Below are 57,671 nucleotides of genomic sequence, written 5' to 3'. Positions count from 1 at the left end.
GTCTTTTTCAAGCTTTACCCATTCTTCATAAATAACTTTAAGCTGTTTTTTATCACTTTCTGCTATAACTATATTTTTTTCACTAAAACCGTAATTTTCTATATACTCTTCAAATGGTTGAGGTTGCCAATTAGCTAAATAATATGGGTTAGTAATTTTATTCATGTCTGAATAAATTTTTCTAATTTCTTCATATTTCTTTTCGGCCTCTTCAAACGCTTTATTTTCCTCCGCCTTTGAAGCTTCCTTTTCTAACTTCTTCACTTCATTAAACATTTTTTCCAATTTTGTTAGCTCTTCATTAGTTACCCCTTTAGGCAATTCTTTTTTATAAACTTCGAATGTGTAGAAGTCTGAATAATCCTCTACTACGTTGCCTTCAACTGTGATTTCCTGTCCTTCTACTAAGTTCATTTTTAGTCGTTGTTCTTCAGAAAATTTATAGAAGCTGATATAGTAGTTTTTACCGTCCCTACCTTTTAGATACATCCCATCGTCGCTGATGCTTTTAATCGCTCCTGTAATTTGTTGTTCGATTTGAACAGTAACACCATTTGTTGGTTCTACTGAAGTAGCTCCTGCTTGAAGTGGCGTCAGAACAGCCATTCCTATTGTTAGTGCTGAAGCAATCATCCAAGTTTTTTTAATCGGTTTTTTCATTATCATTTCTCCTTTTTTTCTATCTGGAAATCATTTCTTCCAATATTTAGACGAATTACCAGTTGTAAAGGTTCGGCATTTTCAAAAAAAGATAAAAAGTTTTAAACATTTCATGTAAAGTGCTTAAATAGTTATATAACAATAAAGTTTGAGGAGGCAAATTTAGGTAAAGGCTTCAGAAGAATTAGCGACAAGAAACTAAATTCTGAATGACGAAAATCAATTATCTGGTGGTGTGAATATGGGAATCGCTGAAGTATTAACAATTGTCTTTGTAGTATTAAAGCTAACGGATGTTATCGCATGGTCTTGGTGGTTAGTGCTTTTGCCAGCAATCATATCCTTTAGCATTTACGCATTAATTTTGCTGATGAAGTTAGTAATGCTAATGATAGCGGTAGTGACAGTGAAAAAACGTAAAGAATAGTAAAATGAAGATTTAAATTAGGGGATGCATACTAATGATTCGAGCGGTGATTTTTGATTTAGATGGAACATTGTTAGATCGTGATAGTTCAGTTCGATCATTTATTGAACAGCAATACGAGCGATTAAAGCCGAATCTATCACATATTTTAAAAGAAAACTATGTTCAACGCTTTATTGAGCTGGATAATCGTGGCTATGTATGGAAAGATAAAGTCTATCAGCAATTAAGCGAAGAATTTTCTATTGAGTTATCTCCAAAAGTAATGTTAGAGGATTACCTACGGGAATTTAAGCATTATTGTGTTCCATTTGTAAATTTGCATAGCATGTTGCACAATTTGAAAAAGCTAGGCTTAAAACTTGGCTTGATTACAAATGGTTATGGGCAATTTCAATTAGATAATATACGGGCATTAAAGGTTGAAGATAATTTTGACGTGATTCTTATTTCTGAATGGGAAGGCATCAAAAAGCCGAATGCTGAAATATTTCATCGAGCACTATCCAAACTAGGGGTGTCAGCAAACGAAAGTATGTACATAGGGGATCATCCTTTCAATGATGTGGAAGCTGCTAAAAAAGTAGGGAATAAGCCGAGTTTCCTCCACTTACCCCCAATCAACTACACTCTGCCCGTGTAACTTTATATTTCCCATTCATGGTTTACTATGTATTTTATCGCTTCTATCGTAGGCTTGTAAATCCAGAATCGTTTTCCTTTAGGTCCGCTGCGACGTTGATATCGTCTCACTCTTGGATCACTAAGAAAACAATCATCTAAGTATGATTTACTCAAACAAGTTAAGCGTGCCAACTCATCGATATCACAAAGAATAAGGTCTTGTCATACATACTCTTCAATCTGCTTTTTAACTTCATCCTTAATAGTGGCCATAGCCTCATCATCCAATGTAATCTTCAGTCAATTTTGTTTACGAAACCTCTTTTTCTATATGGTATACCCTTCATGAATTTTACATCATACCTTACTAAATTCACCATCCTAAAAATGCACTGTTCCTATTTACGTTCAATGTTTTCAAAAATTCATCTTAGTTTAGAATGTTACTTTCATTCAAAAAAAGTATTTTATTTCATTTTATGTTACATTGTATGTATCATTTTACACAACATTCAACATAATATATAATGTAATTAGCATCATTAGTGTGCAATGGCAGAAAATATTTCAAAAACATTTAGACCCTTTTAAAAAAACTAAATCCTTATAAATTTGTAAAAACTAAACAACTTATAAAAACTATAAAACATTAAGACACTAATAAACTTTAAGCACGCCATTGTTGATGTTTGGAAGGAGAAGCACTATGGGAGAAGGAGTAAAACGTCATACTTTCGGTATTGAACAGTTAGTTGCAGCTTCTGAAGCGGCTCGTAATTTTTCTGCTTTGCGAAAAAAAGCAAAACTTTCACCTCGTTTGATTTTGGAAAACAACAAGCCCGACTCTGTAATTATTTCGATTGAACAGTATCAGCAAATTCAAGAAGTAATTCGTATGCTTGAAGATGAGATTTTTGAATTGAAGGCTATTTCACGAATTCAAAAAGCAGAAACAGAAGGAGTAAAGACATACAAATTTGACGAGTTTGCTACTGAAGAAGACCGTACTATAGTCAAATCTGCAAAGGACTGGGATATATCTGACGAAGAATTATTTGAATAGGAGTCGGATTGCCAGTGGAGTCTTTAGAAGTTTTATTTAGCAATTTAGAGTTTTATGATGAAGCCACGCATGAGTGGAAAAACTTAGATGGTCATCAGAAAAAATTTGTTTCAAAAGCACTTGAAAAAATAGAAGTACGTGGGAGTGAAATTGGCGAACCACTAGGAAAAAAACGAAACATTGATTTAACGGGTTACCGCAAAGTAAAGTTAAGACAAATCGGTATTCGCATTGTTTATCGAGTAACCAATGATGTAGTTGAAATTACAGAAATAGTTTCTATTGGCGATAGAGACGACGAAGAAGTGTATCGAGACGCCTATGAACGTATCCAAAAACGTAAAACAGCAGGTACTACAATACAGTAAAAACAGTTGCTACTACGTTCTGTGCGTGGTAGCTTTTTTTATGCATTCTCTATTTTAAAAAAGTGAGGACCAAATTTGTCCCTCGAATTGAGTAATGACTTCCAGTTTACCGAATACTTGAAGCGGTCATTTTCTGTATGCACACCAAGAGAGTATGGCGGAACGTTAAAATGGTGGCTATTTGGAAAAGAAATGATGGATGGCAAAGTGTTGAAGCGGATTACATTATTGATAATTTAATTGAAATTCAAGACATTTTAAAAGTTTTGTAGGCAACCTAAGGAGATTATCCTGGTGGCAAAGTACATTGAGTGCTAGAAAAATTGATTTATGACCTTACATACAACGGCATTATCAAAGAAGCAGAGAGCATTTGATAAACAGTATGAGGAAATGACTATTGAAGAATTGAAAGCAGTGATTCTTTAATATGCAAAAAGGGTTTGAAACCAATAAAATATCCAACAGGAGCAGACTGCACCATCGTGCTTCGGCGGACGCAGACATAGCCTTGCAGAGCCCGTGCCAAATGCAATTTGGATTTAGAAGTATAATATGAAATCAGGCGTGTTGATTAGGAAAAAAATAGGTTTATTATTGAGATATAAAAGGTTTTTTTGTTGCCATTTTGCTAATATATTTCCATTTTTAACTGATTGTAGCGTAGGGCTACTCGACTCCCGCGGGAAAGCGAGACAGACGAGACCCTGCACGGAGCGGATGTTTTCTGTGCGAAAGCGTGAGTGCTAACGTAGCGGCAGCAATGTTTTATCTGTGCGAAAGTGCAACGACAGCAACAACACTAGCGAAGGAAGCGGCTCGACGCTCGCCCGCAGGAAGCCTTGCTCTGCGCGAAAGCGAAGCGTCAGCGACAAAGCGAGTAGCCCGTAGCGGAAATCAGAGCCTTCAAATTAATAAGAGTGGATTAAAATGGTTAATCAACACACCTGGTATAATATGAAATATATGACTATTAAATTATTTGATATAGGCGGTCGATTTAGTGAAAAAGCTTGTAATTACATATGAAATTTTTATGATTGTTTTAATCCTTATCTCAGTAGCACTTGCTCTTATGTTTGATAAACGATTTGTGATTTTTCAACAAACTATTTGGCTCATATTCGTAGTGGATTACTGTGTTCGTTTTGTACGAGCAGAAAACAAGTGGCACTATGTAAAGAAACATCCCTTAGAGTTAGTAGCTATAATTCCTTTCGATTCCCTTTTAAGAGCAGCTAGGCTCGTCCGTATATTTAAACTGCTTCAATTACTTGGCATCAGTTCTCGTTATTTAAAACCTTATTATGCGGTGTTAAAAACGAATGGACTAGACAAAGCTTTCAAGTTTGCTGTCGCAATGTTATTTGTCATACCAATACCGATTGCTATAGTTGAACCGGCGATTGAAACTTACGCTGAAGCGTTGTGGTGGGGTTTAATTACAATAACTACAGTTGGATATGGAGATATTGCGCCTGTTACCGCATTAGGTCGATTAATGGCTGCTCTATTACTAATGGTAGGGATTGGGATTATCGCTATATTCACATCTGCAGTTACTAATTATTTTAGTAATAAACCTAAAGATTCTCGAGATAAGCAAGTTATGAAAATAATTCAGTCGATTGATGAGATTGAAGACATAACAAAAGAGGATATAGAGTTTATCCAGTTATTCTTGAAAAGGAAATTATAAATATACGCTAAAGGGTTATCCATCGGAAGCGCCCACATTCTATTTAACAGAGGTTTGTTTTCAGAAATCCCTTAATTCACCTTTGAACGTTTTTTGGGTTACCTGGATGAATGCTTATTTTAATAATATTTTGTGCATAGACTTTAGTTCGAAATTAAAAAAGAAACAAGAATCAGTATGCAGTATTTTATTCAAGCTGCAGCTGATGATCTAGCCAAAAAACACTCTCGAATCAACCATGTATAAAATTCTGTATATATAATAATTAGTGATTTAATCGAAAAGGCAGTAACGACAAGGGTTTGTCCTTTGTCGTTACTGCCTAATTCAGTTGTAATGTAAACTCGTTCTGTATGGGAATGTATAAAGTTTTTTGTTGGTGTTTACATAATGGAGTCTATATGATAATTTGGTTGAAACTGGTAATTCGAGGGGTGGAGAAATGAAGTGGAAACATGTTTTAGGTTTAGTTATTTTAACGGCGTTGTTGAGTATAGGTGGTACGTTTTTTGTTATGGAAAAGAACTATGAAAAAGAAGTGTCTGAACGTGCTGAGAACGAATTAGAGAATGGTTCAAAAGAAGATGAAAAAATAAAATTCGTATCGACGGTGGATACGAGCGGCATGGGATGGGAAAATCCTACTTTTTCCAAGAGGATTGATGAATGGAAAAGTGGAGATGAACCCTTCGTTGGCAATCTAGTAGAAGAAGTGATTCAAGAGATGGCGCACCAAAAGATTATCGCTGAAATGAAAGAAGGTTCTATTATGATTACGCCAGAAAGAATCAACATTTTAATACAGATGATAGAAGAAAACAAAGATAACTATGAGCGCCATGAAACGTATCTAGATATATTAAAACGTTGGAAAAAAGGTGATTTTTCAATTGTTGATGATGACCATAATGTTTTGATGCGTATGCAAGGGGGGAAACTGCCTGAAGGTGCAGCGACAGGTATTGCTTCAGAGGATCAAGAAAGAGACTATATATTCCAAGTCTTCGCAAAAGAGGTAGACGAAGTCTTTTGATCGACAGAAAAACGAAAATAAATTATGTTTTTTGCTATTTGAAGTTTTTGTTAAATCCTTAATGAATAAGCAGAATAAATAGTTATTTCATAGAAAAGGCAGTAATGACAAGAGTTTATTCTTTGCTATTACTGCCTTCTAGTCAATATGTATTAGCATGAATAAAATTTTTTTAAAAGAGGTTGTTAAATCGAATCAAAATTTCCCTTTATATAGTGTTAGCTAACAAAACAAATAACACAAACAAATAGGGGAAATACAATGGGACTTTATTCAACAACTCGAACGGTTGATGTTACAACAGCACAACTTGCGGAAATGGTTCGGGCACCAAAAAAGGTGGTCGAACTGCTTATTGTTGGATATTTATGTTAAAATGAAGATGAAGATTGATAAAAAATGTACTTAAATGAACAGTACGGGTTAGTTGAAAGAGCAAATGCTTATTTCAGCGTGTCAAAAATCGAACTATACTACTGTCAATTCTTTAAGGGCAACTTAGTAAGGAATAAAAAAAGAGGATAGCGAAAATGCTACCCATCTTGTTTTAATTAGCTTTCGGCAATACCGTAAGCAAGTAATAAAATATACCCGATGACACAGATTGCAATAATGTTAAGTATTATTAGTAGCCATTTTAATAAACCTTTTTTTGCTTTGAATCCTAAAAAAGCTCCTAATAATGGGAACAAAAACATTGAAAGAATATATGGTTTACCAAATGCTCCTAACGACACTCCATTCCACACTGTAAAAAACATAACAACGAAGATTACTAAAGTAGTAAGTGAAAGAACACTATATTTATTAATTTGGGTTCGCCTCCCTGAAAGTTGGTTGTTATTTCTAATTTATGGTTCATCACCAAAAGTTGTGGATGAAATTTTTTAAAAAATATGCCCTGTATATTAGTTGATTGAAGTGGCTCATCGGACGCCCCTAGGAAGCTCTGCTCTGTGCGAAAGCGAAGCGGCAGCGATAAAAGCGCCCAGTCGGAACGGAAATCAACCACACGTTTTGGTGAAGAGCCTAATTTATCATATTCAATCCTTTATACAATGACCGTTTAATTCCTTTTATGTCATTATAGTATTACAATATTTACTTTTTGGCTAAAGCAACAGCCTTATTATTTAATGAATGGGGATTTATAATTGAAATATTTCACTCAAAATTGGTATCGTGAAATGCAAGTCTATGGTTTTTTAACTTTTCCTGATTCTAAAGAAGATTGGGAAGAACGTTTAAATTGGAAATACGAAGATGGGACAAGCTATATTGAAATTTTACAAGCAGAGTTGGAATGGCGAAAAGATGATTTATTAACATTTCTTCCAGTGTCATTTCATCCATATATTTTTGATGGCTCTCTAAAAACTGGATATCCATCTAAAGAATTAAGAAAAATGGCTGAAGAGTGGAATGAAAATTATCAAAGTCGTAGTCACGATTTAAGTAAACAGTATATGGAACAATTTGAAGAAATAAAAGAGAAGCTACCATCTCAAGTACTTGAAATACATAAAAAATCATTACACGATGGAGAAGTATTATCTTTCTCTGCATCTGAATCTACAATTACGCTTATTATAGCTGGGACAAGTATAGGTTGGTATGACACAAATGTAAAACTAACTTTTAGTGATGTCGAGAAATGTTTGATTCCAGAACAATTAGAAGGTTCTTGGTGGCTATATAATGAAATCTATAAAACTGAAACAGGGTTTGAATTACACGTATTATTTGACTATCCACTTTCTGAATTAATGATACGAGCTAGGGAATTAAAGATTGAGACACTATAAAAATAGATCGTGAAGTCGTGAAGGAATGTACTTAGTAATGGTGGCTTCGGTCAAGAATAAATCTTAAATATGTTCAAACTTTTTATGTATAAAAGCATTTGTTGCCCTATAGATACATGCTATGTGAATTTAAAATAACACCCCAATTCAACATGAAAAACAGCTGAATTCATATGTTTCAGCTGTTTTTTTGAGTATGTAAGATAGTAAAAAATTTTTATTAAATCCATTACATCCTATAATTGCAAGCTACTTTTATCAATCTATTCATTTATTAGTTTGATATGTTTTAACTGCAGGAGAGACATACGCTGCACATTTATCCAAAAGCGCTGCAACGTCTTCATCTACAAGTAGTGCATTACGAGATTGAGCTTGTAAAAATTGTTCGTTTTGCATATGGTCAAATAACCCAATGAGTAGATCGTAATAATGATTGATATTTAAAATACCGCAAGGCTTTTGAAGAAGGCCGATTTGATTCCAAGTGAATACTTCAAAAAATTCTTCTAACGTACCAGGTCCTCCAGGTAAAGCAATAAAGCCATCAGCTAGTTCCATCATTTTGCTTTTGCGCTCATGCATAGAATTGACGACAATTAGCTCTGTTAAATGCTTATGAGAAATTTCACGTTCCTCTAGTAACTTTGGAATAACCCCAATTACCTTGCCACCTTCACGAAGAACCGTGTCAGCAACTGTTCCCATCACGCCTACACTCGCTCCGCCATAAATTAAGGTAATATTACGTTTTGCTAATTCTTTTCCTAGAAGAATAGCTCCTTCTTTATATGCCTCAGAAGCACCGATGCTTGATCCGCAAAATACTGCAATACTATCCATCATTGTTCCTCCATATCTGATAACTTTTTTTCCGCATTAACGGGTAGTGAACCTTAAGCGGGGGATGAAAAAACCCCACTGATTCACATTTCACTTTTATAGTATAATTTAATTTTGATAGGAAAGAAATGGAGGAAATAGAAATGGAATTAAATGAGTTTCAAAAATGGGTGAAAGATTACTATGATACACGTGGTTGGTCTGATTTAAGTATTTTTACACGTATTGGCTTTCTAGCAGAAGAAACTGGGGAAGTAGCAAGAGCGATACGAGCGTTGGAAATTGGTAGGGATAGACCAGATGAAAAGATTCAAACATATGAGGAAAATAAGCAAGAATTAGTAGAGGAGCTTGGAGATGTTTTAGGGAATATTATAGTAATAGCAAATAAATATGATATTTCACTTGAAGAAATTTTTTCAACTCATCAGGAAAAGCTAATGGAGCGTTATAAAGCATAGAAATACATATGGAAAGGGGGATTCATATGGATTATCAAGTTGAGATATTATTAGAAAATCACGATGACTTTACTACGTTTTTAAATACAAAGATTAGAGAGTACAACGATGAGCATTCACCGTATCATAAAGAAAGTAGACAAAAGGGTTCTGTTCGTCCGTTAAACTTAATCGTAACCGATCATCAACAGCAATGGATAGGCGGCATCACTGCAGAGGTATATTGGGGATGGATAGAAATCAACAAGTTTTGGTTTAGTGAAGAATACCGTGGAAAAGGCATTGGCGGAAAGTTACTGGCGAAAGCTGAAGAAACAGCCAAGCAAATGGGAGCAACGAAGGCATTGCTAACTACATATGACTTTCAAGCACGTACGTTTTATGAGGCGAGAGGCTATGAGGTTGTAGGTGAAATAAAAGATTATCCGCCTGGAAGTAGCTATTATACAATGGTAAAACAATTACTTTAAGTTTAGAAAGGCTGTCTGATTATCTCATTGTGACAGCCTTTTGTTATATCTATACATATCCACGAATGCTCAATATTAACCAACAGACCAATCTATTTTAAGTTTCCCCAGTTCTTGTGACTACCCTTGACGTAATCTCTCCTAAATAAGATCATTGTTTTAAAAATATATGGCTGAAAAATGACTAAAAAAACTCCCTGATGTCAAACTTATAATAAAGGGGAGATTTAGTGTGTACTCGATATCAAACTTTAAATTACTTGTTGATAAGCAGGCAGAAATTGATACCATTCATCAAAATTGTGATAATTTAATACAGACAACTGTAACGCCTAAAATGGATGCGGAAGTCAATAAATTGTTAGATGCCATTAAAAAAAAACTAACCGAACAATGCTTTACGATTACAGTGACATCTACTGGACTGATTGCACAATATAGTGAAGCAGTTATTAATATTGATAAGCATTCGAAAGATTTGGAGGAGTGCTTTTTCATTAATTTAAATAGTTATGCGGAAGATCAAGTTTCTATTGTTTTAGACATTTCGAATACTATGATGCCGAAAATCTCCAATAATCTTGACGGCTACGCTGAGATTATTGAGCAAATGACCGATACATTAAAGTACGCAAAAAGTCTCGAAAAAGCTTGTACTTCACCTAAGTTTATTTATAAAACTCAAAGCAATATTATTTTTCATTCGGCTGAAGAAGTAGTTAATTATTATTTTCAGTAAAGAAGCAGCCACCCTAATAGATATATAGGGTGGCCGATAAAGGAAGTGCTATTGATTATATATATTCCCGCTACAATATTTTACACAATAAACCTTCTTCCGAAGAATAACAGTATCATCGATAGGATGAAAAAATATAGTGGCATAATAGGCAATGAACCATTATGCAGGAAACTCATACCTGACGTTATGAAGCTTACTAATAAGTAATAGCCTAAGCTGAAAATCGCGCCAGCTGTCCCGCTAACATCTTGAAAGTTAACAAGCGCAAGGCTTAAACAATTAGGTAGAGCAATTCCTGATCCTAATAAGGTAATAAAAATGGTAACTAAAATGCCCGTTAATAAGACAATATTAGGCAATGGTAAAGAACTGATGATTAGTAGTAATAAAGCTCCAACTGTCATCACAAAACAACCGAGATGAATTACTTTTTCTGGCTGATAGTTGTTGACGAGTCTTTTAGAAATCATGGCACCAATAATAGAAGCAAGAGCCACGATTATGCCAAGAAATCCATAAAGTCCTGGTGATAAATTGAAATGGTCAATAAAGATAAAGGGAGCTTCAGCATAGTAACTGAATAACACGCCATTTATCCCACCAATCAGCAATCCAAATACTAGAACTCTTGGTGATGAAATAATACGTTTTACAACTGGGAAAATAGCAATTCTTTTTCTCATTGATTTATCTGTTGTTTCAGGAAGTCTGAAATAAGCGTAGATAAACAACAAAATACTCATCGCAACGAGCACAAAGAAAACAGCTCTAAAGCCAAGTGCTTGATCAACCCAGCCACCAATCAGCGGCCCTACTGCAGGCGTAAAGGCAATCGCTGCAGAAATTTGGGCAAACATCGCATGCCTTTTACTGCTAGACACGCTTTCTCGCAAAATGGTTTGAGTAATTATCGAGCCCGTCGCCGCCCCAAAAGCTTGTATGAATCTACTAACTAATAGAAAAGTGATAGTTTCGGCGTACAAACACATGAAACTTCCAATACTATAAAAAATTAAACCGCCTAGCATAGCCGGTCTTCGTCCAATAAAGTCAGAAAACCATCCCCAACAAAAGACACCAATAGCAAACCCTATAAAATAAATACTTAAGGTTAACTGAACAGCGCTATTGGAGACATTCAAAGCGTCTGAAAGATCAGGTAGAGATGGTGTATAGATTGTCTCGCTAATCTGTGGAAAAGCTACAAGAACAATCATTAATAGTAAAGATGGCGCTACATGTTTTTTCAACTTATTGCCCTCCTACAAGCAAAATCTACTTCTTTAGAAAAGAGTAGACGTAGCTAGGGAAACGGCGGGACCATTATAAGTATTCGTTCATAAGATGTCATTTTCAATCACCTAAATATGCTTAAAGTAGGAGTGCATAGTCTAGCTTCTATTATAAAGATATTTTCTGTATTTAGAAGACTTGTATAGGAATATTTTCAACTTATATTGAAATTATAGAAAATAATATAAAGTTTGAGTGATTTTTGTTAATACATATACCATGTATGAAAGTTGATTGGAGTGGAGGCTGGACGACTCCTTGGGGACAACAAAGCGCTCAGCTGGAACGGAAATCAACCCCTATAAAAATAAGTTTAAATTTTTTGTAACTTCAACTTGTATATAATAGAAAATGCATATAAAATGGAAACAAATGTTCTTTTTTTGGGGGGTAAATAAATGACTACATATCATAGTCAGTTACAGTTAGTATTATTCGATGCAAATGATATTCCGGGATTAATTGCCCTTTCTGACTCAGTCGGGTGGGATTATGATGAATTCGAAATTAGAACGGTGATGATGTCAGGCAAAATATTTGGGCACAAAAATGCTGAGGGGGAAATTGTTTCAAGTGCGGCCATTATCACATATGATACACATTTAGCTTCGATTGGTATGGTCATTGTCCATGAAAATTACAGAGGGCTCGGTTTAGGGAAATTAGCTACTCAAAAATGTATTGAAAGTGTTTCAGAACATACAGAAATTATGCTCGTCGCAACGAAAGACGGTGAACCGTTATATAAGAAAATGGGCTTTGCCACTGTAGATTATGTACATAAATATTTGGCTGACAATTATGTCGGTGCTCTTAACATAACTTCTAATGAACATACAATTGAAGGTTTTAATGAGAGTGACTTTGATGATGTGGTTAGTTTAGATGCTGCTGCTTTCGGAGATAAAAGAAGTAATTTTCTAAGGAATAGAATAAACCAATCTAAGCATTGTATTGTTGTGAAAGATCATGATGGAAATATTATAGGCTTTGGGTTGTCCATTTTAGGTCCTATCAATCTTATTTTAGGTCCAATCATAGCAACTGATTCTAAAACAGCCAGTCTCATAATTAATATTTTAGCGCAAGACCATAATGGAAAATTAAGAATTGATGTACCCTCTGGTCATGCAGAATTTATAAAATGGTTAGAACAGAGTGGTTTTACAGAGGCAAATACACCTCCCGTTATGATTCTTCATACTGAAAAAATGCCGACTAGAAATAATACGCTATTTGCCATAGCCGCTCAAATTTTTGGATAAAATCACTTAAACAAAGTGAGCACACTTTTTATTGGGTGTGCTAAGGCAGTAGACAAACACTACTTTGTTCGTATAAAGCTTTATAGAAATTTAATCGACAGACACCGTTTAGCATTTTGTGAGGAGCATCGAAATTGTTTCGTTTTACTCCTGAAGACTATGTGGTGAGAGTCCTGTTTGAGCATTTTAATCATTGCTATATTACTATTTTGTTTCAGCTTGTCACTTATGATGAAGAATCGTTGATTTTTCACGGAGAGTGGCGACTCCTGCGGGATGAGCTTGCGCTGAAAGCCCCACAGGAATGTAGTGACGAGGAGATTGAAGCCAAGCCCGCGGAAAGCGAAAGCGCCAACTCGGAGTGAAAATCAACCTTTGTTTGTTGATACGTCTTAATTTATATGTATTCTTTTGTCGACAAGCTGAGCACACTTTTTATTGGGTGTGCTTTTTAAAAAAAGGATTTTAATGGAAGTGCGGAGAATAGAGAAATTAAAGGAGGAGAATCAAATGTTTCCAAACTTAGAGACAGAAAGACTTATTTTAAGAGAGCTGACGGAGGATGATGCGCAAAGCATTTTTAATTGCTTTTCTAATGAAGAAGTCACACGCTACTATGGACAAGAGCCATTTAAAGAGATACAGCAAGCAGAAAATTTAGTGGAATTATTTTCAAAGAACTTTGCTTTAAAAAGAGGAATAAGATGGGGGATTGAAAGAAAGGAAACAAAGGAGATAATCGGGACAATTGGTTTTAACGTTTGGTCGCCTATACATAGACGAGCAGAAATCGGTTATGAAATTCATCCTGATTATTGGAGAAAAGGATATACTCAAGAGGCGGTCACTGAAATTGTGTCGTATGGCTTTGAGCACATGGAGCTAACTCGTATAGGTGCTGTTGTATTTATTGAAAATGAAGCCTCGAATAAGCTGCTTACCAAAATTGGTTTTCAACAGGAAGGAATTCTTAGAGATTATATGTATCAAAATGGACAGGCACACGATACATTTGTTTATTCCATTTTAAAGAATAGATAAAGAATTACTTTCTCTTAAGAGTAAATTCCCTTAACCAACGGTAATGGATAATAAATGATAACTAAGACCTGGTTTTGTGCTTGCTTTTTTCGGTTATAGTGCTAGTGAAGACATCGATTTTTATTAGTAGTGAAAAAGTAACAGTAAGGAGCTTTGTGAAATGGGGATACAATGTAGCACAGCTTATTTTGAGAAGCTGGATTTACTTGAAAATCTATATGCAGGAAAGGCAGCGTTAAAAGAAGCGATGCCCACGCACAATGTCAGTAAAAGTCATTTGGAACGCTTTGAACAAATAGAAGTAGCAATTGCTAAGCTAAATAGGGAAATTCGGATAATTGAGCTAAATATTATCCAGTCAGTAGATTCAAAATAAATTAAATAAGATAAACTCATGCATAAAATAATTAATTGCATGAGTTTTTTTGTTGAGCTTCATGTAATATGATTGATCTTAAATTTTTTCCACATCCATAAAATTTCTAATAATGAATGCTAAATCTGAGTACTTAATATATTTTTGTTTATGTACGTGCTTTGATTTACATTCGATAATGATGAAAACTCAACTCTATTTTCTCCTCATTGTTAAACATGGTGTGTTGATGATTTGGTGAGTTTTTTAGAGTTTTTAATAAAAATTTCATTATTTAGCAAATATTTAACTTGATTTTTTTAAAAAAAGAAGTTAACATGAACTAAACTTCACATGAAGTAAACTTCATATTTTAGAGGGGAGTATTGTTTTGAAACGAAAGTTATTTCAAAGATTATTAACATCATTCATTGCAATAATATTAGGTGTTACTAGTCTTTTGATGAATCCAACAGATAAGATGTCAGCTATCTATCTTTTCATTGCTGGTACTATTATTTTGATTGCATCGATAACGATTTATTTAAGAAAATCGGAAAAAGAGGATGATTTATCGAAAGAGTATGATGAAAGAGATGCTCTTATTGAAGGACAAGCTGCCAATATAGCTATGCAATGCATAAGTTCATTAATAATAATTTTGCTGTTTTTGAGTAATTTTATTGTATTATCTGTAAAAGCAGTTCTTTTACTATTATTACTCGCGCTTTTCATCCTCAATATTGTAACGAAATTTTTCTATGAACGAGTCCTTTAAAGGAGGACGAATATGGAGAATAGAGTACGAGATTTAAGAAAGCAGCATAATTTAACTCAACAAGAATTGGCTGATCGTGTAAGTGTATCGTCAAGAACGATTATTTCACTCGAGAATCAGAAGTATAATCCTTCTGTATTACTTGCATATAAAATTGCATCGATTTTCAATCAGTCGATAGAGGAAGTTTTTATTTTTGATGAAAATGACAAATAAGAAGATTAACAAATAAGGAGATTATTTAATATGTTAGCAGCAAGTATTTTTACTATTTTTGGGATTGTTTTAACTGCTTGGGGAGTTTATCGAATGAAAACAGATGATGGTCTTTTTGGAAAGAGTCAAAAAAGCAAAAATATTTTTAATCTGTTATTAATGGGGGAAGCATCTGGAATCGGACAATTTTTAGGTGGAATTGTTTGTGTAATTTTAGGGGTAGCTATTTTATTGTTCGGGTAATTCCAAAAGCAACCAATCGTTCGATTAAATACATTTAAACAAATAACCAGGACTCACTTTATTAATGAGTACCTGGTTATTTTGTGCTTATTAAGGTCTATATTTTGTTTAAAGCGCCATTTCTTTTTGATTGAATAGGGAAACAGCTGCTAAAAATACCATAGTTACGTTAATGACAAGGCCAACAATATTTAAAAAGTCATTTGTTGGCATAAATACAATAATCAATGATGTTACTGCAACAAATAATGGTATTACCTTATTGATATTTGTGACTAATTGTAACTTGTGATAATTTCTTAGGATGAAATAAATACCTATTAAAATTGGCGCTGTAAGGAATACTCCTAAATATCCCCATGCATCTTCAATAAACCAAGGGAAAAAGCGCATACGTGAAGTGAAAATAAAAAGATTTAAAATGATAGATCCTACTAATATGCTGTTTATTATAATAACTTTCTTGTTTTTCTCCATTTTAATTACTCCTTAAAAAATGAATTGTTTATTAATTATTTCGTGAAAATGATTCATGAATTTTTCCTCTTAAATGTCTATAACAACGATAATGCTGACTAACCATATTTTGTTGTACTCAAACTATTATTCTTACCTCCGTGAGCTAGTATTATATGCGTCCAATCAAAGGATTTTTATAGAAATCAATTTACAATTTCTTAATTCAAATAACATCATTCTTATGATTGTTGGTTACTTATAGTGTAATTTTACACCGAAAGTAACCTTTTTGTAAATGGGTTTTTTATCAGTAAATAATTACATTTAATAACGTCCTTTAATTTTTGGAAGAGGGTGCAGGCACAGGGTGTCGTTTTGAGACAGTAAGATAACACCTTATATTTCGGGCTTACGATGAATATTTTAGTGATGTGACCGTAAAAACGTCTGATGACGATGAAGTACTATGTTTTGCGAAGCAGACCCATAAACACAAGTGGAAAAATGTCATTAGTCATATAAACAAATAATCAGGTGCTCAGCTGAGTACCCGGTTTTATTGTTTTTATAAGTAGAAGCTGGAACAGGTAAAATAAAAACAGCTAAATTAGAACAAGTTACAAATATTGTAGCTACATAATAGAAGATGACCAGCAAAGCTAATTTTTTAGCCAAGCTGGTCTTTTCAATTTAATTAGTCATAACCAAACATAAGTCCTAAGCCTGATATGGTATCAGTCTATCACTGTATTTACGAGCAAAATATAACTTTGATATTCTATTTATAGAAAATATTTCTTGGTTTTAGAAAGTGTATATTTTGAAATCAATTACTTATCTAAGGAGGCAATTCTTTCATGAAAAATAAATTATCTGGGGTGTTAGCCGCTACATTAGCGTTAACGATGAGCCTACCAACAGGAGCGATGGCGGTTTCTAGCAGTCAGACTACTGTTGTAGTTAGCCAAGAAGATGCTAGCCAAGAACTGAAAAAGATTGCGGTAGAGAAGGCTACTCTACTCACGAATTCGTATGAGACGACTAGCGTGCAGTATGCGCTAATTGATAATGGCAAACTTATTTTGTCGGGTCAGACAGGCAAGAACGATTTGAAAGGGAAACAGCCGTTAACTAAAAATACCCTATACGGGATTGGTTCAGTCAGTAAAATGTATGCATCGGCGGCTGTGATGAAATTGGTCGACGAAGGAAAAGTCGATTTGGATGCTCCTGTCGTCCACTATGTTCCTGATTTCAAGATGAAAGACGAGCGTTACAAACGCATTACGCCACGTATGTTGTTGAACCACTCCTCAGGCTTGCAAGGTACTATATATAGTAATGCATTTTTATTTAAAGATAATGATACGTATGCCCATGACAACTTGTTAAGGCAATTGTCCGACCAAAGCTTAAAGGCGGAACCTGGCGCGTTCTCGGTATACTGCAACGACGGCTTTACGCTGGCCGAGATTTTGGTAGAAAGAGTCAGCGGTATGAGCTTTACCGAATATCTACATAAACGGTTTACAGAACCCTTAAAGCTAAATCATACGAAAACGCCGCAGGACAATTGGGAAGATGATAAGCGGGCTGGACTTTATTTTTCGACGTACCAAGGGCAGCTTCCTATTGAAGCATTGAATGAGATTGGTGCAGGAGGAATCTCTTCCACGGCAGAAGATCTGGTGCGATTTTCACAATTATTTATGGGACAGGGAGAAGGAATCCTCTCTGATAAGGCAGTCAAGGCGATGGAGCAAGAGGAATATAAAAAAGGAATGTGGCCAGGGGATGAAGATAATATTGTAAACTATGGTCTTGGTTGGGATAGTGTGAAACTATATCCATTCAGTGAATATGGGATAAAGGGTTTGGCTAAAGCCGGCGACACGTTACTACAACATGCTATAATGGTCGTGCTTCCGGAACAGAAGATGGCAGCGGCTGTGTTGTCATCTGGCGGTAGCAGCTCTACAAATCAACTGCTGGCAACTGAATTGCTACTTGCCGCGCTCAAAGAGAAGGGCACAATTAAGGACATCAAGCCGAACAAATCCTTTGGCAAGCCGGTTAAGGCCAAGATGCCTCAAGACGTAGCGAAGAAAGCGGGTTTTTACGGCAATAGTGGCAGTCATTTCAAAATAGAAATTACGAAGAATGGAGAACTGTTCTTACCATTTAATCCAGAAGAAAAATATGTATATACTGCGGATGGAAGCTTTGTTAATGAAGAGGGTACCTCCAAGCTCAACTTCGTCACCGAGCAGAATGGACGAACTTATTTGAGGGAGAGATCATATCAATCGACGCCAAGCTTGGGGCAAGATGCGATAGATCAATATTTAGCCGAGAAGCTAGAAGTCAACGTGTTATCGAAGGAAAGCGCTGCCGCATGGGCGAAGCGGGAAGGCGTCAAGTTCTATCTTGTGAACGAGAAATTTAGTTCTATTCTATATCTTGCACAACAGGAACTTACCAAACAAATTACTCGCACAGATGGACTGGCGGGCTATTGGGAAGGCAGAAAAATAACAGGCCCGAACACGGCTGAGCATCAGCTCCAAATCCCCGTGATGGCAAGCCGTGATACTACAGAAGCTCGCTTCTATACAGAAGGCGGTAATGAATATATGGAGATGGCCGGATTGTTATACGTAAGTGGATCAAACGTAAAATCGCTTGATGCAGGCCAATCATCCAAAGTTACGCTTCAAGCAAATGGGCATGCGAAATGGTTTACAATCCCGCAAGCGGCAGCAGGGAAAACGATGTCCGTGACGTTGCCAGCGAAGAGTTCGTTCGCGGTGTATGATGAGGAGGGAATATGCGTCAATTTTACTGTTGTGAGCGGCAATAACAAAGTAAAACTGCCGAAGAACGGAACTGTTGTATTTGCTGGCGCGGCGAACTCGGAAATTGCAATCACGTTGAACTAGCTATAATTCAAGAAGGACTTATACAAAACCAGTACGACACAGAAAAGGGTTTTGCTGGTTTTGTTTGTATTTACGCATTAACTTTACGAAGAGGCTTACTAAGCTCTTATCAATTCGCCCTAAACAATCATGGTAAAAATGTAAAAATCTGTCAAAGGTGATGATTGTCTTTAAATGAAATCAAACATCATGTTCGATTACTTGTTAATCTTACACTGTAACCTAGTCTTACTTAATTTGATAAAAGAACTTCGTAAGAGACTACTTATACGAAGGGGGGCTTTACTTGAAGATCATTGAGTTGCATAGGTAGCTCTTTTAACGGGGTAGGTTAGTGGAACGAGGATTTCTTGAAATTTTATAGAATATATTACCTTAGAAGGTCTGGTGTTGATGTCATAATTCACAATGTTCTTAACCAGACAGTATAAATCATTCAGGGGGAGATTAACATGTCATTAAAAGTAGGAGATATAATTACGTTTGAACGAACTTTTACAATAAGGGATGTTGAATTATTTACTGAAATTTCAGGTGATAAAGGGGTTCATCATATAACTCCAGATGAACAAGGAAGACTTGTAATTCAAGGATTATTAACTGCAACTCTGCCAACAAAAATAGCTGGAGATAACAATGTACTGGCTCGTAGTACGAAATTTGAGTTTTTAAGGCCTGTTTTTACGGGAGATACAATAATATGTACAGTTAAAATCGAAAAATACGAAAGGCAAGAAAATAATAGAACAGCTTTTATTGCATCTTTTTTATGTGAAAATCAGAATAAAAAAGAAGTATTGAAAGGGGATGTTTCTGGCGTAATTCTTTAAACTTTCTATAACTATCGGGTGCTTTACTTGAAGATTATTGAGTTGCATATGCAACTCTTTTTTCTTTATTGAACTCCCATGAAAATAAAATCTTTGGCACTAATATTCAAAAAAATGGTAGCGCCTAAATAGAAATCTGATTTTAGATTGTATTAGGAGAAAAACTAAAGAAACAAATTTCTTGTAATTCAATAAATCATATAATTTCCTAAAATAAAAAAATCAACCATAAAACTTCGTGAAGTATTGGAATTTGTCTGAATAGCCAAGTAATTATTGATTATTATTAATTACCCTTTTATAAAGTGCCTTAATTCCTTGTGGTTCTAAGTGCGGAAGCTTTATGGTTTGTTATTTGGAATTTATATGCTTTACATCACGGAAGTTCTCCCTTTTGGTGAAGTATCCTCTTTATAAGAACTCCGTTTAACTACAGATAGAAGTAATCCTAAAATACTTACAACAGCAATCCAGCATAATGTAATTGCTGCAGTGCCCCAAAGTTCTCCACTAAAGAAAAGGATCTCCTTTAATCCTTCAAACATAAAGCGGAATGGTAACCATGGATAGATCCAATCAGCGTAAAAACTAGGCAACATTTCTGGAGCAATTTGTAGAAGAGGTAGACCAAAGAACATTAAAAGAATGAAGATTGGTAAACTTGCAAATTGAATCCATACAGTTATAGCTAGTATTAATAAAATAAATGTTGCGCAAGTTAGTGATAAAAATAGAGCAACATGGTAAAAATCTGCAAACTTATAATCCAGCATCCAAGTGGAATACCAAGTTAATAAATAGCCTCCAAATAAACCAATAATAATGGCAATCAGAGCCTGGAATCCTCGGAATTTTAGTTGCTCCAATACAGAATTAAACTTACGATTTCTTCCCGTAAACCATAAAAGAATTGCACTAACTAAACTACTCATCCAAATAGGCTGGAAGAATGAAAGGGGGGCATTGCTTAATTTACCAGTTTCATGAACAATGACTAGTTCACTTTGGATAGGTGCTGAATAGGTGCGTGCTTGCTTAGCGTTTAATGCAATATTATTTTTTTCAGTAACAGCTAACAATTGGGCGCTAACATTGTCATTCATTTTTTCGACCATTGTAGATAGAGCTTGTGTAACCATAGTTGCAACGTTTGCATTTTTTCCTTGGTTTATATAAATTTTTAGCATTGCTGATGTAGGTGTTGGTGTTTGGAATGAAGCATACTTTTCAGAAAAATCTTTAGGGATATAAATAGCTCCATATAATTCTTGATTCGCTAGTTTTTCTTTCATTTCTTGTTCATTTTTTAATACTACCCATTTAAAGGGAGCTTCCTTTATTTCTTGTGAATTTTTTTGAATCATCTCGACAAAAGTTTGCCCCATATTGCCTTCATCTTCAAGAACAAGACCGATTGGAAGATCTTTAGGTGATGAATGGGTTCCAGGAATTTGTGTTGCTACAAAAATGAAGGATAATAAGAGTACAGCAATAAACGCTATACCGAAAAACTTATTTTCTTTCATAGTAATTCTCCTTTCAGATAATGTACATCGTGTTGATTATTTCTTAGCTTGATTATATACTCTAAAAAATCACTTCCTATAAGCAAAAGCAGTAAAAGTGTTCAATACTCAACATATAAAAAAATATGTTCATTAAAAGGGAGGAATTACTCCGTGTCAAAAACTGATCGACGAATTATACGAACGAAAAATGAAATTAAACAAGCGTTTTTCTCTTTACTTTCTGAAAAGAACTTTGAAGCTATCACGGTTCGAGATATTACTGAGCGCGCCAATATTAATCGTGGTACTTTTTATCTACATTACGTAGATAAATACAATTTATTAGAACAGTACGAGAACGAAATTTTTGAAAAATTCAATGCTATTTTAGATGAAACCACAAATTTAGATTTGGATGTCAATCAGTTTAAAGATGATCGATTGCCTGTAATGATTCAAATTTTGCAAGTGTTTCATGAAGAAGCTGATTTCTTAAAATTAATATTAGGTCCAAATGGTGATCCATTTTTCCATGAAAAAATGAGGCAGTTTTTTGTGCGATACTTCAATACTTACCTAGGTAATCATACTAATAAAAGCAAATGGAGGTTTCCAATTGAATTAATATTAGCGTATAACTCAAATGCTATTTTAGGGGTAATTACGTACTGGCTACAACACGACATACAACAATCACCAGAGGAAATTGCCACTATGTTGATAGAAACAATGTTAAAAGGAACTTTTGAAGCTAGTGGATTACGTTCAATTTTTGAAAAAGATAGTGATTAGGGGAGAGGGCTTTATACCTTGTTGAGCAAATTATGGGGAAATCTGTAGCGAAGCGAACAGCTAAAACTATCGAATTTGCACTTTAACGTCTTTCAGTAAATGCTGATTTAAGTTACTTTTCAGCGGGTTTTAAACACCCTTGAAAGAAGTTAAAGCCTCCGGAATCAATTATACCGAGGCATAATTGATTAACTGTATCATCTAGAAACAGTTTATTTTGTTTAAAGCAAAATAATATTAACAACTAATACTTAAATACTTCAAAATCAGAACGGATACTTTTGTAATAAGAATAACTTATGGAAATTAATAATTAACATTGATTTTACTTATGTATTGAATGGTTGTAAAATAATGTTAGCAAGAAAATCCATAAAGATTGGTATCAAAAAACAGAAAAGAGTGATGAAGATGGGCATTGATTTTCACAAAAAGGACAATCAAACTACTTATACAACTCGACAGGCTGACCACACGTGGATGGAAGCAATGAAAGAACTTGTCCCTAGCATGAATACTTCTAAGGCTACAGATATTGGCTGTGGCGGAGGAATTTACGCTAAAGCATTAGCAGATATGGGTGTACCTTCTGTGATAGGTGTGGATTTTTCACAGGCAATGCTCGTTGGGGCAAAAGAAAATTGTAAAGAATATCATAATATAACTTTCAAGCAAGGAAATGCATTGGATACAGGGTTAGACAATGACAGCTTTCAGTTAGTATTGGAACGAGCATTAATTCATCATATCCAAGATTTAAAGGCTTGTTTTCAAGAGGCATATAGAGTTTTGGAGGATAAAGGGATCTATATAATTCAGGACCGTACACCTGAAGATTGTTTACTAAAAGGTGATAACTGCCATATTAGAGGCTATTTCTTTGAGCGTTTTCCAAAGTTAAAGGAACGAGAAATTAAACGTAGACATAGTAATGAATTAGTAGTTGAGACACTTAAGGAAATTGGCTTTAGCGAGATTAAAGAAGTAAAGCTATGGGAAACAAGGAATGTGTATGAGCAGAAAGAGCAATTAATAAAAGATGTACAGGAAAGAACAGGAAGAAGTATTTTACACGAGTTAGACGATGGAGAATTAAATGAATTAGTAAATTATATTGATAAGTCCATTTCAACTGAGAGTCCTATTGTGGAAAAAGACAGATGGACCATTTGGAAAGCTGTGAAATGATTATAAAAAAGGTTACTCCGTTGATTCGATAAAAAAGGAGCTCTCGTTCGCTTGTCAAACGAGAGCTTTTACTATTTATTCTCCTACTAATGTGAGAAGGTACTTGTCTCGATCCGCTTCCTCCTGCATTTTATTATCTACCAGCATTGCCCCGTATCTCACATTTGTCATACTACGATCAACTAAAAATTGAACATTCACTTTTGCAGCTTTATTATTAACAGGACAATCTCCTTTAAATTCTACAACATCCTGTCCTTTTTGCGTTTCAAAATACACCCAATATGGATTTTTACAAGTGTTTGCTAAGCCCGATTCTAAAGTTTTACTACTATTTTCGAAAGAATAGTTTTTAACATATGTAATATATTCATTATCTGTAATGTCCTTTTGTGGACCGTAAAAATACCAAAACACCCCTAAAATACCGATTGGTACAATCCACAGTATGTTCCTTTTAGTTAATTTCCCCATATTTGAAACCCCCTTTATTAAAATATTTTATCATCTTTAGGCTGATTTTTGCTAGCTCACTATAATATTTTCTAGTTTGTGATTTAATCTTATAGAAAACTTTTTAGGGAGGGAGATGGATTTTCCTCAGCCGTCTAAAGTTTGTTGATGAATTTTGTAAATAAAAGAAACTATGTGGCTTATAATGACGTCATTTATGAAAGTAAGCAGGTATTAAACTGGAATTATCTGAATTAAGTCTCTACTTTTGGACACTATAACACGAAGCTCACGTTTACCTTCTTTTTAATAGAGGACAGTACTTGCTAAATTTTTAAAATGAATAGGAGACACTTTATTTTTTAACTAAGAAATCAAAATTAAAAGCAAGGAGATTTACAAAATGAATTATGGAATATTTCAATGGATTAATGATATAGCTGGTCGCTATCCTTTTCTAGATAAAGCGATGATTTTCATCACTGATAGCGTTCCTTATGTCGTAATCTTATTCATGTTATTTTTATGGTTTACTGCAAACAAAGAAAAAAGAACGGAAAAACAATATACTGCTATCTACATTGTCTTTACAGTTTTACTTGGATTGGGTCTAAACGCACTCATTCACTTTGTCTACTATCATCCACGACCATTCATAACGTATAATGTTCATCAGTTAGTACCACATGCTAATGATTCTTCGTTTGTAAGTGATCATGCAGTATTAGTATTCGCTCTAGCATGGACGTTACTTTTACGAAAAGACTCGTGGAAGTATCCGGTATTAGTATGGGCCATCTTAGTAGGAATTTCGCGTATCTACGTCGGCGTTCATTATCCAGCGGACGTGATTGGCGGAGCCCTTTTGTCATTTGGGGCAAGTTTCGTCATTGTAAAGTTCTCCAAAAAATTGGAGCCAATAGTACAAGTAGTTTTCAACATATATAAGAAACTAACAAAACATATCCCTGTCCTAGCAAAATACAGTCATTAATAACCTAAGTCAGGAAAGATAAGGATAAGCTAATGAAAATGAAGTTCTAATGTTACTAGAGCAGCCTTTTTCTTATCAAAGAAATATGTTTTACTGAGAGCCGTATTTTTATGCGGCTCTTTTATTATTTAATTTAGTCAACTTTACATTTGAAAAGGTGGAGTTGATACGATTATTATTTTTAGAGTAAGGGAGCAAGCTAAAATAAAGGCGACCTTGCTAACTATTCTGATGTAGAGATATCAACATTCAGTTTAATTTAGTTCAAAATAATGGTGTCAACTTTTCTTAGACTTCACTAGTAATACATATAACTTTGAAATGTAAATGGAATGTTTAAAACGTTAAATGTTAATAGGAAAACTTCCATTTGCTTGGTAACTTAATTACAATATAACAAAGGATCTATAATGAAGTTTGTTCTTGATTGAAAAGTAGGTTGGAATAAGAGTACATATTTTAGAAAGTATATTTGTGGAATACAAAGAGGTGTTTATTATGAAGTCTTATACACAATTTGAGCGAAGAAAATACATACTAGATGAGCTAGATCAATACAATCGTGTGATGGTCAATGATTTAGCAAAAGTGTTAAATGTAACGACAGAAACCATCAGAAGAGATTTAGATTTGTTGCATAAAGAAGGTAAGTTAACGAAAATACACGGTGGGGCTTTAAAGAAAAACGATCATACCGTGGAATTATTTTTTAATAAACGTCGCAATGAAAACATTGATGAAAAACGAAGAATAGCAATGGCAGCAAGTAAATTGGTAGAGGATAATGATATTATTGCCATTGAAGTTGGAACAACTACGCTGCAAATATTGGATTATATATATGACAAAAAAAACATAACCATTTTGACAAACTCCATACCTGCTGCTAATAAAATTATTGAGCTAAAGGAACAGTATGAGTCATTTGATTGCAAACTTATAGTAGCTGGTGGAATGTTAAATACAAATTCATTAGCATTGTCTGGTGATATGACGTTAAATTTCCTTGATCATTTTACGGTTAATAAATTGTTTGCTTCTTGTGATGGAATCTCATTAGAAAAGGAATTAACATGTACGTATATTGAGGATGCTCAAATATTTAACCGCTTAAAGAAAAATGCAAGACAAGTTGTCATGATGGTAGATGAATCTAAATTCAACTTAATGAAGTTTTATAAAAGTGGGAGTTTTGATGATATCGATACATTATTTACGAATGCTAAACTCGATACTGAATGGCAAAGTACTTTAGCAGCGAAAGGTGTAGAAATAATAACCGTCTAGAAGGAAAAAGATAAATATGGTCGAGAAACCTTTTCACAAATAAGAGCGGTTTTTTAAAACAGGTACATTCGTATGAAGTGAATGTGCCTGTTTTATTTCTATTTCTACTAAAGTATTTGTTGCATTTAAGTAAGTCTCTTTACAAGTAACTGTTTCTTCTTTTTAAGAAAGAAAATATACTAGGTAAAATAATTAGATCCAGCCCAACAATCGTTGTAGATTTTTATGCTGAACTCTTTTGTTTTTGGTCTAAAAGATGACTAAAGAAAGTTAATAGACTGGCACAGACTGCAACTAATCCACCGACCCATGTTACATTCATTAAATTCCCTTGATGGTATACAATTCCTCCTAATGCAGAACCAAAAGCAATGCCTACGTTGCTAGCCACTGGCATAAGTGAAGCGGCTAGTCCTGTAGCATTTGGCTGATAAATTCCGGCGAGGTCTATTAAATATAGCTGAGTAGAAGTTGTTAAGAGGATAGCCATTAACGACATGAAGCCAATGTTTATCAGTCCTAAAATAAAATGATTTGTTGTCCAAAATAAACTTGTCAGAACAACTGCTTGCACGAGAAAAACAAACCGAAGGCGACCGATTGGATTGTGGCTGGCAATTTTACCGGCAAGAATGTTGCTGAAAATCGAGATAAATCCGTAACCAAATAAGATTAAACTAATTGAATTATTTGGAGCTCCCATTCCCTTTAAGATAGGGACAAGGTAAGTAAAGACGACATAAGTTGCGCCAAATCCGAGAGCAGGAATGAAAAAAGCCATCAAAATTCGAGGCTTGGTCATTAAAGAAAACTGATCACGTATCGAACTTCGTACTTGGCTGAGATTATTAGGTAAGACAAAAAAGGAGGCCAAAAACGCCAAAACTCCTAGGAATGTGGTTAACATGAAAGTGGCATTCCAGCCGTACCATTCGGCGATTACAATTCCAATTGGCACTCCAACGACATTTGCAAGTGTGAATCCACCAAAAACGAATGATATAGCAAGTCCGCGTTTATTAATCGGCATGGTTTCACTTGCAACAATCATGGCTAGGGAGATTAATACCCCTGTTACAATCGCTGTCATAATTCGAAGGGCAATGAGCAGGATGTAGCTCGTCGAAATTACGCACAAAGCATTCAGGACGATGAAAGATCCTATCAAAAACAACATCCATTTACGCTTTGGAAAATGACTTGTTGCTGACATCACTAGTGGTGTGGCGATGGCAAACGTAATAGCAAACGCAGAAACGAGTGTGCCTGCTTTTGCATTTGTCATATGTAGGCTTGAAGAAATATCTGTTAAAATTCCGACAATAACAAATTCGCTTGTCCCGAGAACAAATGTTAATAAAGTAAGTGTTAAGATGAGCAACCAATGTCGCTTGGATAATTTTGTGGTGTGCATAAATACCTCTTTTCTTAGATGAATGTAAATGTGTCAAATAGTAGATACACAACCTGAACATCATACCATAAAATTTTTTGTGAGAAAAATCCTTTCTTATTCGAATAGAGGTTAATGAATTACCAGAATCTACATGGCTGCAGAGTTAGAAGAAGTCTATACATACCTGATAGGCAATATAACATTAAAAGCTTTACATTGACGTTGCGTAAAGGATTAAGCTTTAAGATAAGGGGGGAGATAACATGGAAAAAGTAAGAATCAATTTAATCAATAGCTTAGATTTCTATGAAAAGTGTTTATTAGGAAATGTTAATGAGAATTCATTCCGATATGAATTGATGCAACCGATGAAAACAATGTGGGATTATTTAAACGTACCGTTAAAAGCAGCGCAACCTAATGGATACGATGTTGTTATGGCGTCAGAGATGTTAGGGATTTGGACTCCAAGAAAATCTATTCAACAAGTTAAGGATAATCTGCCAGAGATTATAGAATCTGGTATTTTTGTTGAATATCAGGAAGTAATCTCAAAGGGAATTGATGAATTTGAAAAGATAGGCTATTCTATTCCCCTAAAAGAAATCGACGTAAATATTCTTTTAGGGGATGAAGATAGTCAAGAAATGAAAGTAAATAAAGGATATTCAGGTTTTGGTGGAATACCAGGATATATTTTGCTAATGGTTGTTCCTAATGATTTTAATAAGAAACGATTAAAATCCGCTTTAGCTCACGAGTTTAATCATAATGTTCGTTTTACATTTGAACCATTTAATCATGGTGACGTGACTGTAGAAGAATATTTAGTGTTGGAAGGTTTAGCTGAATGTTTTGCTGAAGAAATGTATGGGAAAGAATTGATAGGACCATGGATTGTAGATTTTGATAAAGAAGAGATGGAGTACTCAATCGAAGTGATAAAAGAAGGAAGAAAGACTAAAGGTTTTGGAGAAGTTTCAGCTTATATGTTTGGTGATGAGGTTGCTAAGAAACAAGGGTACAGTCCAGTTGGTTTATCAGAGAATGCAGGTTATACTATTGGTTACCACTTGATCAAGAAATACTTAGCCAACAGTAACAAGAGTATTGCCGAAGCGACACTGACTCCTACTGAAGAAATAATGAGAGTCTCTAAATTTTTCGATTAACCTCTCTTGCAACTGATACGGTAGTGCAAAAAAAGTTATATAAATAATCAAACTATTGATAAGAATTTAATCTGCATCATTAAATAACAGCGTATCAAGGTTAATATCGCTAATTGAATTAAACTATTTCTCAATGACTTCGAGAAATAGTTTTTTTATTATTATATTTTGGTTTTTATGTTGTTTTACTTTGTTTATATGTTTATTTTTACAACTTGTTAATAAAAATACAACATCTGATTAATAATTTGGCTTTACAATGTGAATCAGGAGGTGACACGAATGCAAATAAAATTTTCAAAGGCTGCGTTCTTTTTATTACCGGTTGGAATACCTCTTACACTCTTTTGGATTATTCCGAATTTGTTTAGTTTAGGTATTAGTTTTACAGACTGGGATTTCATGACAAATGGTTTTCATTTTGTTGGTTTAGATAACTATTTCAATTTGTTTACCCAGTCATCGTTTAAGCAGGCATTGCTAAACACTCTTTATTTTGGATTTGGGACAGTTATTCCAACGATTGTATTGGGATTAGGTTTTGCTTTGTTCTTTAGAAAAAATTTCAGAGGCTCTGCCATTTACAAATTGATGATTTTTTCACCATGGGTAACACCAACAGTAGCTGTATCGATTGTATGGTCACTTCTTTATGAACCGAAATTAGGTGTTATCAATAAGGTACTAGGCTTGGTAGGGATACCTGGATTGGATTGGCTTAAGAGCAGTGAAACCGCAATGCTAGCAGTCATTATTGTAACGGTTTGGAAACTAGTTGGATGGACAATGATTTTCTATATTGGAGCGCTCGAGAAGGTACCTGATAGCTTATACGAAGCGGCAAGTATTGATGGAGCTAATGCATGGCAGAAGTTTCGAAATGTAACACTTCCGATGGTTTCACCAACAACTTTTTTCTTAATTGTTGTGAATACGATTGTATCGCTGCAAGCATATGATCAAATTAAAATCTTAACACAAGGTGGACCGAGTGGTTCGACAAGAACATTACTCTATTTATTCTTCCAACAAGCGTTTGAACAATTTGATATGGGATCCGCGACAGCCATCGCGTTTATCATATTAATAATTACTATTCTATTATCATTTATAAACAAAATAATAGGTGACAAGTGGGTGAATTATTAAGACATGAGTAATCAAAAAAAGACACCGATTATTACAAAGCATCTCTTTTTAGCTATATCGAGTATCTTGTTTGTCTTTCCTTTTATTTGGATGGTCCTTAGTTCGTTTAAAACATCCAGTGAAGTACTACAAGGTGGTTTTTGGCCAAAAGAATTTCATTGGGAAAATTATCAAGAAGTATTAGGAGTCATTCCTTTTCACACATATATATTTAACAGTTTCTATACTTCTTTGATTATTACAATCTATGTTCTTATTTCATCAGCGCTTTTTGCTTATATGTTGGCATTTTATAAATTTAAAGGGAAAGAATTTACGTTTGGCGTTGTCATGGCAACATATATGATTCCAGGTGCTGTATCGTATGTTCCTGTGTATGTGATGTTAGCAAAAATGGGATTGTTAAATAACCATTTTGGATACATTATTTCTTTATCAGTTAGTGTATTTGGGATTTTTTATTTAAGACAAGCGTTCCTTAAAGTTGGTCATGAAATCGTAGAAGCAGCCAAGATAGATGGAGCAAGTGATTGGAAGATTCTTTGGAAGATTGTCTTCCCGATGACACGCTCATCATTTGTGACACTAGGTTTAGTGACATTTGTCGAAAACTATAATAACTATATTTGGCCAGCTCTAGTATTAAAAGATAACGATAAAAAATTGATCACTAACGGGGTTGCTGATTTTTTCATTAATAGCTCATTAGGTAGGGATTGGTCACACATTATGGTTGCAAGTACAATCGCTACAGTCCCACTCTTACTTGTATTTTTAGTATTACAAAAATGGTTCCTCTCAGGTGTTTCTGATTCTGGAATAAAGGGTTAACTAATTTAAAAGGAGGCATTTCATGATGAAGAAATTATTAACGCTTTTTATGGTTGTATCATTATTTGTTAGTGTTCTTGCAGGTTGCTCTGGAGGAGAAGGAAATGTAGTTAAGGTAACAAAAGAAGGGGATAAAATTGTTGTCCCATTCATTAACGGAGTTGGGGGATCACTTGCTGATCGTTTAGATAAAATTGTGATGGATTTCAATAAAAGTCAGGACAAGTACATTGTAAAAACGACAAAAGCAGGTAACTATGATGAGTCTTATCAAAAGCTTCAAAGTGGATTTGCGGCAAACAATCAAGAAGCCATTGCTTTACTAGGTTCAGACGTTATTCAAAACTATATTAACAAAGAGCTAGTTGTCCCAATCGATAAATTTATCAACAATGATAAAGAATTAAAAATAGACGATTATGGTAAAGGTTTTGTTAGTCAAGCAACAGTTGATGGGAAATTTTATGGAATTCCTCTATACGGTACAACTCAAATTCTTTATTATAATAAAAAAGTATTAGAGGAAAATGGTTTTACAACAGATGACCTAAAGACATGGGAAGGAATAGAAAAGGTAGCCGAAAAAGTATCAAAACGTGATGGGAATGGAAACGTTAAATACGCAGGCTGGATGCCGATTTGGGGTACGACAAACTTAATTGATTCGGTTCGAAGTGCTGGAGGAAACGTATTAAGTGAAGACGGAAAAACAGTTTTAATTAACGATGAAACATGGGTAAAGGTATGGGAGAAATACCGTAAGTGGCTTCATGAAGATAAAATCATGAACATTCATACAGGTGGTACTGGATGGGAATATTGGGATAACACAATTATTGATTTTGTTGAAGGTAAAACATTAGGATATACAGGTTCATCTGGTGACCAAGGATTTGTCTATAAATCGTTAGGTGAGGGAATGGATGAGGCCGAAAGACTGGCTACATTTGGAGCAGTTCCACAACCAGGCTGGGGTGACCATAAGCCAGCACCTAAATTAGAAGCTTATTTTTTAACATTAACTAGAAATACCGATCCAGAAGTAGCACAAGGTGCATATGAATTTATGAAATTTGCGACAAGTACTGAAAAAACAGCAGAATGGTCAATGGAAACAGGCTATATCCCTGTTCAAAACAATGTCACAGATTATAAGCCTTATGCAGATTTCGTAAAAAAACAACCACAGGCGTTAGTTCCGTTAGAGCAAGCAAATAAATATGGCGTTTCGCCATTTATTGATCCAACAGGCGGAAAAATCTATGATGCATTAGATATAGCGAAAGATAAAGTAGAAATCGAAGGAATCTCTGCTAAGGAAGCATTAGATGAAGCAGCGAAAATTGCTCAGGAAGAATTAGATAAAGTTAAAAAGAAATAATATACTTTTCGAAGAGGAATGGAGGTGCTTCTCTTTTGAATGAAAGAAGTACCTTCGTTATTTCGTGAATTGGTCTTATAGAAAGAGAATAATAGGCTATATGTTTTAGGAGGCGAAGAAGATGAAGAAAGGAATCATTTTCGATAAGGATGGAACATTAATACAGCTCGATACTGTTTGGTACAAAATCGTTGATTGTGTGCTTCATGATATATTTCAAAAGTTTCCGAATGAAAAGAACAGACGAGATGAATATATGCAAATTATTGGAATGGACAATAATGATTTTGAGAGTACGAGTCTACTAGCTTGTCACACGAATTCTTTTATTGCAGCTGCATGGTATTCATTATTGGGAGAAAAAAATATTAAAAAAGGGGAATTTATACATGATGTTTGTGCATCATTCAAAAAGCATTCTACATCAGATGACCTCGTATTTACAGAGGTAAAAGGTGCTCAAGAAACATTAAAGTATTTAAAAGATCATGATTATATTATCGGTATTGTGACAGCAGACGATGTTGATGCAGCTATTCATTCGCTTAAAATGACTAATCTATATGAGTATATAGATTTTTTAAGTGCAGAGGATGGAATCAATAAACCTAAACCTAGTAGTGAATGTTATCATATTTTCAAAGATAAATTCCTACTGAATGATGAAGAAGTTTTAATGGTAGGTGACACGTTAACAGACATTCGATTTGCACGAAACTGCCATATTGAAGTAGCCGGGGTTCTTTCTGGTGCATGCAGTAAGGAAGATCTAGAAGGAAAAGCAGACTATATTATAGATAGTGTTAAAGATATTCAAAAGATTTTATAGCACAAAAAAACAATGACAATATTGATACACAGAAGGTGAAACGGATGAAATTAGGATTAGAAACAGAAACCTATCATTTACTTTTTCAAAATGGTCGAATGGATATTTTTGATTTCATTAGAAAAACAGCGGAACACGGTTTGGATGGGGTAATGATTAATGTCATTGCTTATCCCGGCGATAAATTTTTACATCCTAAGTGGGGTGCTCTTGGCGGTGCTGAACCTGATCATTTAGAGAAGGTGCGTAAAGAAATTGAAAAATATGGATTATACGCAGAGATTGACGCAAGAGGAACAGAACCAGGGCATTTATCAGAGGTAATTGAAGTAGCACATAAAATTGGAGCAGATGTGATTCGGACGTATTGCTGTCCAGGGAAATATGATAAAGAATTGCTAGATCAAGCACCAAGTGATATAAAAAAAGTTGTGCCACTTCTAAAAAAATATCGCATTAAATTAGCTGTTGAAAACCATGAGGAAGAAATAGCTGACGAAATCATACAGATAGTAAATGAAGTAAACAGCTATTGGGTAGGAGCTCATTGTGATTTTGGAAATTCAATGATGGCATGGGAAGACCCGGTGGAAGCAGCAAGAAAGCTTGCTCCGTATACGTATACAACCCACTTTAAAGATCACATTATCATCGAAGCAAAAGATGGTTATAAAGTGTGCGGTGTTCCGGCAGGACAAGGAAATATCGATTTAGATGAAATCTTTAAAATTATGGTGGAGCATTCCCCGTTAACAAGAATTAATATTGAAATGTGCTATCCTTATGTAGCTCGATTTAAAAGGGAAAAAGGTACAGGAGGTATTTTTGAAGTAGGCGAAGGGGCGTTTAAAGTGGAGAATCCTCCATTTGATCGAAATGTGATCGAGCCAGAAAATTATTACTATCCTCCTGAAGAACATTTAGAAGAGCTAATCGAAAAACAAATTCAAGGTGCTGAGCAATCGATTAAACATGCAATAGAGCTTAGAGATAAGTATTGTAGATAACGTCAATTTTATTAGAATATTGGCCAAGCGTTGGGTTGATTTCCGTTCCGACTGGGCGCTTTGCCGCTGACGCTTCGCTTTCGCGCAGAGCAGAGCTTCCTGGGGGCGTCCGATGAGCCGCTTCACTCGCGTTGCTCGCTCCAGGGTCTCATCTGTGACGCTGATCCCCAAGGAGTCGCCCAGTCGCCACTCCAATCAACTTATATCAATTTCGCTTTGACGTAATGGTATATGTTTTAATAAATGACATACCAAACTTTTGGCGATGATCCTGAAAAAATTACAATATTAGGAGGCAATGATGGCTCAGCTATTATTCGAACATATTTATAAAAAATATGATAATGATACAACAATCGTAAAAGATTTTAACCTAGAAGTGAATGATGGAGAATTTATCGTTTTTGTAGGACCTTCAGGATGTGGAAAATCGACGACATTACGTATGATTGCAGGTCTTGAAGAGATTACAGATGGGGACTTTTATATTGATGGAAAGCGTATGAATGATGTTGCACCTAAAGATCGAGATATCGCAATGGTCTTCCAAAATTACGCTCTTTATCCACATATGACGGTATTCGATAATATGGCATTCGGTTTAAAACTTAGAAAGTATAGCAAAAAGGAAATTGAAGAACGTGTAAAACATGCAGCGGAAATCCTTGGGCTAGAGCAATATTTAGAGCGAAAACCTAAAGCACTTTCCGGTGGACAACGTCAGCGTGTGGCATTAGGACGTGCGATTGTTCGGAATGCAAAAGTTTTTTTAATGGATGAGCCGTTGTCAAACTTAGATGCAAAACTACGTGTTCAAATGCGTGCTGAAATTTCGAAATTGCACCATCAGTTGCAAACAACAACTATATATGTAACCCATGACCAAATCGAAGCGATGACGATGGCTTCTCGTATTGTTGTGCTAAAGGACGGCATCATCCAACAAGTGGGTACACCTAAAGAAGTTTATGATAAACCTGCAAACGTATTTGTAGGAGGTTTTATTGGCTCTCCTGGAATGAACTTCTTCAAAGGAACATTAACAGAAAGTGCTTTTATAGTTGGTGATTGGAATCTTCAAGTGCCAGAAGAAAAGCTGGAGTTCTTTAGAAATAACGGGTATATGAATAAAGAAATTATCTTAGGTATACGCCCAGAAGACTTCTATAATGGTCAAACACCTTTAGACTTATCCTATCAAACGAAAGTAACCGTCAATATTGAAGTATCAGAATTAATGGGATCAGAAACTTATCTCTATTCGAAAAATAATGGTCAATCCTTCGTTGCACGCGTTGACTCCTCAACAGATGTGCAAAACCAATCAAAGATAGACCTTATGTTGAAAATGGAGAAAGCTCATTATTTTGATGCTCAAACTGAAAAAAGACTTATTTTATAGAGCCTTCATTATTATTGAAGATAGATTTCTAAAGAAGAATATAAAAGTGGCTAGGACAAAACTGGTCAAAACCTTAAAAAGCGCGAGAAATCAATTTAAAAACGTTGATTTCTCGCGTTTTTTTGATGTAAAATATTTTAATTTTGCGTAAAAAAATATGCTTATGTCATAAGCGACGTAAATTATCAGTGCGGTCAGAGAGTGTTGCATGAAGGTAGATGTCGATATTTTTCAAAAGTTGGTTGATAAATTAAAATAGTTGGTTGATAAATTAAAAAAGTTGGTTGATAAATTAAAATAGTTGGTTGATAAATCGATAAAGTTGGTGGATAAACAATCTCAAAAGTTCTCGACAAATCTCAAAACTGCAGCTCATTAAAGAATTATGTCCCAGCCGTTGCGCTCCGCTCCACTTTCGCTGCCGAAAATGAGGTTTTGTCTGAGCCTCTTTGTTGTGCTGAAAAATAAAATGGTCAAGGAAATCTTTGAAATGGTTACGAGAGAATGGGGATGTGTGGTATCAAGTGAATGGTGATTTCACCTTTGAAGGAACTGATTATCCTCTCTTGACATTAGAAGATTTACTGAAGTCTCAACAATCTTGGGAGGTAGTTGGAGAAAAACGAAGTGAAATATTTGATCGTCTCATTCGCTCGAAAGCACAGTATCATGTGGAAAGCAAACAGGAAATTCTTCGACCGGTAGCGAATTCTCACATCAACCAAGGATTTGGGTATATCATAGAAGGATACAATAATATTCCTAAGTTCTAATAAACTCATTATGGCGAATAGTAGAATCAAGTTGAATACTTAATAGTTTCGGAATAGGTGGCGTGATCGAAGGGCAAAAAGGATTCGGCTGCAGTAACTGGAAAAAGGGCTGTAAATTTGTTATCTGGAAAAACGATAAATTTTTTGCCACTATGAAGAAGAAGCCTACAAAAACAATGGTGAAGAAATTGCAACTGATGGAACGGTATTGGTCAAAGGCTTAACGAGTAAGAAGGACAATAAATTCGACGCACATTTAAAATATGAATAAAATTTAGATAATGAATATTTTAGTTGGAAGATGGAGTTTGCTGAAAATAAGGATTAAGATCATTTTTTATAAAAAGTTATTTAAACCAACAAGGGCCATCCGCAAAAGGTGGCTCTTCTTTGATCTTGTGACATTATGGCGAACAAACACAACTTCATACAAAATACAGATTGCGAGACTATAATGATTAGAATAGGAGGGATGGGAATATGCCAAACCAGATTTTAGTAATTGAAGACGATCAAGATATTCAGGAAGTCATAAAAGAGTTTTTATTGTCTCAGAATTATATTGTTCATGCGGCATCGGATGGGTTGGAAGGAGTACAATTGTTTAACCGTTTCGATTTTGATTTGGTGATTCTAGATATTATGATGCCGAACTTGGACGGTTATCAAGTATCCCAATTGATCAGAAGCAAATCGAACGTACCGATTATTATGCTGACCGCACTTGATGAAGAGCAGAATCAAGTGAAAGGCTTTGAATTAGGGATTGACGATTATATAACGAAACCGTTCTCTTTTCACATTTTTATTAAAAGAGTCGAAGCGATTCTCCGAAGAAGCCGCTCTAAGGAAAATGAAAATATCCTTAAGTTCCATGAACTTGAGCTTGATTGTGATGGGTATAAAGTGTTCGTGAATGGAATCGAAGTGACTTTGACAATCAAAGAATTCGATATCGTACAGACACTGCTCGAGAACAGGGGCAAGATTGTAACGAGAGAGATCCTGATAGACAAGCTTTGGGGCTACGACTTCTATGGGGATACCCGCATTATCGATACCCACATGAAGAACATTAGAAAAAAAATAAATGTTCCTTATATTAAAACGGTGAAGGGCGTGGGATATAAAATTGATCAATAAACTGCGAAAACGGGCTTTCCAAAAAAGTATAACCTGGAAAATATTTGTCGTCACTACGCTGCTTTTATTTATATCTGCGGCGATTATTTATTCTACTTTGTATTTTTTTCTGCCGATATTTTATGAAAACTATAAAAAGGCGCAATTGGATAGCGCTGTAAAGGAATTAGTAACAGACGCTCATAGCCTTTCTTTTCAAGATGCTCGTGCACGCCTCGATGAATTTGGACAAAAAATGAATGCTATGCCATTCTTGTTTAATAATCAACAACAGGTTGTGTACCCTGATTTTGTTTCGTCAAGCGGAGGAGCGGTTGTTAGCGGCAGCACGGTTGTGAGCGATTCTTCGGCGGATGATATAGCCATCTCTATATCGACTGGCAGTCCTATAGCGGATCATTCTCCAAATCAATACATCATTACCGAACCGATTGCATTTAAGGATTGTATATTGACGCTTAGAGTGAATGCAACACTGCAGCCGATAAATGAAGTTTCTCAAGTATTACTTAGGTTGATTCCCTATATCGGTCTTTTAATAATCTTTGTCTCGGTTAGTGGGGCGTTTGTTTACTCGCGTATTGTATCCAAGCCGCTGCTGGCGATTAACCTGGCGGCCAAAAAGATGTCTAATCTGGACTTTGCGGTTAAAATCGAACATAAGTCTACAGATGAAATAGGCGAGCTGTCGGATAGCTTAAATGACATGTCGACTAAATTACAGAGAACGATGCAGGACTTGAAAACAACGAATATGAAATTAAGAAACGAAATGGAAAAGGAAAGGGAAATAGAAGCCAAACGCCGGGAGCTATTCGGAATCATTTCCCATGAACTAAAATCGCCAATTACAGCTGTGAAAGGGCAGCTTGACGGGATGATTCACGAAATTGGCATTTACAAGGATCGGGATATGTATTTGGGAAGGTCCTATAAGATATTAGAAAACATGGAGCATTTGATTCATGATATTCTACATATATCTAAATTCGAACACCAAATCGTTTCTCCAAAATCGGAGTATATCAACCTGTCTGCATTGATTGGTGCGATTATTAAAGATTTCGATTATTTTACAATTGAGAAAAATATTCGAGTGATCTCCGATATTGAAGCTGATCTTTTTATTCATACAGATCCAAAGCTTTTAGAAAAAGCGTTAAAAAATGTGATTCACAATGCGATTGTCTATTCCAATTCGTCAGAGCAAGTGACGATTCAATTAAAAAAGACAGAGAGTGGAATGTTGAAGTTTCAAGTTTTAAATACAGGCGCCCGTATACCAGAGGATGCTTTCAATCAAATTTTCGAACCTTTTTATCGTCTGGAAAAATCAAGAAACCGGAATACCGGAGGCAGCGGGTTGGGATTGTATATCGTGAAGATGGTACTCGAAGCTCTATCGATCAATTTTTCAATGAGAAATACGAATCAAGGCGTTTTATTTAGTGCCGAAATACCTGAGTAAAATACATACAAACTCCAGATTAACTACAAATCAACTCCAGTTAGCACTGTTAGATTGTAGACAAGAGGAAATTGAAAAACAAAAACAATTTTCCTCAAACCAAAATGGAGGGATTTACAATGAAGAAAAAACTTTTGTTAGGCACAATCGTTTTGGCAACTGCACTTGTCCCGGTCAGTGCATATGCAACAAATGAGGCTCTTTTCGGAGGAGAGAACAGCAACACTTATAGCACGTCTGTCAAAGTACAACCGGGAACAGAACCTGAAAACGCAATCGGATTTGCGGGAAGCGTTCCTTCAAAGGAAATACTTACGCAAATGATCGAAGAGGCGAAGAATAACTCCGATAAAACAGGATCTCGTACAATTGTTGTAGAATATGTTCCGCAAACAGGTCAGGAAGAAAAACTGACGGTTTCGCTTGACGACTCGACAGAAAACATCATTGCCAAGATTCAAGAGAAATTTAAAGAAGCCAAGCCTCTCAGTGCAACTGCTATTCCCGCAGGTAAGCAGGAGATAAGTGGTTCCAACACTTTTAATACGTCTGTCAAAGTGGAGCCGGGAATGGTACCTGACAATATGATCGGATTTGCGGGAAGCGTTCCTTCAAAGGAAATACTTACGCAAATGATCGAAGAGGCGAAGAATAACGCAGACAAAACAGGATCTCGTACGGTTATTGTAGAATATGTTCCACAAACGGGTCAGGAAGAAAAACTGACGGTTTCGCTTGACGATTCGACAGAGAACATCATTGCCAAAATTCAAAAGAAATTTAGAGATTCCTAACCTCTTAGCGTAACTATAGCTTCTTAACGAAATGAGGAAAATTTGGAAAAGGTTATCGACGAAAACTTCTCGCATGGGTACGTTGGTTATTGATGATCAAGACCATACAAAAGAGCATAAACAGACCAAAATCTAAATTCAGTTAGATTTGGTCTGTTTGACATTTGGTTTCGCCTATTCCGGTTATTGCTGCCGAACAAGGTAAGACGCAAACCTCCTTACATACGCGGGCTGCCCATATAAAAGGAATTTGATATTTTGCTTGTCCTTGTTAATTGTTCCATACTAAGTTTAGAGTATGAAAAAACGCCAAACTAAAGATATTTAAGGGCATAGCTTATGTTTTCGTTAAAATGTTGGCGGGACTCCATTAGAATGATTAAGACTATTAGGTCGTAATACGGGAATCCCAACCCTTTTTTCTTCTTTTCTAAATCAAATGGGTTACCTTACGAGCCGAAACCTTAAAAATCAAATAAGGAAAATCTCCATTTTACACCGGAAATTGCTTCGCTACACTCCTCGTATATTTTCCAAAGTCACATTGACTAATTAAATTCCGAATTTTACCATAGTCAAAACTATTGTCCCTAATCATTGAGAGCAAAGAGTTAGATTTGGAAAGTGCATTTTTTCATTTACTTTTTTTGTCCCCTAAATAGAAGTTTTGTCGAAAATATTTTGCTATCTATTAAAAGTAGTATAATTCATAAAAATAGTAGGCGTGTTGATTGGGAAAAAATAGGTCTATTATAGAGTGAAAAAAGGATTTAATAGAAAAGTTATCGGATCAATCGATATTTTCCTGATTAGAAAAGTGCGCAAAAAAAATAAAAAGTAAGTGAGGTAGTCTATGGGCTTTTTCAAAAAGAAAAGTAATTCTAAATTACATTCCAATTCTATTTCAACTAGCCAAATGCTGAAGACAAGTTCAACAAATGAATTAAAAACAAATCTTCAAGAAAATTTACAAAGAATAAAAGATTCCCTTGGGAAAAGCTCGGATATTATCATTCGAGAAATTCGAGTTGGAAAAGAAGAAACTATTAAAGCCGGTATTATCTATACAGATGGATTAACCGATACAACTGCATTACAAAATTTCATTTTAGAAACGCTCATGCTAGATATCGAAGGGACCGAATTACAGAAAAAGCTATCTCCTGAACAAAATCTTATTAGCGTATTAAAAGATTTTGCCATGACAGTAGGTGAAATTAAAGAACTAACTAATTTTGAAGAGCTTCTTACTGGACTATTATCGGGGGATACGATTATTTTAATCGATGGATATGCCCAAGGTTTAATCATTTCCAATAGGCATTGGGTTGAGCGCGGAGTAACGGAAGCAGCAGCTCAGGTGATAGTAAGAGGACCCCGCGAAGGATTCTCCGAAAATTTGCGTGTAAATACCGCCTTAGTTCGTAGAAGACTGAAAGACCCAAATCTCTGGATGGAATCAAAAATTATTGGAAAACGTACGAAAACGAATGTTGCCATGATGTATATCAAAGGAATTGCAAATGACAAAATAGTGAAAGAAGTCCGTTTGCGTTTGGATAGAATAGATATTGACGCAATTCTTGAAAGTGGAAATATCGAGGAATTAATTGAGGATGGGCCATATTCACCTTTTCCAACCATACTTAATACGGAACGGTCGGATGTAGTAGCTGCAGAATTATTGGAAGGAAAAATAGCTATTTTTGTAGATGGAACACCATTTGTCCTAATCGTTCCAGCAATATTCATTCAATTTTTCCAATCTTCAGAAGACTATTATCAAAGTGCGGATATTGCAAGTCTTATTCGGCTCCTTCGTTTTTTTGCATTTGCGATTTCAATGCTTGCACCTGCAATATTTATTGCGGTCACAACTTTTAATCATGTAATGCTACCTCCTGGACTTCTTATTAGTCTGGCAGCTCAACGAGAAGGTGCTCCATTTCCGGCATTTGTTGAAGCAATTATAATGGAAGTCACCTTTGAAATCTTGCGTGAAGCAGGTTTAAGAATGCCACGAAGCATTGGTTCAGCCATGTCTATTGTAGGGGCATTTGTAATTGGAACAGCAGCGGTGGAAGCAGGTATAATCTCTGCTGCGATGGTAATCGTGGTTTCAATAACCGCCATTTCTAGTTTCGTTTCTCCAACTTACAACTTAGCTATCTCTGGCAGGATTCTACGCTTTGGGTTTATGGCAATAGCTGCTTCTTTTGGTTTATTAGGAATAACGATTGGTTTAATCGCTCTACTTCTGCATTTATGCAGTTTGCGTTCTTTTGGTGTGCCTTATATGTCTTCACTAGGTCCATTTAATCTTTCAAATCAAAAGGATACATTTATTCGCTTGCCTATATGGAAAATGTTTACTCGTCCTCCTCTAATCAATCAACAAAATATCGTTAGGCAACAAGATTCAGCCTCTGCAAAGCCAGAACCACCAAAAAATAAGGAGTCTGAAGGGGGTTAAACGATGAAAAAGTGCATGTTTGTTTTCCTAATTCTTATCCCCCTTCTTACGGGGTGTTGGGACAAGAGGGAATTAAATGAGCTTGGTATTATGTTGGCAATGGGAATTGATAAAGTAGAAGATGAATACAGAGTAACTGCTCAAGTGGTTGTACCTTCGGAAGTATCCATGAAAACAAGTACTGGACGAACACCAATCATCCTGTATCAGGAGAAGGGAGAAACGGTATATGAAGCTTTACAAAAAATTACAAAGGAGTCGCCCCGAGAAGTATATACTGGACATCTTCGAATGCTTGTGCTTGGTGAGGATTTAGCTGAAGAAGGCATAGCCAAATCCATAGAGTTATTGTCAAGATATTGGGAACTTCGATCTGATTTCTATGTTGCTATTGCTAAGTATAAGACCGCAGAGGAATTGCTGAATGTCAGAACAACGATTGAAAATATACCCGCCAATGAAATGTTTAACACGCTTAAAACGCCAGAAGCTACCGCGACTTCAACAAACGGCTTCACATTAGATGAGTTGATAGCCAGTCTTACAAGTGCTGGAAAGGAATCTGTATTAACAGGGGTTCTAGTAAAAGGAGAACTAGAAAAGGGATCAAATAAACAGAATGTGGAATCGATTACTCCTTCTGTGCAAATTAAATATGATGATTTAGCAGTGTTTAAAAAAGATAAACTGGTGGGCTGGTTAACTGAACGCGAAAGCAGAGGATATAATGCCATCCTCAACAAAGTGCATAATTCTGTAACTGCTATATCTTGTCCTAAAGGGGGAAAAGCAACTTTAGAGATTATTCAATCGGATTCTAAAATCAAAGGCAAAATAAACAAAGGTAAGCCTGAAGTGGATATCAATATTAAAGTAAAAGGAAACGTTGAGGAAGTAGAGTGTCAAATTAATCTTAATGACCAAAAATCAATTGTTGAGCTAGAGAAAAATACTGAAAAACAGTTAGAAAAGACCATTAAGCTGACCATTGAAACGGCACAAAAACAATATAAGTCAGACATATTTGGATTTGGTGAAGCCATTCATCGATCTAATCCGAAAGAATGGAAAAAGATCAAAAAGCAGTGGGATGAGGAATTCCCTGAGATGACAGCGAATGTTAAAGTAGACGTAAAACTTGTACACACGGGTACAGAAGGTAGTTCCTTCTTAAAAAAGATAGAGGTTAAATAATCATGATAAAAACTATGGGAATATTACTGATTGCAGCAGTTATTCTGTGGATTGAAGTGCCACCTCTCTTGGAAAAAAAATATAAAAAAGAGTTGCTTGTATTTTTAATTCTTCTTGCAATTGGGGTAGGTCTAAGTATTACACTTTTTGGATTTGAAAAATCTATTCCAAATCCTTTTGATTTACTCACTTTTATTTTTAAACCACTTAATGACTTAATTTCTCTTTTATTGAAATAAAAGCACAGTGTAGAGGGGAAGGTATGATATGAATGATGCAAGACGTTAAAATAAATTCGTACCAATTTCTAGTGTTAGTTATTTTATTTACGATTGGTACGAGCATCTTAACTGTACCATCAGCATTAGCAACCGACGCAAAGCAAGACGCCTGGATTTCCACTATAATTGGTACAGGAATCGGTTTATTAGTCGTATGGCTATTCATCACTATAGCAAATTGGTTCCCCGACCTCACTTATGTCCAAATCATTGAAAAACTATTTGGAAGATGGATAGGTAAAGCCATTTCTGCTTTTTTTGTATTTATAACTCTTCTTTATGCTTCAGAACTTTTGTATTATTTTGGGATATTCCTAAACATCCATATGCTGCCGAATACTCCAATGGTAGTCCTTAATATTCTTATGGCGTGGATTGTGGTGATGGGAGTCCGTCTTGGATTGGAAACCTTCGCTCGTACAGCAGAAATCCTAATTGTCGTGTTCTTCGTCTTTTTTTTCATTTTAGTAGTGTGTATTTCACCTGAAGTAAAGTTTGAAAACATACAGCCTGTATATGAGATGGGGACAAAAAAGATCGTTCAATCATCTATTTTTTATGTTATAGTATCTTCGGTAAATGCCGTTGTTCTCTTAATGATTTTTCCTTCTTTTGTTAATAAAATAAAACAAGGTAAAAAAACTTTTTTAATTGGAAACTTAATAGGTGGTATCGTCATCATCGTTATTACATTTTTATGTGTTACAGTATTAGGCGCTGATAAAACTGCAGGAGAGATTTATCCAAGCTATGAATTGACCAAAAAGATAAATATCGGGAATTTTATACAGCGTATTGAGGGATTAATGGCATCACTTTGGATTATCACTCTCTATTTTAAGACGACCCTTTATTTTTACGTTTCCGTTTTAGGGATGGCGCAAATTCTGAATTTGAAAGATTACCGCCCTTTAACATTACCGTTAGGCATGATTGCTGTTATCCTTTCTCTTGTGATTTATCCTAATATCGTCTACCTAAACCATTTTGACGAAACAACGGGTAATTCTTTAACATTATCAATCGGACTTTTTTTACCTCTATTGTTGGTTGTCGTATATGCAATACGAAAAATATTGAAATTGAAATAAACGAATAGATAATTATTTTAAGAAATCTATAGATAAACCTTTAATGGGACTAAAAATATAGGTATAAACTCTATAATACATAGAGAAGGAAACACTGAAAGGACGAATTCCAGGTTCCTTAAATTCATTAGCGATAGTTGGTAATAAAGTGATAAATGATAATTACTTTGTTAAATCGCAGAAGCCAGATTCCGTCAAAATTGCACAAATATTAATGAAACTAGATAATATAGATTGGCTTGCCACTAGAGATTTAAAATATTTGAAGGGTGCTTATGGTACAAAGATTTTAGTAAGTGATATTTTAAATTGTTTAAAGTAAAATAGTAGTAAGGTATTTCACAGTAAACTCAACTAATCTGATTAGTTGAGTTTTATGTTTTTATATAAAAAGCTACTAAAATATTTTAAAGAAGATGTGATGATTATGGGGAAAATCGCTATTTTAGCAGAGAAACCATCTCAAGCAAGAGCTTATGCAGAAGCTTTTAAAATTAAACAAAAAGAGAAAACATTTATTGAATTGGAACCTTGTTCTACTTTTCCCAAAGGTGCAGTAATTACCTGGGCAGTTGGTCATCTTGTTGAATTAAAGGAACCAAAAGAATATCAAAAGGAATGGGAGAAATGGTCGCTTGGATCATTACCTATCATTCCACAAAAATTTGAAGATAAAGTTGTCTCTAAAATGTATTCACAATTTAATGCTGTAAAAAAAATCTTTAGTGATCCGCAAGTAACAATGATTTATAACTGCTGCGATAGTGAACGTGAAGGTTCAAATATTTTCTACTCACTATTAAAAATGACGAAAGTAAATAAGCCTGTTAAACGATTATGGATCAATTCATTAGAGGTTGAGGAAATTCGAAAAGGTTTTAATAATATGCAAAGTAATGAGCGAGATCTACTCATGTACCAAGAAGCAAAAACACGTCAAATTAGCGATTGGTTAGTAGGTATGAACTGTAGTCGCCTATATACGCTACTTTTACAAAAAAAAGGCTTTAAGGGTAGTATCTCTATCGGACGTGTGCAATCGCCAACCGTATATTTAATTTATAAAAGACAACAGGAAATCGAACATTTCAAGCCTGAAAATTTTTATGAAATTGAAGGGATTTTTAAAGCACAAAATGGTGTATATAAAGGGAAGGCAAAGTTAAAAACAAAAGAGCGTGCAGAGGCTGTGCAATTATTGCAACAACATGGGGTTGAACCGATGGATACAGGTTTAATTACGAGTGTATCGAACAAAACGAAGCGTATTGCACCACCCAAACTACATGCCTTATCAACATTACAAGCAGCCGCTAATAAACGTTGGAAATACAGTCCGTCGCATGTGTTGAAACTTACGCAATCACTTTATGAGAAAAAGCTCGTTTCTTACCCACGTACCGATTCACAACTCATTACACATAACGAGTTTGCCTATTTAAATGAATCATTGGCAAAATATCAACAGCTTGTGGGAAAGTCATTTAATGCGATAAATCGAGGGAATAACAAACGCTACGTCGACAGTGCCAACGTTGGGGAGCACTATGCAATTATTCCTACGAAAAAAGTACCGACAGAAAAAGCGTTACAATCCATGAATGCTGATGAACGAAATATTTATTTCGAAATAGTCAATACGACACTCGCTATGTTCCACCAAGAATATGAATACGATGAAAAAACGATTTTAACGAATGTCAAAAATATAGAGTTTAAAACTGTAGGGAAAACAGAACTTGTAAAAGGTTGGAAAGAATTGTTTTCAATTGAAAAAGAGTTAAAGGAGCGGGAAGAGTCGTTACCTGTCGTTTTCCAAGATGAGATGGTACAAAGTAAGATTTCTATTCTAGAAGGTACGACCACGCCTCCTAAGCCTTATACAGAAGGGCAACTCATTACGATGATGAAAACATGCGGTAAATCAGTTGAGGATGAAGAGGAAATTGAGATGCTGAAATCGATTGAAGGTATTGGCACAGAAGCAACTCGGAGTGGCATTATAGAAACGATTAAGAAGCATGGATTTATTGAAGTACGAAAAAACATAGTGAGCATTACGCCTAAAGGGGCGCTTTTATGTCGATCAATTGAAGGGACATTACTTTCAAGCCCATCGATGACTGCAAAATGGGAAATTTACTTAAATAAAATTGGTCGTGGAGAAGGCTCTGCAAAACATTTTATTGAAAGCATAGGCAAGTTTGTTAATCAATTAATTTCAGAGGTGCCTAAACAGTTAGAGTCACTCACAATTGAAGCTGAGCAGTTTAAACCAGCTGCTGTGAGAGATATTGTGACGTGTCCGACATGTAAAGTAGGAAAAATAGGTTTGCGTAAAAGCTTTTACGGTTGCTCGAATTATAAAAATGGTTGTAAGCAAACGCTCCCAGAAAGGTTATTAGGGAAAAAACTAACTGAAAAGAACATTAATGATCTATGTAAGATTGGTAAAACAGCTGTGGTTAAAGGGTTTAAATCAAAGAATGGTAAACAATTTAACGCATCGCTCCGTTTGGTAGAAGGAAAAATTGAATTTGAGTTTAATGAAAAGTAAAAGCGGAAGAGATTAATGATCTATTCCGCAAAAAAACTTATTAATTGAATTCATCTTGTAGTTTTTGAAATTTTCTTTTTTCTTTGTTTCATCGGTGCTTCAGGTCTAAAATTACTCTCTAAATCAGAGTTAATATCCAAATTTTTTTTACTGAATTTATTCACCTTAGATTTTGGATTTTCTACAAGGTGAATAAATGAGCTTGAAACTACTAATTTGTTATAGAGCTGCTCGAAATGAGTAGCTCTATTTGTTTGTTTTTTTAATTCAAGTTCAAGTTCTCATATTTTTCAAGTAATTTATTGAATTTTGATTCCTTTTTCTTTAAATCGAGTAATTCAGAATAAGTGTCATATAGAATTTGCTAAAATGAAATTAATTCCATTTTTAATTGTTCTGGTTTTTGCTTGAATTTTTCATACATAATATCAATGTTTGGTAAGGCAATATCCTCAATATCATTTAAGGATCTACTTTTTATTACAGGACGATTCAGCTCAGCAATGTATTCCGGTATACGTCTGCTCCAGGTATTCCTACCAATCGAAGTATCTCTTTCAAGTAGGGAGGGTGTTAACTTGACTTGATTATTTCTAAACTTCACGTCTAATGCCATTAATTTTAATTCTTCATCAGTAAATTGACTTTTCCGTCCTCGATTATTAATGCTCATGCTTTCTTGCCTCTATTAACAAGGCTTCATTCATTAATTATACTGCTTCACGTATTTTTTTCTCTAATTCTTTTGAAGTGTCAGTAAGCCTAAAAGAGCTTCATAACGTCCCCATTTTATTAAGACAACCATCTGTTTGATCCTTGCTGAAACAGTGAAAGCGAACAGGTTAGATTTAAATCGATACATAGAAAATCTCTTCACGTAGTTGAAGAATATATTTTTCCATCAGGTCGGGGATATTTTAAATAAGTACATGCTCTTGTCAACTTATATTCAATCGGTCTGTGGAAAATAAATAGCTGTATATTTGATAATAAAATCAAAGATATATAGCTTATCGTCGTGCGTATCTAGAAGTTCTTTTTGTCGGGATTATAATTAAATAAAGCGTAAAAGGGATTCATAAATATTTTTAAATTTTTTGAACGAAATGAAGCATCGCTGAGTCTAATTAAGGAAGGAGGCGAAAAGGATGGAATATGAAATCGTAAAGCGTGCTGTTCGTGGGGATCACCAAGCGATACTTTCACTTATTGAAATGGATGAAGATATTTTATATCGTATGGCTTTTACATACCTGAAAAATGAACAAGACGCTTTAGACGTGATGCAGGACCTGGTTTACAAGGCACTGAAAAAAATGCATACCGTTAAACAGCACGAATATGCCAGAACATGGCTGGTGCGCGTCTTAATCAATTGTTGTAAAGACCATTTACGAAAACGTCAACCAACTATTTCAATTCAAGAACATCACCAAGTTGAATGGGTCATCTACTCTGATATGGAGCGGTTATTGGAACATTTATCCTTGTCGGAGCAGCAACTTGTCTATATGAAATATTTTCAGCAACTAAAAAACAAAGAAATTGCCGAGCTAAATCAAATTCCGGAGGGTACTGTAAAGTCTAAGCTTCATCACATACTAAAGAAGCTTAGAAATTTCGCTGGAGAAAAGGAGGACTGGCTATGAGTAAACTACCGATTGACGTTCCAAAGGAGAAACTTCAACAAGTTAGGATGGATATGTTTCGTAAAGTTCAACGAGAAAAAAGAGCAAAGAAGCGCATTGTTCCGGTTGCAGTAGCCTTTTTGCTTTGCTTAAGCCTTTTATTTTCAATTCGTGTTTCTCCTACGATTGCTAGCTATGTTGCAAAAATTCCTGGCTTTCAACAAATTGTATTAGCGGTTGTAAGAGATAAAGGGATAAAAGATATTGTGGACAATGGATACTATGAAGAAATCAATACGACGCAGTCTAAAAATGGTCTATCACTTACATTGCAAGGCGTGATTGCAGATAATTCGGGATTAGTACTTTACTATGACGCAGATGCCTCATTTGATATGTCGGATTTACACTTGGAGGAAGTTCATTTGTTTCAAGGGGACGAAGAAATTGAAGGGGGTTCATTTACCAGTCATCAATCACATCAAACACGCATCTCTTCTTCAGTAGAATATAATTTTTCAGAGCCTTTCGCTTATACTTCAAAGGATTTTAAAGCGGTTTTTCGTTTTTATGAAAAAGATAAGGGGAACATTGAAATGACGATACCGTTTTCACTACAAAACGAAATCGCAAAGGAAAAAATTGTTACTGCGAATCGTATTGTAGACGTCGGTGGTCAGAAATTTACGATTACACAAATTCGCCGTTCTCCACTAAGAACGGCAATCGATATCGAAATAGATGAAGCGAATACGATGCAAATTTTAGCGCTTGATGATATTGCGGTCGAGACGGAAAATGGGGAGCGAAGAGAAGGCATTAAATATGGCTTGTCATTACGTGGTGATATTCGCGACGGCAAATTCACGCTTAATTTACAAAGTAATTATTTCCAAGATTCAGATTCACTCAAAATACTAATTGGAGCTGTTCATGCCGTTCCAAAGGGCGAGGATTTTATCGAAGTTGATTTTGGCAAAAAAGAAGTACTCACGAAGCCCAAATATTTGGATTGGGATATTTCTGTAACGGAGCAAGGTGTATCAGTTGCTGCAAAGAAATGGGATGATAGAAGTCGACATTCGTTTCTAAATAGTGCTGTAAAAGCAGATGGCACGCCATTAGAATTTACAAGTGGCACGTACTCAGATGATGAGCAGTACCTATATGCGATGGAGAACTTTGAAAATTATAATGGCAAAGCAAAAATATATTTAAACTATTTCTTCAATCCTATTGGAAAAAATATTGAACTGAATATTCCACTGAAATAAAGTACAGGTGTTCAAAAAGGCTATCCTTTTTGAACATCTGTTTTTATATTTACATACTTGTTATTATCCCTGTGTTGTTTCTGCTAAATGAAGAGAGACTTAGTAAGTTTTTGGCGTTGATTTTAGAGGAAGAAATGTACTTAAACTAGCGTGTGCTTTAGTTAAAAAAGGGCTACCAAAAAATAATCAAACTTTATTCTAGACCAACAAATTAAGACTGAGAACAGGCAAAAATGTACATTGTTATTTTGTCATTTACAAGCATACTTTATTGTTGGATTTTTTACAGACAATATGGCAAACTAAATAAGATAAATCTGAACATGATCCATCTTTCACCTAAGGGCATAAGCATCTTACGAATAAATTTATTATGTATTGAGTTAGCTATGCCATGCTCCACCAGGGACACTAGATTATAAAAATTAAAGTTAGCACGCTAACTTATTGGAGGTAGAAAATTGAGCAAAATGAGATCAGTTGGATTAGAGTTGCGCACATTATCACTTCTAATGAGAAGACAACTGGATCAAGCCACATGTACTACACTAACTAAAAGAGATAACCTTACTGCCATGCACGGTTGGACTATTAGTTATCTTTGCAAAAACCAAGATAAAGATGTGTTTCAAAAAGATTTTGAACGAGAATTTTCTATTCGCAAATCAACAGCATCTAGAATACTAAAATCCATGGAAAGTAATGGATTGATTACAAGGCAAACTGTTCCTTATGATACAAGACTCAAAAAAATTGTCTTAACAGAAAATGCGCTGAAAATACATGATAGTATCATGACTCGTAGAGCGATGCTTGAACAAAAATTACTAACAGGTATCCCGGAAGAGAAACTTGAAGTTTTTTTTGAAGTGATGGATGCCATGAAAAAGAATCTGGAATCTTGATGAAGATGCTATTTTGAATTATTTTCACTATATAGTTAGCATGCTAACTAAATTGAGGAGGACTGCAAATATGTTGAAAATATTTAAATACTTAAAACCAAAGGAATGGACGCTAATCGTAGCGAGTATTGTGTTCATTGTAGGGCAAGTGTGGCTGGATTTGAAGTTGCCTGACTATATGTCCAAAATCACAACCCTTGTACAAACACAGGGCAGTAAAACGAGTGAGATATGGACTGCTGGAGGGAAGATGCTTTTATGTGCCCTTGGCAGTATGATTTTGGCAGTCATTGTGGGCTATTTTGCAGCAAGGGTAGCAACGTCTCTTTCAAAGGAATTGCGAAAAGGAGTATTTAACAAAACACTATCTTTCTCTATGGAGGAGATAAATGGTTTTTCAATCGCAAGCCTAATTACTCGTTCTACTAATGATATAACGCAAATACAGCAAACTGTTGCAATGGGTCTTCAAGTTATGATCAAGGCTCCTATCCTTGCAACATGGGCTATTTTGAAGATCATGGGGAAAAGTTGGGAGTGGTCAGCGGCAACAGGAGTAGCTGTCATTGTTTTACTTATTTTGATAGGTAACCTAATCATCTTTGTGCTACCGAAATTTAAAGTCGTTCAAAAACTGACAGATAATCTTAACCGAGTAACAAGAGAAGGTTTAACTGGTATTCGTGTTGTTCATGCTTATAACGCACAAGGGTATCAGGAAGAAAAATTTGAAAAAGTAAATAACGATTTAACTGATACAAATCTTTTTGTGAACCGCCTTATGGCCCTTATGCAACCGGGGATGGGTCTGATTATGTCAGGTTTAACTCTTTCAATCTATTGGATTGGAGCGCATTTAATTAATAATGCAGCGGGTATGGATAGAATTGGTAAGTTTAGTGATATGGTCGTATTTTCATCTTATGCAATGCAGGTAGTTATGGCATTTATGCTATTATCAATGACATTCATTTTGCTACCGAGAGCAGCAGTATCTGTAGCACGTATTAATGAAGTACTAAATACACCTCAGACAATTATTGATGGAGAAATACAATCGTCGCCTAAAGGAATCGAAGGTGAAATCGAATTGCGTAATGTTAGTTTTAAATATCCTGATGCAGAAGACTATGTTTTAAAGGATATTAGCTTTACAGCACATAAAGGCGAAACTGTTGCTTTTATCGGTTCTACGGGTAGTGGTAAGAGTACGCTAATTAATTTAATCCCAAGATTTTATGATGTTACTGAGGGAGAAGTATTAATCGACGGCATTAATGTGAAAGAATATGCACAAGAAGCTCTTTATAATAAGCTTGGCTACGTTTCTCAAAAAGCCGTATTATTTTCAGGTACGGTAAAATCTAATGTTGCCTACGGTAATAACGGCCAGAACCCATCAACAGATGAGGAGATCAAAAAAGCGGTGGAAATTGCCCAAGGGCAAGAGTTTGTGGAGAAAATGGAAGGCGAATATGAAGCGGCTATTGCCCAAGGTGGTACAAATCTTTCAGGGGGACAAAAACAACGTCTTTCTATTGCAAGAGCAGTGAATAGAAATCCAGAAATCTTTATTTTTGATGATTCGTTCTCTGCCCTAGATTATAAAACAGACCGACAACTTCGTTCTACTTTGAAAAAAGAGACGAAAGGTGCAACCTCTTTGATTGTGGCACAACGAATTGGAACGATTAAAGATGCTGATAAAATCATTGTTCTTGATGAAGGTAAAATCGTTGGTATGGGTAAACATAGTGAATTATTGAAAACTTGCAGCACTTATCAGGAAATTGCCTATTCGCAACTATCGAAGGAGGAGTTGGAAAATGAGTAATACACAAAGTAAGCCTCGAAAAGGTCCAGGTGGTCCAGGTGGTCCAGGTCATATGATGGCTCCTGGAGAAAAGCCAAAGAATTTTAAAAAGCCTATGGGAAAGTTGATTGCTTATTGTAAACCTTATTTACCAGCGATCATCTTTGCAATTGTTTTGGCAGTTGTAGGAACAATTTTCACGATCATAGGACCCAATAAGCTGAGTGAGATCACCGATTTGATAATGGATGGCATGTCTGGTGAGATTGATATTACTGCAATAGGCAAAATCGGTCTGTTACTTGCTATTTTGTATGGATTGAGCTTTGTATTCAATTATATTCAGGCGTTTATTATGGCTACGATTACGCAGAGAGTTTCCAAAAGGTTACGGACAGATATTTCGAACAAAATCGATAGATTACCATTGAAATACTTTGACTCTACAACCTACGGAGATGTGTTAAGTCGTGTCACGAATGATGTGGATATGATTGGACAGTCTCTAAACCAAAGTATTGGTTCGTTAGTGTCAGCGGGAGTTATGTTCTTTGGATCTTTAATTATGATGTTCTATATTAATGTTACGATGGCTCTTTCTGCCATTGCAGCAACTTTCATTGGATTTGTATTCATGACATTTATTATCTCCAAATCCCGAAAGTACTTCATACGCCAACAGCAGGACCTTGGTAGAATAAATGGCCATATTGAAGAAATTTATTCAGGGCATAGTGTTATGAAGGTTTATAATGGTGAAAAAGTAGCGAAGCAAGAATTTAATGAAATCAATGAAAGTCTATTTAATAGCGCTTGGCGTGCACAGTTTATGTCAGGTATGATGATGCCGCTCATGATCTTTATTGGAAATTTAGGTTATGTTGTTGTTTGTGTAGTAGGTGCTGCACTGACAGTGAAAGGTTCTATTACATTTGGTGTTATTGTTTCATTTATGGTTTATATCCGCCTATTTACACAGCCATTGTCTCAGTTAGCACAGGCAGCTACAAGTTTACAATCAACTGCCGCAGCAAGTGAACGTGTATTTGAGTTCTTACAGGAAGAGGAGCTTAAAGATGAAAGTGATAAGAAAGTCACTTTAGATGCTAAAGATGTTAACGGTAATGTAGAATTTAAAAACGTTAAGTTCGGATATACGAAAGAGAAACTTATTATTAAAGATTTTTCTGCTCATATTAAAGCCGGTCAAAAAGTGGCAATTGTTGGGCCTACTGGGGCTGGGAAAACAACGCTTGTTAATCTTCTAATGCGTTTCTATGAGGTAGACAGCGGGGAAATCATGATTGAGGATGTACCGACTAAGTCCATTACTCGTAAAAATGTTCATGACTTATTTTGCATGGTGCTGCAAGATACTTGGCTATTCGAAGGTACCATTAAGGAAAACATCATTTATAACAAAGAGCATGTAACCGATGAAGAAGTGGTTGCAGCTTGTAAGGCAGTAGGTTTGCACCACTTTATTAAAACGTTGCCGAAAGGTTATGATACAGTATTAAATGATAATACAAGTTTATCTGTAGGACAGAAACAGCTTATTACGATTGCAAGGGCAATGGTTAAAAAAGCACCGTTGCTTATTTTAGATGAAGCTACTAGCTCCGTTGACACGCGTACTGAAGCACTTATTCAAAAAGCAATGGATAAATTGATGGTTGGCAGAACATCATTTGTTATTGCCCATAGACTTTCAACAATTAAAAACGCCGATTTGATTTTAGTTATGAAAGACGGAGACATCATTGAAAGTGGTAATCATGAAGAGCTACTTGCAGAAAAAGGATTCTATGCGGATCTATATAATAGTCAGTTTGAAGATGCTTCTTGAAATTGAGTGCCGATAGACTTGCTAATGGCTACTTGGGAAGAGTGTAGCTTTGTAAAGAAGCTTGATCGTTTATAATAAAGCATTGATAAAAATCACCTCGTTAGATTGTCTAAGAGGTGATTTTTTATTGGATATATATGTTAATATTTATTTAAAGATTATGAAGAAATGTACTTAAACTAACGGTGCAGGTAAGTTCGAAATACCCCCTTGTTCTGATGAAAAAAGTTAATAATGTAGACCAACTGGAGGCAGATCATGAACGAGAACGAATTTTATGTTTATCATATCGTTACTAGAAAAAAAATGAGCACAGGACAGATAATTAATTTTGACAAGAACCAGAAGAATACCTTATATAGCTTCTTTTTTGAAACGGAACAATTGAACTCTAAAGGTGAAGACTTTATAAAGATTTTATATGGTCATTATACAAATGAGGGCTTGAACATTAGTAAAGAGAATGCCGAAGTAGCTATTAAGTATGTAGGACAAACAATCAGAGCTATTAGAGAAGTGGTAGTAGAAATGGTTAGGCTACAGGAACATCCTGAATATCCTTCAAGATTGTCTTGCTTATATGCTGCTAAAAGCTATGAAGACGCTTTGAAATGGAAAGAAATATTTGATTCATACAATCGTAATGTTTTGCAGATTGTTAAACTTCGAGTTATTGGGAATTATTTTGAAGGAGATGCAAACCTTTTACCAAAGGAGGATGGGGTTCCTTTCTCTCAAAAAATTGAACAAGCTAGAGAATATTGGAAGGGTAATGTTAGAAACGAACTTACTGAACTTTTGATAAACGGAAAAATTGAAGTGGTAGAAATTACTGATGATTTCTCATCTTAAATTCTGGAAAATCTTTAAAGGTATGAGTGCAGTGATTAGGGGTAGGGCACAGGAGGGGGAGTTAAGATGTTTTCACGGAAAACAGTAGGTATTCGTAGAGAAAATGCCATTGCGGAGTTAAAATCAATCTTAGTAGGCGGAGTTGAACAATGGCTTTTGATTCGAGGAGAAGATCAATCGCTACCTGTTCTGCTTTTTTTACATGGTGGACCTGGAACAAGTCAAATCGGCATTATTGCTGATTATCAGAAGGAATTAGAAAAACACTTTATCGTTGTGAATTGGGACCAAAGAGGTGCGGGATTGTCCTATTCAAAAAAAATTCCACAAGAATCCATGAAGGTTGATCGATTATTAGAAGATACGTTTGAGGTTACCAACTATCTTCGAGAAGAATTTCAACAGGATAAAATTTATCTGATTGGGCATTCATGGGGGACAATTTTAGGATTATGGGCTATCCATAGACATCCTGAATGGTATCACCATTATATCGGCGTCTCCCAAGTGATAAGTGTCCAAAAAACGGAGGAATTATCGTACCAATTAGTACTAGAAAAAGCGAAGGAACAAGAACACCAAAAAGCCATTACCCAGTTAAATGAAATGGGAAAGCCGCCATGGAGTAACATGAAAAATGATCGAATCCACCAAAAATATTTAGAATCCTTCCGGGGAGGCATCTCCCACGACGGAAAACTTATCTATACTTTAATCAAAAAAATGCTTAAAAGTAAGGAATATTCGCTATTTGATATTTTCCGTTTTGTGAAAGGCCAATTCTTTAGTATGAATAATCTAATTGATGAAATGAGAAGGATCGATTTAAGTGAAACCATTCAATCAGTTGAGGTGCCGATTACGCTGATGATGGGAAGACATGATTTAACAACGCCACCAGAAGCGGCTCGTGAATGGTTTGATTCCCTCCAGGCAAAAAATAAAACATGGCTTTGGTTTGAAAATTCTGCTCATTCCCCATTATTTGAAGAGAATCAAAGATTTGTTGATATTATCTCGAAATTATGAAAAGATAAGCAGAAGTCACATTTGGTAATATAACCCATTTCGGTAATGGAATTGGGTTGCATAGGCAGTTCTTTTTCTCTCATGAAAGAACGTAACTTTTCTGTTATATAGCGCTTGTTTTGTGCTAAATGGACGGCTAACGGGTAACCGGTTTCTAATATCGATTGAAACACATATTCATATAAAAGGAGGAAACGGCAAGTTGAAACTGATTTGTAAAGCATGTAATTTAGAAATTTCTGAACCATTATCGGAATTAAAAGACCTGAATTTGATTAATGAAAATGATGGTCAAGATTATATTCCTAGAGGCTTTTATTTAATTCAAGAGGAAACAGCTTACGAACTAGTAAAAGGTTCTATCATTATCAACATAAAGGATTTAATCAATTCAAACCGCCATTCAAATGGCAGTAGATTAAATGGTTGTTGTGGTCTTGACGGCTGTGATGGAATGAACAGGGTTTGCTTGAATGACCACGAAATTGGTACAGAATACTCTGATTGTTGGAGGTTTCATAAAGTTGTATTAAATCCAGAGTTAGTACAACTTATTTAAGATTTACACTTATACCTCATGCTGACCTAAGCATAAAGCCGATTCCGAACGCAATTATGCAGAATCGCGAAAACCTAAAGTTTGTGAAGTCTTAATGCTAATGAGCATATACTTTAATAACGAAGATGGTTTTTTTGTTCAGTTTAATGGAAGCTTGTTTAGCAAAGAGGGTGCACTACTATGTCTCTGGTGCTCCATTTTTATTAGATTAAAAGATGGAGGCGAACAATTGTATGTCCAATGATGATGAAGTTTTATTAGATAAAGAAAAACGAAATGATTTAAAAGTGAAAGAAGAAAGGAAAGAAGGAGAACCGACTCCAGCCTTCAAAGGGGCTTCGTGGGCAGCGCTTTTAGTAGGAGTTGCGTCTTATCTTATAGGTTTGTTTAACGCAACTATGCAATTGAACGAAAAGGGATATTACTTTGCAGTTTTAGTATTCGGACTTTATTCGGCGATATCATTACAAAAAGCAGTTAGAGATAAGGATGAGGGAATACCAGTTACTAGTATTTATTATGGTATTAGCTGGTTTGCACTTATTGTATCTATTGCATTAATGGCCATCGGTTTATACAATGCAGGAAGTATTGTTTTAAGCGAAAAAGGATTTTTTAGTATGGCATTTGTTCTTAGTTTATTTGCAGCTATAACGGTTCAAAAGAATATAAGAGATACACAGAGAGCAAGAGAAAAAGATTGAGTTATGAAGCATACTGCAAGGGACTTCCTTGGCTCGTTAAGGGTTTAATAACGACTAAAAGATACAAATTTTAAATCAAGCTGCCGAAGTCAAAGGCAGTTTTTCTTATTGAAGAGCAGGATTGAACAGATTATTTGAAAATAAAGAAAAGCCGACGTTTTTTTAAAATAATGTGGTACCCAAGTAAAGGACAAACTAAAAAAAGAGATTAAGCAGCTAAGAGATGGTTTCTGTATTGTACAGGAGCCATCCTTTTTAGATTCCATTGATAACGATAATTA

At 35.3% G+C, this 57,671-nt stretch carries 59 protein-coding genes and 1 pseudogene (1 of these 60 running past the window's edge); 51 read left to right on the top strand and 9 right to left on the bottom strand.

Annotation, left to right across the window (positions count from 1 at the left end):
- Positions 1-660, bottom strand: the 5' portion of a protein-coding gene (locus tag ACQKMV_RS11560) for a hypothetical protein (RefSeq protein ID WP_427504037.1). Its footprint begins 495 nt before the window's first position; 660 of the gene's 1,155 nt are visible here — the first part of the coding sequence; it begins with the start codon at positions 658-660; its stop codon lies off the left edge, out of view.
- Positions 661-901: 241 nt separating this feature from the next.
- Between ACQKMV_RS11560 and ACQKMV_RS11555 the strand changes: the two genes are divergently transcribed.
- The 9 genes from ACQKMV_RS11555 (at position 902) to ACQKMV_RS11515 (ending at position 7,679) form a co-directional block, all read left to right on the top strand.
- The gene (locus tag ACQKMV_RS11555; RefSeq protein WP_427504035.1) at positions 902-1,087 is read left to right on the top strand and encodes a transmembrane Fragile-X-F protein; all 186 of its coding nucleotides are present in this window, start codon (positions 902-904) and stop codon (positions 1,085-1,087) included.
- A gap of 34 nt (positions 1,088-1,121) precedes the next feature.
- Positions 1,122-1,730: an HAD family hydrolase gene (locus tag ACQKMV_RS11550; RefSeq protein WP_427504033.1), complete on the top strand. Its 609-nt coding sequence runs from the start codon at positions 1,122-1,124 to the stop codon at positions 1,728-1,730.
- A 687-nt stretch (positions 1,731-2,417) separates the two neighbouring features.
- Positions 2,418-2,774 carry a type II toxin-antitoxin system Phd/YefM family antitoxin gene (locus ACQKMV_RS11545; protein WP_427504031.1) on the top strand — a complete coding sequence of 119 codons (357 nt, stop codon included), beginning with the start codon at positions 2,418-2,420 and terminating at the stop codon, positions 2,772-2,774.
- Positions 2,775-2,788: 14 nt separating this feature from the next.
- Positions 2,789-3,142, top strand: a complete 354-nt coding sequence (locus ACQKMV_RS11540; protein WP_427504030.1) for a type II toxin-antitoxin system RelE family toxin — start codon at positions 2,789-2,791, stop codon at positions 3,140-3,142.
- A 739-nt stretch (positions 3,143-3,881) separates the two neighbouring features.
- On the top strand, positions 3,882-4,103 hold the full coding sequence (locus ACQKMV_RS11535; protein ID WP_427504029.1) for a hypothetical protein: 222 nt from the start codon (positions 3,882-3,884) through the stop codon (positions 4,101-4,103).
- Between the two features lie 42 nt (positions 4,104-4,145).
- Entirely contained in the window at positions 4,146-4,841 is a 696-nt protein-coding gene (locus ACQKMV_RS11530; RefSeq protein ID WP_427504028.1) for a potassium channel family protein, read from the top strand.
- Positions 4,842-5,283: 442 nt separating this feature from the next.
- The gene (locus ACQKMV_RS11525; RefSeq protein ID WP_427504027.1) at positions 5,284-5,874 is read left to right on the top strand and encodes a DUF6241 domain-containing protein; all 591 of its coding nucleotides are present in this window, start codon (positions 5,284-5,286) and stop codon (positions 5,872-5,874) included.
- A 612-nt stretch (positions 5,875-6,486) separates the two neighbouring features.
- Positions 6,487-6,765 (top strand): hypothetical protein, encoded by a 279-nt coding sequence (locus ACQKMV_RS11520; protein WP_427504026.1) that lies wholly within the window; start codon positions 6,487-6,489, stop codon positions 6,763-6,765.
- 263 nt (positions 6,766-7,028) lie between these two features.
- Positions 7,029-7,679: a DUF4085 family protein gene (locus tag ACQKMV_RS11515; RefSeq protein WP_427504024.1), complete on the top strand. Its 651-nt coding sequence runs from the start codon at positions 7,029-7,031 to the stop codon at positions 7,677-7,679.
- A gap of 267 nt (positions 7,680-7,946) precedes the next feature.
- Here ACQKMV_RS11515 and ACQKMV_RS11510 read toward each other — a convergent pair whose 3' ends face one another.
- Positions 7,947-8,522 (bottom strand): TIGR00730 family Rossman fold protein, encoded by a 576-nt coding sequence (locus tag ACQKMV_RS11510; protein WP_427504023.1) that lies wholly within the window; start codon positions 8,520-8,522, stop codon positions 7,947-7,949.
- A gap of 143 nt (positions 8,523-8,665) precedes the next feature.
- On the opposite strand from ACQKMV_RS11510, the gene ACQKMV_RS11505 reads away from it, so the two are divergent.
- From ACQKMV_RS11505 to ACQKMV_RS11495, 3 genes are all read left to right on the top strand, one after another.
- Positions 8,666-8,983, top strand: a complete 318-nt coding sequence (locus ACQKMV_RS11505; RefSeq protein WP_427424038.1) for a MazG nucleotide pyrophosphohydrolase domain-containing protein — start codon at positions 8,666-8,668, stop codon at positions 8,981-8,983.
- A gap of 26 nt (positions 8,984-9,009) precedes the next feature.
- On the top strand, positions 9,010-9,453 hold the full coding sequence (locus ACQKMV_RS11500) for a GNAT family N-acetyltransferase (RefSeq protein ID WP_427504021.1): 444 nt from the start codon (positions 9,010-9,012) through the stop codon (positions 9,451-9,453).
- A 232-nt stretch (positions 9,454-9,685) separates the two neighbouring features.
- Positions 9,686-10,192, top strand: a complete 507-nt coding sequence (locus ACQKMV_RS11495) for a hypothetical protein (protein ID WP_427504020.1) — start codon at positions 9,686-9,688, stop codon at positions 10,190-10,192.
- Positions 10,193-10,272: 80 nt separating this feature from the next.
- On the opposite strand, the gene ACQKMV_RS11490 is transcribed toward ACQKMV_RS11495, so the two are convergent.
- The gene (locus ACQKMV_RS11490; RefSeq protein ID WP_427504019.1) at positions 10,273-11,445 is read right to left on the bottom strand and encodes a multidrug effflux MFS transporter; all 1,173 of its coding nucleotides are present in this window, start codon (positions 11,443-11,445) and stop codon (positions 10,273-10,275) included.
- 441 nt (positions 11,446-11,886) lie between these two features.
- Between ACQKMV_RS11490 and ACQKMV_RS11485 the strand changes: the two genes are divergently transcribed.
- The 7 genes from ACQKMV_RS11485 to ACQKMV_RS11455 all read left to right on the top strand — a co-directional run bounded on the left by ACQKMV_RS11485 (position 11,887) and on the right by ACQKMV_RS11455 (position 15,386).
- Positions 11,887-12,753, top strand: a complete 867-nt coding sequence (locus ACQKMV_RS11485; RefSeq protein WP_427504017.1) for a GNAT family N-acetyltransferase — start codon at positions 11,887-11,889, stop codon at positions 12,751-12,753.
- Between the two features lie 134 nt (positions 12,754-12,887).
- Positions 12,888-13,118, top strand: a complete 231-nt coding sequence (locus ACQKMV_RS11480) for a hypothetical protein (protein ID WP_427504016.1) — start codon at positions 12,888-12,890, stop codon at positions 13,116-13,118.
- Positions 13,119-13,263: 145 nt separating this feature from the next.
- Positions 13,264-13,794: a GNAT family N-acetyltransferase gene (locus ACQKMV_RS11475; RefSeq protein WP_427504015.1), complete on the top strand. Its 531-nt coding sequence runs from the start codon at positions 13,264-13,266 to the stop codon at positions 13,792-13,794.
- A gap of 160 nt (positions 13,795-13,954) precedes the next feature.
- Positions 13,955-14,170: a hypothetical protein gene (locus ACQKMV_RS11470; RefSeq protein WP_427504014.1), complete on the top strand. Its 216-nt coding sequence runs from the start codon at positions 13,955-13,957 to the stop codon at positions 14,168-14,170.
- 370 nt (positions 14,171-14,540) lie between these two features.
- Entirely contained in the window at positions 14,541-14,927 is a 387-nt protein-coding gene (locus tag ACQKMV_RS11465) for a hypothetical protein (RefSeq protein WP_427504013.1), read from the top strand.
- Between the two features lie 12 nt (positions 14,928-14,939).
- Complete coding sequence (locus ACQKMV_RS11460; RefSeq protein ID WP_068985171.1) at positions 14,940-15,143, top strand: helix-turn-helix transcriptional regulator; 204 nt, start codon at positions 14,940-14,942, stop codon at positions 15,141-15,143.
- 30 nt (positions 15,144-15,173) lie between these two features.
- Complete coding sequence (locus ACQKMV_RS11455; RefSeq protein ID WP_427504012.1) at positions 15,174-15,386, top strand: hypothetical protein; 213 nt, start codon at positions 15,174-15,176, stop codon at positions 15,384-15,386.
- Between the two features lie 108 nt (positions 15,387-15,494).
- On the opposite strand, the gene ACQKMV_RS11450 is transcribed toward ACQKMV_RS11455, so the two are convergent.
- Positions 15,495-15,863: a hypothetical protein gene (locus tag ACQKMV_RS11450; RefSeq protein ID WP_427504011.1), complete on the bottom strand. Its 369-nt coding sequence runs from the start codon at positions 15,861-15,863 to the stop codon at positions 15,495-15,497.
- Between the two features lie 839 nt (positions 15,864-16,702).
- On the opposite strand from ACQKMV_RS11450, the gene ACQKMV_RS11445 reads away from it, so the two are divergent.
- Together ACQKMV_RS11445 and ACQKMV_RS11440 are read left to right on the top strand one after the other, a co-directional pair.
- Complete coding sequence (locus ACQKMV_RS11445) at positions 16,703-18,784, top strand: serine hydrolase domain-containing protein (protein WP_427504009.1); 2,082 nt, start codon at positions 16,703-16,705, stop codon at positions 18,782-18,784.
- A 452-nt stretch (positions 18,785-19,236) separates the two neighbouring features.
- Positions 19,237-19,614, top strand: coding sequence for an enoyl-CoA hydratase (locus ACQKMV_RS11440; RefSeq protein ID WP_427504008.1), 378 nt, complete (start codon positions 19,237-19,239; stop codon positions 19,612-19,614).
- A 371-nt stretch (positions 19,615-19,985) separates the two neighbouring features.
- Here ACQKMV_RS11440 and ACQKMV_RS11435 read toward each other — a convergent pair whose 3' ends face one another.
- Complete coding sequence (locus tag ACQKMV_RS11435) at positions 19,986-21,140, bottom strand: YhgE/Pip domain-containing protein (RefSeq protein ID WP_427504006.1); 1,155 nt, start codon at positions 21,138-21,140, stop codon at positions 19,986-19,988.
- Positions 21,141-21,293: 153 nt separating this feature from the next.
- Here ACQKMV_RS11435 and ACQKMV_RS11430 point away from each other — a divergent pair, with 153 nt between their 5' ends.
- On the top strand, positions 21,294-21,914 hold the full coding sequence (locus tag ACQKMV_RS11430) for a TetR/AcrR family transcriptional regulator (RefSeq protein ID WP_427504004.1): 621 nt from the start codon (positions 21,294-21,296) through the stop codon (positions 21,912-21,914).
- Positions 21,915-22,325: 411 nt separating this feature from the next.
- Positions 22,326-23,102, top strand: coding sequence for a class I SAM-dependent methyltransferase (locus tag ACQKMV_RS11425; protein ID WP_427504003.1), 777 nt, complete (start codon positions 22,326-22,328; stop codon positions 23,100-23,102).
- Between the two features lie 75 nt (positions 23,103-23,177).
- Here the strand turns inward: ACQKMV_RS11425 and ACQKMV_RS11420 are convergent, their stop codons facing one another.
- Positions 23,178-23,576: a glucosamine 6-phosphate synthetase gene (locus tag ACQKMV_RS11420; protein WP_427504002.1), complete on the bottom strand. Its 399-nt coding sequence runs from the start codon at positions 23,574-23,576 to the stop codon at positions 23,178-23,180.
- Between the two features lie 382 nt (positions 23,577-23,958).
- Between ACQKMV_RS11420 and ACQKMV_RS11415 the strand changes: the two genes are divergently transcribed.
- Both ACQKMV_RS11415 and ACQKMV_RS11410 read left to right on the top strand, forming a co-directional pair.
- Complete coding sequence (locus ACQKMV_RS11415; protein ID WP_427504001.1) at positions 23,959-24,549, top strand: undecaprenyl-diphosphatase; 591 nt, start codon at positions 23,959-23,961, stop codon at positions 24,547-24,549.
- Between the two features lie 498 nt (positions 24,550-25,047).
- Entirely contained in the window at positions 25,048-25,836 is a 789-nt protein-coding gene (locus ACQKMV_RS11410; protein WP_427503999.1) for a DeoR/GlpR family DNA-binding transcription regulator, read from the top strand.
- 223 nt (positions 25,837-26,059) lie between these two features.
- Here ACQKMV_RS11410 and ACQKMV_RS11405 read toward each other — a convergent pair whose 3' ends face one another.
- Entirely contained in the window at positions 26,060-27,250 is a 1,191-nt protein-coding gene (locus ACQKMV_RS11405; RefSeq protein WP_427503998.1) for an MFS transporter, read from the bottom strand.
- Between the two features lie 245 nt (positions 27,251-27,495).
- Between ACQKMV_RS11405 and ACQKMV_RS11400 the strand changes: the two genes are divergently transcribed.
- The 17 genes and pseudogenes from ACQKMV_RS11400 (at position 27,496) to topB (ending at position 46,777) form a co-directional block, all read left to right on the top strand.
- On the top strand, positions 27,496-28,404 hold the full coding sequence (locus tag ACQKMV_RS11400; RefSeq protein WP_427503997.1) for a DUF2268 domain-containing protein: 909 nt from the start codon (positions 27,496-27,498) through the stop codon (positions 28,402-28,404).
- Positions 28,405-28,686: 282 nt separating this feature from the next.
- Positions 28,687-29,553, top strand: a complete 867-nt coding sequence (locus tag ACQKMV_RS11395) for a carbohydrate ABC transporter permease (protein ID WP_427424057.1) — start codon at positions 28,687-28,689, stop codon at positions 29,551-29,553.
- 3 nt (positions 29,554-29,556) lie between these two features.
- Positions 29,557-30,384, top strand: coding sequence for a carbohydrate ABC transporter permease (locus ACQKMV_RS11390; protein WP_427503996.1), 828 nt, complete (start codon positions 29,557-29,559; stop codon positions 30,382-30,384).
- A 25-nt stretch (positions 30,385-30,409) separates the two neighbouring features.
- Positions 30,410-31,765, top strand: coding sequence for an ABC transporter substrate-binding protein (locus ACQKMV_RS11385; protein WP_427504272.1), 1,356 nt, complete (start codon positions 30,410-30,412; stop codon positions 31,763-31,765).
- 121 nt (positions 31,766-31,886) lie between these two features.
- On the top strand, positions 31,887-32,594 hold the full coding sequence (locus ACQKMV_RS11380; RefSeq protein WP_427503994.1) for an HAD family hydrolase: 708 nt from the start codon (positions 31,887-31,889) through the stop codon (positions 32,592-32,594).
- Between the two features lie 44 nt (positions 32,595-32,638).
- Positions 32,639-33,601 (top strand): sugar phosphate isomerase/epimerase family protein, encoded by a 963-nt coding sequence (locus ACQKMV_RS11375; RefSeq protein WP_427503993.1) that lies wholly within the window; start codon positions 32,639-32,641, stop codon positions 33,599-33,601.
- A gap of 301 nt (positions 33,602-33,902) precedes the next feature.
- Positions 33,903-35,003, top strand: coding sequence for an ABC transporter ATP-binding protein (locus ACQKMV_RS11370; protein WP_427503992.1), 1,101 nt, complete (start codon positions 33,903-33,905; stop codon positions 35,001-35,003).
- A gap of 485 nt (positions 35,004-35,488) precedes the next feature.
- Positions 35,489-35,776: a hypothetical protein gene (locus tag ACQKMV_RS11365; RefSeq protein WP_427503990.1), complete on the top strand. Its 288-nt coding sequence runs from the start codon at positions 35,489-35,491 to the stop codon at positions 35,774-35,776.
- A gap of 62 nt (positions 35,777-35,838) precedes the next feature.
- Positions 35,839-36,047 (top strand): annotated as a pseudogene (locus ACQKMV_RS11360) (topoisomerase C-terminal repeat-containing protein); the annotation flags it as partial.
- Positions 36,048-36,256: 209 nt separating this feature from the next.
- The gene (locus ACQKMV_RS11355) at positions 36,257-36,919 is read left to right on the top strand and encodes a response regulator transcription factor (protein WP_427503988.1); all 663 of its coding nucleotides are present in this window, start codon (positions 36,257-36,259) and stop codon (positions 36,917-36,919) included.
- On the top strand, positions 36,912-38,387 hold the full coding sequence (locus ACQKMV_RS11350; RefSeq protein WP_427504270.1) for an ATP-binding protein: 1,476 nt from the start codon (positions 36,912-36,914) through the stop codon (positions 38,385-38,387). Before ACQKMV_RS11355 ends, ACQKMV_RS11350 begins: the two co-directional genes overlap by 8 nt.
- Positions 38,388-38,506: 119 nt before the next feature.
- Positions 38,507-39,181: a hypothetical protein gene (locus tag ACQKMV_RS11345; RefSeq protein WP_427503987.1), complete on the top strand. Its 675-nt coding sequence runs from the start codon at positions 38,507-38,509 to the stop codon at positions 39,179-39,181.
- Between the two features lie 853 nt (positions 39,182-40,034).
- Entirely contained in the window at positions 40,035-41,654 is a 1,620-nt protein-coding gene (locus ACQKMV_RS11340; protein WP_427503986.1) for a spore germination protein, read from the top strand.
- A 3-nt stretch (positions 41,655-41,657) separates the two neighbouring features.
- On the top strand, positions 41,658-42,848 hold the full coding sequence (locus tag ACQKMV_RS11335; protein ID WP_427503985.1) for a Ger(x)C family spore germination protein: 1,191 nt from the start codon (positions 41,658-41,660) through the stop codon (positions 42,846-42,848).
- A 2-nt stretch (positions 42,849-42,850) separates the two neighbouring features.
- Positions 42,851-43,087 (top strand): hypothetical protein, encoded by a 237-nt coding sequence (locus ACQKMV_RS11330; protein ID WP_427424064.1) that lies wholly within the window; start codon positions 42,851-42,853, stop codon positions 43,085-43,087.
- Between the two features lie 32 nt (positions 43,088-43,119).
- Positions 43,120-44,220 carry a GerAB/ArcD/ProY family transporter gene (locus tag ACQKMV_RS11325; RefSeq protein WP_427503983.1) on the top strand — a complete coding sequence of 367 codons (1,101 nt, stop codon included), beginning with the start codon at positions 43,120-43,122 and terminating at the stop codon, positions 44,218-44,220.
- 427 nt (positions 44,221-44,647) lie between these two features.
- Positions 44,648-46,777, top strand: a complete 2,130-nt coding sequence (gene topB / locus ACQKMV_RS11320; protein ID WP_427504269.1) for a DNA topoisomerase III — start codon at positions 44,648-44,650, stop codon at positions 46,775-46,777.
- 364 nt (positions 46,778-47,141) lie between these two features.
- Here the strand turns inward: topB and ACQKMV_RS11315 are convergent, their stop codons facing one another.
- Complete coding sequence (locus ACQKMV_RS11315) at positions 47,142-47,450, bottom strand: hypothetical protein (RefSeq protein ID WP_427503982.1); 309 nt, start codon at positions 47,448-47,450, stop codon at positions 47,142-47,144.
- Positions 47,451-47,925: 475 nt separating this feature from the next.
- Between ACQKMV_RS11315 and ACQKMV_RS11310 the strand changes: the two genes are divergently transcribed.
- From ACQKMV_RS11310 to yiaA, 9 genes are all read left to right on the top strand, one after another.
- Positions 47,926-48,426 carry a sigma-70 family RNA polymerase sigma factor gene (locus tag ACQKMV_RS11310; protein ID WP_427503981.1) on the top strand — a complete coding sequence of 167 codons (501 nt, stop codon included), beginning with the start codon at positions 47,926-47,928 and terminating at the stop codon, positions 48,424-48,426.
- Positions 48,423-49,679, top strand: coding sequence for a DUF4179 domain-containing protein (locus ACQKMV_RS11305; protein WP_427503980.1), 1,257 nt, complete (start codon positions 48,423-48,425; stop codon positions 49,677-49,679). The genes ACQKMV_RS11310 and ACQKMV_RS11305 overlap by 4 nt, the downstream gene beginning before the upstream one ends.
- 470 nt (positions 49,680-50,149) lie before the next feature.
- Entirely contained in the window at positions 50,150-50,584 is a 435-nt protein-coding gene (locus tag ACQKMV_RS11300) for a MarR family winged helix-turn-helix transcriptional regulator (protein WP_427504268.1), read from the top strand.
- 70 nt (positions 50,585-50,654) lie between these two features.
- Complete coding sequence (locus ACQKMV_RS11295; RefSeq protein WP_427503979.1) at positions 50,655-52,418, top strand: ABC transporter ATP-binding protein; 1,764 nt, start codon at positions 50,655-50,657, stop codon at positions 52,416-52,418.
- Positions 52,411-54,246 carry an ABC transporter ATP-binding protein gene (locus ACQKMV_RS11290; protein WP_427503978.1) on the top strand — a complete coding sequence of 612 codons (1,836 nt, stop codon included), beginning with the start codon at positions 52,411-52,413 and terminating at the stop codon, positions 54,244-54,246. The genes ACQKMV_RS11295 and ACQKMV_RS11290 overlap by 8 nt, the downstream gene beginning before the upstream one ends.
- 258 nt (positions 54,247-54,504) lie before the next feature.
- Positions 54,505-55,098: a DUF2441 domain-containing protein gene (locus tag ACQKMV_RS11285; protein WP_427503977.1), complete on the top strand. Its 594-nt coding sequence runs from the start codon at positions 54,505-54,507 to the stop codon at positions 55,096-55,098.
- A gap of 66 nt (positions 55,099-55,164) precedes the next feature.
- The gene (locus ACQKMV_RS11280; protein ID WP_427503976.1) at positions 55,165-56,127 is read left to right on the top strand and encodes an alpha/beta fold hydrolase; all 963 of its coding nucleotides are present in this window, start codon (positions 55,165-55,167) and stop codon (positions 56,125-56,127) included.
- A 202-nt stretch (positions 56,128-56,329) separates the two neighbouring features.
- Positions 56,330-56,686, top strand: coding sequence for a hypothetical protein (locus ACQKMV_RS11275; RefSeq protein WP_427503974.1), 357 nt, complete (start codon positions 56,330-56,332; stop codon positions 56,684-56,686).
- A 233-nt stretch (positions 56,687-56,919) separates the two neighbouring features.
- Entirely contained in the window at positions 56,920-57,390 is a 471-nt protein-coding gene (yiaA, locus tag ACQKMV_RS11270; protein WP_427503973.1) for an inner membrane protein YiaA, read from the top strand.
- Positions 57,391-57,598: 208 nt separating this feature from the next.
- On the opposite strand, the gene ACQKMV_RS11265 is transcribed toward yiaA, so the two are convergent.
- The coding region (locus tag ACQKMV_RS11265) for an IS3 family transposase (protein ID WP_427504267.1) at positions 57,599-57,671 on the bottom strand (73 nt) is incomplete at its 5' end.

This window comes from Lysinibacillus sp. NPDC094403, assembly GCF_050278745.1.
Classification (GTDB): domain Bacteria; phylum Bacillota; class Bacilli; order Bacillales_A; family Planococcaceae; genus Lysinibacillus.
The sequence above is the reverse complement of the archived record's forward strand: the minus strand, read 5'-3'. Positions and strand labels throughout refer to the sequence as shown.

Bases quoted from the DNA above. Each gene is read 5' to 3' on its own strand.
- ACQKMV_RS11555 (WP_427504035.1), top strand. From the start codon at position 902: ATGGGAATCGCTGAAGTATTAACAATTGTCTTTGTAGTATTAAAGCTA.
- ACQKMV_RS11550 (WP_427504033.1), top strand. From the start codon at position 1,122: ATGATTCGAGCGGTGATTTTTGATTTAGATGGAACATTGTTAGATCGT.
- ACQKMV_RS11545 (WP_427504031.1), top strand. From the start codon at position 2,418: ATGGGAGAAGGAGTAAAACGTCATACTTTCGGTATTGAACAGTTAGTT.
- ACQKMV_RS11525 (WP_427504027.1), top strand. From the start codon at position 5,284: ATGAAGTGGAAACATGTTTTAGGTTTAGTTATTTTAACGGCGTTGTTG.
- ACQKMV_RS11520 (WP_427504026.1), top strand. From the start codon at position 6,487: ATGTTAAGTATTATTAGTAGCCATTTTAATAAACCTTTTTTTGCTTTG.
- ACQKMV_RS11510 (WP_427504023.1), bottom strand. From the start codon at position 8,522: ATGGATAGTATTGCAGTATTTTGCGGATCAAGCATCGGTGCTTCTGAG.
- ACQKMV_RS11505 (WP_427424038.1), top strand. From the start codon at position 8,666: ATGGAATTAAATGAGTTTCAAAAATGGGTGAAAGATTACTATGATACA.
- ACQKMV_RS11500 (WP_427504021.1), top strand. From the start codon at position 9,010: ATGGATTATCAAGTTGAGATATTATTAGAAAATCACGATGACTTTACT.
- ACQKMV_RS11485 (WP_427504017.1), top strand. From the start codon at position 11,887: ATGACTACATATCATAGTCAGTTACAGTTAGTATTATTCGATGCAAAT.
- ACQKMV_RS11475 (WP_427504015.1), top strand. From the start codon at position 13,264: ATGTTTCCAAACTTAGAGACAGAAAGACTTATTTTAAGAGAGCTGACG.
- ACQKMV_RS11470 (WP_427504014.1), top strand. From the start codon at position 13,955: ATGGGGATACAATGTAGCACAGCTTATTTTGAGAAGCTGGATTTACTT.
- ACQKMV_RS11460 (WP_068985171.1), top strand. From the start codon at position 14,940: ATGGAGAATAGAGTACGAGATTTAAGAAAGCAGCATAATTTAACTCAA.
- ACQKMV_RS11455 (WP_427504012.1), top strand. From the start codon at position 15,174: ATGTTAGCAGCAAGTATTTTTACTATTTTTGGGATTGTTTTAACTGCT.
- ACQKMV_RS11450 (WP_427504011.1), bottom strand. From the start codon at position 15,863: ATGGAGAAAAACAAGAAAGTTATTATAATAAACAGCATATTAGTAGGA.
- ACQKMV_RS11445 (WP_427504009.1), top strand. From the start codon at position 16,703: ATGAAAAATAAATTATCTGGGGTGTTAGCCGCTACATTAGCGTTAACG.
- ACQKMV_RS11440 (WP_427504008.1), top strand. From the start codon at position 19,237: ATGTCATTAAAAGTAGGAGATATAATTACGTTTGAACGAACTTTTACA.
- ACQKMV_RS11435 (WP_427504006.1), bottom strand. From the start codon at position 21,140: ATGAAAGAAAATAAGTTTTTCGGTATAGCGTTTATTGCTGTACTCTTA.
- ACQKMV_RS11425 (WP_427504003.1), top strand. From the start codon at position 22,326: ATGGGCATTGATTTTCACAAAAAGGACAATCAAACTACTTATACAACT.
- ACQKMV_RS11420 (WP_427504002.1), bottom strand. From the start codon at position 23,576: ATGGGGAAATTAACTAAAAGGAACATACTGTGGATTGTACCAATCGGT.
- ACQKMV_RS11415 (WP_427504001.1), top strand. From the start codon at position 23,959: ATGAATTATGGAATATTTCAATGGATTAATGATATAGCTGGTCGCTAT.
- ACQKMV_RS11410 (WP_427503999.1), top strand. From the start codon at position 25,048: ATGAAGTCTTATACACAATTTGAGCGAAGAAAATACATACTAGATGAG.
- ACQKMV_RS11405 (WP_427503998.1), bottom strand. From the start codon at position 27,250: ATGCACACCACAAAATTATCCAAGCGACATTGGTTGCTCATCTTAACA.
- ACQKMV_RS11400 (WP_427503997.1), top strand. From the start codon at position 27,496: ATGGAAAAAGTAAGAATCAATTTAATCAATAGCTTAGATTTCTATGAA.
- ACQKMV_RS11395 (WP_427424057.1), top strand. From the start codon at position 28,687: ATGCAAATAAAATTTTCAAAGGCTGCGTTCTTTTTATTACCGGTTGGA.
- ACQKMV_RS11390 (WP_427503996.1), top strand. From the start codon at position 29,557: ATGAGTAATCAAAAAAAGACACCGATTATTACAAAGCATCTCTTTTTA.
- ACQKMV_RS11385 (WP_427504272.1), top strand. From the start codon at position 30,410: ATGAAGAAATTATTAACGCTTTTTATGGTTGTATCATTATTTGTTAGT.
- ACQKMV_RS11380 (WP_427503994.1), top strand. From the start codon at position 31,887: ATGAAGAAAGGAATCATTTTCGATAAGGATGGAACATTAATACAGCTC.
- ACQKMV_RS11375 (WP_427503993.1), top strand. From the start codon at position 32,639: ATGAAATTAGGATTAGAAACAGAAACCTATCATTTACTTTTTCAAAAT.
- ACQKMV_RS11370 (WP_427503992.1), top strand. From the start codon at position 33,903: ATGGCTCAGCTATTATTCGAACATATTTATAAAAAATATGATAATGAT.
- ACQKMV_RS11355 (WP_427503988.1), top strand. From the start codon at position 36,257: ATGCCAAACCAGATTTTAGTAATTGAAGACGATCAAGATATTCAGGAA.
- ACQKMV_RS11345 (WP_427503987.1), top strand. From the start codon at position 38,507: ATGAAGAAAAAACTTTTGTTAGGCACAATCGTTTTGGCAACTGCACTT.
- ACQKMV_RS11340 (WP_427503986.1), top strand. From the start codon at position 40,035: ATGGGCTTTTTCAAAAAGAAAAGTAATTCTAAATTACATTCCAATTCT.
- ACQKMV_RS11335 (WP_427503985.1), top strand. From the start codon at position 41,658: ATGAAAAAGTGCATGTTTGTTTTCCTAATTCTTATCCCCCTTCTTACG.
- ACQKMV_RS11330 (WP_427424064.1), top strand. From the start codon at position 42,851: ATGATAAAAACTATGGGAATATTACTGATTGCAGCAGTTATTCTGTGG.
- ACQKMV_RS11325 (WP_427503983.1), top strand. From the start codon at position 43,120: ATGATGCAAGACGTTAAAATAAATTCGTACCAATTTCTAGTGTTAGTT.
- topB (WP_427504269.1), top strand. From the start codon at position 44,648: ATGGGGAAAATCGCTATTTTAGCAGAGAAACCATCTCAAGCAAGAGCT.
- ACQKMV_RS11315 (WP_427503982.1), bottom strand. From the start codon at position 47,450: ATGAGCATTAATAATCGAGGACGGAAAAGTCAATTTACTGATGAAGAA.
- ACQKMV_RS11310 (WP_427503981.1), top strand. From the start codon at position 47,926: ATGGAATATGAAATCGTAAAGCGTGCTGTTCGTGGGGATCACCAAGCG.
- ACQKMV_RS11305 (WP_427503980.1), top strand. From the start codon at position 48,423: ATGAGTAAACTACCGATTGACGTTCCAAAGGAGAAACTTCAACAAGTT.
- ACQKMV_RS11300 (WP_427504268.1), top strand. From the start codon at position 50,150: ATGAGATCAGTTGGATTAGAGTTGCGCACATTATCACTTCTAATGAGA.
- ACQKMV_RS11295 (WP_427503979.1), top strand. From the start codon at position 50,655: ATGTTGAAAATATTTAAATACTTAAAACCAAAGGAATGGACGCTAATC.
- ACQKMV_RS11290 (WP_427503978.1), top strand. From the start codon at position 52,411: ATGAGTAATACACAAAGTAAGCCTCGAAAAGGTCCAGGTGGTCCAGGT.
- ACQKMV_RS11285 (WP_427503977.1), top strand. From the start codon at position 54,505: ATGAACGAGAACGAATTTTATGTTTATCATATCGTTACTAGAAAAAAA.
- ACQKMV_RS11280 (WP_427503976.1), top strand. From the start codon at position 55,165: ATGTTTTCACGGAAAACAGTAGGTATTCGTAGAGAAAATGCCATTGCG.
- yiaA (WP_427503973.1), top strand. From the start codon at position 56,920: ATGTCCAATGATGATGAAGTTTTATTAGATAAAGAAAAACGAAATGAT.